Here is a 57254-nt window from a genome sequence, read left to right on the forward strand (position 1 = left end):
TACGTCGGCGTGGTGGTGCTGGCGCTGGGCCTGCACATGGTGGTGACCTACGGCGTCGCGGTATGGCTGTCCGGCCGCTCGCCGCTGGCGTTCTTCCGCGACACCCAGGAGGCCACCGTGATGGCCTTCTCGACCGCGTCCAGCAATGCCACCCTGCCGACCGCGCTGCGCGTGGCCGACCAGATGGGCCTGCCGCAGAAGGTCTCGCGCTTCGTGCTGACCGTGGGCGCCACCGCCAACCAGAACGGCACCGCGCTGTTCGAGGGCGTGACGGTGATCTTCCTGGCGCAGTTCTTCGGCGTGGACCTGAGCATCGGCCAGCAGTTCATGGTGATGGCGGTCTGCATCCTGGGCGGCATCGGTACCGCCGGCGTGCCCTCCGGCTCGCTGCCGGTGGTGGCCATGATCTGCGCCATGGTCGGCGTGAACCCGCTGGGCATCGGCCTGATCCTGGGCGTGAACCACTTCCTGGACATGTGCCGTACCGCGCTGAACGTCACCGGCGATCTGGCCCTGACCACCCTGGTGGCCAAGGGCGAGGTGGACGATGGCCCGGTCGTGGCCACGGTGGCCCCGGCCCCCGCGCCGGCCCCGCGCGACTGAGCCTGCACAGGCCCGAGCTGCCCTGACGCCCCGCCCAGTGCGGGGCGTCGTCGTTAAGGGCCTGGCCTGTCTTCGGCCTGACCCCGCCGATCACCTGTGGGACAATGGGCTGCCCGCAGCTCCGCGGGAGCCTCCCGACTCCGACAGAACCATGACGCAGCCTACCCGCCGCCAGTTGGCCAACGCCATCCGCTTCCTTGCCGCTGATGCGGTCGAAACCGCCAAGTCCGGTCATCCCGGCATGCCGATGGGCATGGCCGACATCGCCGAAGTGCTCTGGAACGACTATCTCCGTCACAACCCGAAGAATCCCAAGTGGTTCAACCGCGACCGCTTCGTGCTGTCCAACGGCCACGGCTCGATGCTGCAGTACGCGCTGCTGCACCTGAGCGGCTACGACCTGCCGATCGAGCAGCTCAAGCAGTTCCGCCAGCTGGGCAGCAAGACCGCCGGCCACCCCGAGCACCATGAAACCCCCGGCGTGGAGACGACCACCGGTCCGCTGGGTCAGGGTCTGGCCAACGCCGTGGGCTTCGCCCTGGCCGAGAAGCTGCTGGCTCAGCGCTACAACCGCCCCGAACACGAGATCGTCGACCACCGCACCTGGGTGTTCCTGGGCGACGGCTGCCTGATGGAAGGCATCTCACATGAAGCCGCCTCGCTGGCCGGCACCTGGGGCCTGTCCAAGCTGGTCTGCTTCTGGGATGACAACCACATCTCCATCGATGGCAACACCGATGGCTGGTTCACCGACAACACCCCCGAGCGTTTCGAAGCCTATGGCTGGAACGTGGTGCGCGGCGTCGATGGCCACGATCCGGACAGCATCAAGGCCGCCATCGACAGCGCGCTGTCGCAGTTCGACAAGCCGACCCTGATCTGCTGCCGCACCACGATTGGTTTTGGTTCGCCGGGCAAGGCCGGCAAGGAATCCAGCCACGGCGCCCCGCTGGGCAAGGACGAGCTGGAAGCGACCCGCAAGCAGCTGGGCTGGCCGTACGGCCCGTTCGAGATCCCGGAAGAGATCTACGCCGGCTGGCGTGCCGGCGGTACCGGCACCCTGCGCCAGGCCGAGTGGGAGCAGCAGTTCGACAAGTACGCCGCGCAGTACCCGGCCGAAGCCGATGAGCTGATCCGTCGTTCGCACGGCGAGCTGCCGGCCGATTTCATCGCCAAGGCCGATGCCTACATCGCCCGGGTCCAGGCCGACGGCCAGACCATCGCCTCGCGCAAGGCCTCGCAGCTGGCGATCGAAGCGTTCGCGCCGCTGCTGCCGGAGCTGGTGGGCGGTTCGGCCGATCTGGCGCACTCCAACCTGACCCTGTGGAAGGCGAGCAAGTCGGTCGCCACCGATGACCCGAACGCCAACTACGTCTACTACGGCGTGCGCGAGTTCGGCATGACCGCGATCGCCAACGGCCTGGCCCTACATGGCGGGTTCATTCCGTTCGACGCCACCTTCCTGGTGTTCAGCGATTACGCCCGCAACGGCGTGCGCATGAGCGCGCTGATCCCGGCCCACGCGATCCACGTGTACACGCACGATTCGATCGGCCTCGGCGAAGACGGCCCGACCCACCAGCCGGTGGAGCACCTGGCCTCGCTGCGCTACATCCCCAACAACGATGTGTGGCGCCCGTGCGATGCGGTCGAGTCGGCGGTCAGCTGGAAGTCGGCGATCACCCGCAAGGATGGTCCGAGCTGCCTGGTCTTCAGCCGCCAGAATCTGCCGCACCAGCCGCGCAGCACCGAACAGGTCGCCCAGATCGCGCGCGGTGGCTACGTGCTGGCCGACGCCGAAGGCGGCGTGCCGGACGTGATCCTGATCGGCACCGGTTCGGAAGTGGGCCTGGCCGTGACCGCCAAGGCGGAACTGGATGCCGCCGGCATCAAGACCCGCGTGGTGTCGATGCCGTCCACCGACGTGTTCGAGCGCCAGGACGCCGCCTACCGCGAGTCCGTGCTGCCCAATGCCGTGCGCAACCGCGTGGCCGTGGAAGCCGGCGTCACCGGTTTCTGGCGCCAGTACGTGGGCCTGGACGGTGCGGTGGTGGGTATCGACACCTTCGGTGCCTCGGCCCCGGCCGAAGCGCTGTACAAGCACTTCGGGATCACCGCCGAGCACGTCGTGGCCGCGGCCAAGGCGCAGCTGGCGAACTGATGGCGGTGCCGGGCGCTGCCCGGTAGCTGCAACGCGAAAGGCCGGGGAGATTCCCCGGCCTTTTCGTTTGTTGAAGGGCAATCACCACGCCATCCTTGATCGAAGGTAGATCCCCGCCATGCGTGGATGCTGTTGGCGCAACCCTCGACCACGGCTGACGCGTGATCCCCACGCATCCACGCATGGCGTGGATCTACATCACCCGGCTGCCGTGCGCGCCAATCCCAAGCGCACCAACCGCGCCTCGATGCGTTCGCCGAACGTCTTCGGTGCTTCCAGCCCCATCCGCTGCAGATAGGCCTGGTCGCCATCGCCGGCCGGTTGCGTCAGCGCAGCCAGCACCGTGCGCAGCTTGGCCATCGGTGTCTGCGTGTTCTGCTTGAGCCAGCCCAGCGCCTTGACCAGATGCTGCTCGACTTCGGTGAAATCACTGCCCAGCGGATAGTCCGGCAGCAGGCCGGACTGGCGGAATGGCGCCAGTGCCGCGCTGACCTCGGCCGCGGTGTTGCGCCGCCCATCGTCGGGCGCAGTGAACCCGGCGGCCAGCTTTTTCGAGGCTTTCGCTTTGTCCAGCAAGGCGGCCTGGAACTGCGCATCGGTGATCGTGGCCATCGCGATCACGCAGTCTTCGTCGGTCATGTTGCGCAGGTCGGCGATGCCGTACTCATTGATGTAGAGGTCGCGCAGATGCCGCGGAATCGTGGTGTGCCCGTAGTTCCAGCGCACGTTGGACTGCAGCGTGCCCTTGTCCTCGCGGGTGGCACGGAAGATCAGCGCGCTGCGGGCGCCGGGCAGGGCATGCGCCATCGCCACGAAGTTGTACTGGCCGCCGACGCCGGAGACCACACGGCCGTCTTCCAGCGCATCGGAAACGGCCGCACCGAGCGCGGTGGCCATCATGCAGGAGTTGAAGAAGCGCGCATCGCGGCGTTGCATCCGCTCCAGCGTTTCATCGCCGCCGTAGAGCTGGTTGATCTCACTGATGCGGCGCATGCCGATCGCGCTGCGCTCCTCCTCGGGCAGGTCGCGCAGCCATTGGTAGAACTCCGGCGAGCCCAGGTAGAACGCGCCGTGCAGATACTCGCCCTCGGCCTCGAGCGTGGCGTAGTCGGTGGTCCACGCGGTGCCGTTCTCGATCCGCTGCAACAAGGCCAGATCGTCATGCACCTTGCGCCGGATCACCCCGGTCTGGACCAGCCGGCGGAAGCCCTCGTTGAGCATCTCACTGCAACCGTACAGGCCGATCTCGAACGGCTCCAGGCCACCGCACTCAAGGACGGTGGGGTTGCTGGCCAGGCCGGGATCGAGCGCCTGCAGGATCTGCCGGTAGCGGGCGTTGTCGGTATGCCGCAGCACCAGCGCATGGCTGAGCGCATCGGCCAGCGTACCGATGCCGATCTGCAGCGTGCCGCCATCGCGCACCAGCGTGCTGGCGTACAGGCCGATCGCATAGTCGGCATCGCTCACCGGTTGGCGCGGCAGGCCGAACAGGTCCGGGTAGGGCCCCGGTGGCGTGATCACCAGATCGAAGAACGACACATCCACCGTGGCCGAACCGGCCAGGTAGGGCAGCTGCGGATCGATCTCGGCGATCATCAACGGGCGTGGCAGCCCGCGCGCGACCATCGCATCCAGCGTGTCCTGGGTGATGTCGTTGTTGCACGACAGCGACAGGCGCCGGTCGTTCGCGCGCATCGCCACTTTCTGCACGATCGCATGCGGCGCGCGCTGCGCCACCGCATCGGCGGCATGGGTGTAGTTGAGGCTGGTGTAGCTGCGCTGCGCCTGCGAGGAATTGAGCAGCGCCCCGGACTGCATGTAGAACTCTTCCACCTGCACATGCGCCGGCAGCTGGTCGCGCACCATGGCATCGGCGTAGGCCAGGCGCGGAAACTCCGCACCGAAATGACGCTCGGCGAAGGGCGTCATGAAGCGCGCTTCCAGCCCGGCACCGCCACGCGGCGGATTCAGCGACAGCGCGGTATACAGCTGCAGCGGCCGCGAGGCATCGTGTTCAACACGGGCATACAGCGCGTTGAGCAGCCGGTGCGGCTTGCCCAGTGCGAGCGGGGCGCCAATGCGCAGGGGGCCATCGACCCGCTGCAGCAGCCACTCGACGGCGGCGTCCAGGTCGGTCAGGTGTTCGGTCATGCGGCGCTATCCTGCGAAATCATGCGGGTCATTACAGCATTTCCGGTTTGAACAGACGGCGACGCGAGACTTCATCGCCGGAAAGCATGAACTGGCCATCGCCGCGGTAATGCACCGTGCGCGGTACTTTCGGGGAGCGCGCGACGTGCGCTTTGACGACCTCCCAGATGAACAGGCCATGCCGTTTGATCTGGCTGCGGTCCGCCAGCCGGCACTCGAAGCTGGCGTGGCACTGGGCGATCAAGGGGGCGGCGACCTCCGTGGCGGCCACCGCCTCCAGGCCGAAGTGGTCGAACTTGTCGATCTCCGCGCCGCTGCTGTTGCCGATGCCCACCACCGTATCGAGCATCTCGGCGGTGGGCACATTGATGACGCATTCGCCACTGCGGCGGATCAGCTCGAAGCTGTGGTTGCCGCTGGAGATCATCGTTGCCAGCCGTGAGGGCGTGAACTCCAGCACCATGTGCCAGCCCAGGGTCATGATGTTGCGCTGGCCTTTCCAGGCCGAGCTGATCAGCACGATCGGGCCCGGCTCCAGGAAGCGGCGCACATCGTCGACCGGGTAGTCGAATTTTCGGTAGCGTCTCATCGAGGGCTCCGTGGGGCGTGCGCAGATGCTGGCAGCGGCTGCATGAACCGGCTGTCGAAGGGTTGACACCCAGGTTGATTACGGGCGTAATCGATCTGTCGATTACGGGTGTAAATGATGAGCCAGATCAGTGAAGCCGAAGCGGTGGTGATGGAGGTGTTGTGGCGCAGCCATCCGCTGGGCGCTGACGAGGTGGTGACCGCGCTGGCCAGCCGCGACTGGGCCGAGCCCACCATCAAGACCCTGCTCAACCGGCTGCTGACCAAGGGCGCGATCAGCGCCAGCCGCGATGGGCGTCGCTATCTGTACTCGCCGGTGCTGCAGCGCCAGGCCTGGGTGGCCGAGCAGAGCGAGGGCTTCCTGGACCGGGTCTTCGACGGTCGCGTCGCGCCGCTGGTGGCGCACTTCAGCCAGCGCGGGGAGCTGAGCGCGCAGGACATCGCCGAGCTGAAGCAGCTGATCCTGGAGCTGGGCCATGACTGAGCTGCTTGATGGACTGCTGCAGGCCAGCGTGTGGCTGTCGCTGGCGACGCTGGTGCTGGCCGCGGCCAGGCCGCTGCTGCTGCGCCTCGGAGGCGCAGCGCTGGCCTACCGCAGCTGGTGGTTGCTGCCGTTGATGCTGGTCGCGCCCTACCTGCCACTGCCACGGCTGCCGATGACTGAAACGGACCCGGTCATGGTCATGGCTTCGGCCCTGCGCGCGCCGGCCGTGCCCACCGACGCCTCGCAGTGGCCGCTACTGCTGTTGACGGTGTGGTTGCTGGGCGCGGTAGCGGTGGCCTGCGTCAGCTGGCGCGCGCAGCGCCGCTTCGAGCACGCACTGGGCGTGCTCCAGCCGCGCATGGATGGCAGCTGGCAGGCCAGTGGCGATCCCGGCCTGCCGGCGCTGGTCGGCCTGTGGCAGCCGCGCATCGTGGTGAGCCCGGACTTCGAGCAGCGATTCAGCCCGGCCGAGCAGGAGCTGATCCTGCGCCATGAGCACAGCCATCGCCGCCATGGCGATCCCTGGGCAAACGCCGCGCTTGCCGTGCTGCGCTGTGTGTTCTGGTTCCACCCCTTGCTGCCGTGGGCGGCGCGCCGCTTCCTGCGCGATCAGGAACTGGCCTGCGACGCGCGCACGGTCGATCCGCATCCGGCCCTGCGCCGGCTCTACGCCACTGCGCTGCTGAAGGCGCAGTTGGTCCACCCGGTTGCCCCGATGGCCTGCCACTGGCGCAGCCAACCGATGTTGAAGGAGCGTATTGCCATGTTGAAGGAACACAAGCGGAAGGCATTGCCGTGGATGACCGGGCAGGTGCTGGTGGTCGGGCTGTGTGTCGGGCTCTGCACGGTGGCCTGGGCCAGCCAGAGCGGCGCCGGCGACGAGCCGGCGAAGGCCAACGCGGCAACGAGCGATGTGGGCGCGCAGGCCCGTGACCTGACGCCGCCCAGGTATCCCAAAGCCGCGTTTGATCAGGGCATTTCCGGCAAGGTGGTGCTGCGCGTGGAGGTGGATGCGGCTGGAAAGCCCGGCGATGTAAGGGTACTCAGTTCGACCCCGGCCGGCGTGTTCGACGAGGCCTCGATCGCTGCGGCCAAGCAATGGACGTTCGAACCGGCGCGCCAGAATGGACACGCCGTTGCCTCGGCGTTGAAGATTCCGATGACATTCGAACTGGATGCGTCGGACCCGACGCTGTGAAGCGGGGGTCACTCGCCGTGGTCCTGGCGATGCTGGTGGCCGGCTGTGCCAGTCACCCCTCGCCGACCACGGTGGACACGCGTGCCGAGAACGTGGCTCACCAGCGTCTGGATCCGAACGTCGGCGCTCAGGGGAGCGGGAAGGTGGAGACGTATCAGCTGGGGCCGAGCGAGGGCTACCGGATGCCGCAGCTCAATGCGGGGCCGGACCCGGCGGTCGGTGATCGCGACCCGCGCCGCGCGCTGGCACCGACGACAGTGTGCCTGCAGCTGGTGATCGATGCGGAAGGCAAGGTCGAACGCAGTCTGCCCGTGATCGATCGCAGCGATTGCGCCGCCGGCAATGCCCCGGAGAACGCGCCCCTCGTGCAGGCTGCCCAGGAAGCGGTGGCGATATGGCGCTTTGTCCCCGCGGCCGTCTGTCATTTCCCTCCGCAGCGCGTACCCACGGATCGAGGCAACTGCGAGGGCGCCGAGCGCATCGAACCGGTACCGGTGAGCCTGCTGTACGGCTTCACGTTCGAGATCGTGAAAGGGCAGCACGTGGTGCGCGGGCAAGGCCGCTGAGGAAAACGGGGGCCACCCGTTGCAGGGGAGCCGGCCAGCGGCCGGCACTACCTCGGCGGGCCGCCCTGGATGTTGGCTTTCACCGAGGGGTGCATCAGTTTCGGCTCGGCCAGCGTGGCATCCCGGGCCTGGCGGGTGGCCACGAACTCGGCTTCGCTGATGCCGTCATGCAGGTGGATGTTGTGCGCGCGCTGCGCGCCGATGGTGGTCTCGTTGGCGACCTCGCGGCCGCCCGGACCGTAGTCGTGGCAGATGAACACACGGGTCGCGTCCGGCAAGGCCAGCAGCCGCCGGATCGAGCGGTACAGCTGCGCCGCGTCACCGCCCGGGAAGTCGCAGCGGGCGGTGCCGCCGTCAGGCATGAACAGCGAATCACCGGTGAACAGCGCATCGCCGATCCGATACGCCACGCTGTCACTGGTATGGCCGGGCACCGCGATCACCTCGGCGTCGATATCACCGAGCGTGAAGCGTTCGCCATCGGCGAACAGATGATCGAACTGCGAGCCGTCGGTCGGCACCTCCAGCGCGTAACGGGGTGCGAAGGTGCGCTGCACCTGCACGATGCCCGCGCCCATGGCCAGAGTCGCGTCCGGCCAATGGCGCTTCAGCCAGCGCCCGGCGCTGACGTGGTCGGCGTGGGCATGGGTGTCCAGCAGCCAGCGCACCTGCAGGCGGTGCCCGCTTACGTGGGCCAGCAGCGGCTGAAGCGGCCCGGCACCGAATGCATCGGTCTCCGGGTCGTAATCCAGCACGGGATCGATCACCGCCGCCTGCAACGTCGCCGGGTCATGCACCACGTAGCTGAACGTGTGGCTGTCCGGATGGAAGAAACTGGCGACGTGCAGTGACATGGTGATGGCCTCAGCGTTTGCCCAAGGTGTCGTTGAGCAGCACCGCCAGGCGTTCACCGGCCAGGCGCAGCTCGCGCTCGGCGACCGGGCGATAGGTCGCCGCATAGCTCGGGGCCAGCGTACGCTTGTCCGGGTAAACGCCAGGTGCAATCGCGATCCGGCAACTGGCCTCGGCCCACTGCACGGCATCGGCATCGATGTTGGAGCGCGTTGCGAACACCGGCTTGGGCAGGGCCAGCAGGCGCTTGAGGTACTGGTCGTCGTCCAGCGTCTGCTCATTCAGCATGCCGCTGTCCCACAGTGAATGCAGGTTGGTACCGCGGTTGTTGAACTGCACCTGGAAATCGTTGCCGCCCTTGTCATGGCCGTAGCCGGCATGCATCGGCTGGTGGATGTCACCGGCGAAATGCACGACGAACTTCAGCGCCTGCGCGCGCTCTGCATCGGACTTGCTGCGGTCGCCAAGGATCGCGGTCTGTGCTTTCAGCGCCTCGACCACGCAATTGCCGATCCTGCAGTGCTTCTGCACTTCGTAGTGGCAATCGTCTTCGCCGATGTTGACGTAGTGCCAGCCGGCCGAGCGCTTGCCCAGGCCGGGGTCCTTGGCGCGCAGCTGATCGGCCCACGGGGCGATGCCGTGCAGTGTCGGATCCGGCTCGGCGGCGAGCAGACGGTCCACCTCGGCCTGGGTCTGCGGGGTCAGCCGGGTCTCGGCGATCCGCGCCACCAGGCGGTGGCCTTGCGCGCCCCAGGCCAGGGCATCGGTGGAAACAAGGGTGAGGGCCAGCGCGAGCGCGGTGGCCGGGAGCAGAGAAGGCATTTTCATCCGCGGCATTCTAGCGGGCTGGCCACGCGCGGGCTTGCCGCGATCTGGCCGGCTGCAGTGCAGCTCGGGTTAGGCTAGGCTCGGCGGGTGCCCGGCATCGGGCGGACGCAGGAGCGACCCCATGGCCCACATCGTTGGCCTGATCGGCGGCATGAGCTGGGAAAGCTCGGCCCACTATTACCGCCTGATCAACGAGCAGGTGCGCGACACGCTGGGCGGGCTGCATTCCGGGCGGATCCTGCTGTGGTCGTTCGATTTCGCCGAGATCGAGGCGCTGCAGCATGCCGGCGACTGGGACAGTGCCACGCAGCGGATGATCGATGCGGCCCAACGCCTGCAGGGCGCCGGAGCCACCGCCATCGTGATCTGCACCAACACCATGCATCGCATGGCGGATGCGGTGCAGGCGGCGATCGCGATTCCGCTGCTGCACATCGCCGACCCGACGGCCGAAGCGATCAAGGGCGCCGGGTTGCGGCGCATTGGCCTGCTCGGCACCGCGTTCACGATGGAACACGATTTCTACAAGGGTCGGCTCACGCACGCGCATGGACTGGAGGTACTGGTCCCGGAGCCCGAGGACCGCGCGGCGGTGCACCGGATCATCTATGAGGAGCTGGTGCAGGGGCAGGTGCTGCCGGCATCGCGCGAGAGGTATCGCGCGGTCATGCAGCGGCTGGTGGATCGCGGCGCGCAGGGCATCATCCTGGGCTGCACGGAGATCATGCTGCTGGTCGGCGCGCAGGATGCAACCGTGCCGGTGTTCGATACGACCACGCTGCATGCGCAGGCCGCGGCGCGGCATCTGCTTTCCGCAGCGTAACCGCGAGCGTCACGCCCCGCAGCGCCCCCCGGACCGCCGCGCCTGTCCAAAAAAAACCCCGGCCGAAGCCGGGGAAACTGTCTTGCTGCGAGGGTGTTGCCTGGTTGGGTCCTGATCCGCCGATCAGAACTTGAACACGTACGACACGCCGTAGGCGAGCGGGTCGATGTTGACGGTGCCGATCTTTTCGCCATCGAGCTTGACCTTGCTGTCGATGTCCATCCAGCGCACATCGACGCGCAGCGAGCCCTTGTCATTGATCGCGAAATCCAGGCCGGCATGGGCGGCCAGGCCCCAGGAGTCCTCCATCTTCAGCTTGCTGCCGGCCAGCGCGCCGCCGGTCTTCTCGCTGAAAAACGTCGTGTAGTTGATGCCGGCACCCAGGAACGGGGAGACCTTGCCCGCGCTGTTGAAGTGATACTGCAGCGACACCACCGGCGGCAGGTGCTTGGTGCTGCCCACGTTGCCCAGGCCGGCGATGTTGATGTCGTGCTTGAACGGCAGCGCGGCCAGGATCTCGATGCCGAGGTTGTCGGCGATGAAGTACTCACCGGTGATGGTCGGCTTGATGTCGTTGTCGACATCGACCTTCAGGGTGCCGCCGGCCAGCGAACCGTTGTTGGACTTCGGGGCGACCTGGTGCACGCCGGCACCGATCGTCCAGTCGCCCTTGGACTGGGCCATGGCCGGGGCGGCGGCCAGCGCCAGGGCGGCGGCCAGGCTGGTGAGCAGGAGGGGGGAGGTCTTGCGCATGAGACGGTCTCGTGGCGGGTTGGAATGGGGCCAGTTTTGCCGCCCGCGCGGTTGCGCGCCTTGATCCGGATCAATCCGGGTATTTGCCGTTGTAACCGGTTCCCGTTCGGCTTGCGCGGGCCTGCCCGGGTCCGGCCCTGCTAGAATGAACACCCCTTTCCATCGGCGCCGCACCGTCGCGGCTGCAGGAGCTTGTGAACATGGCAATCAAGGTTGGCATCAACGGTTTCGGTCGCATCGGGCGCAACGTGCTGCGTTCGGCCGTGCTGAACTTCGGCAATGACATCGAAATCGTCGCCATCAACGATCTGCTGGAGCCGGATTACCTGGCGTACATGCTGAAGTACGACTCCGTGCATGGCCGCTTCAAGGCTGACGTGGCAGTCTCCGGCAACGACCTGCTGGTCAACGGCAAGAAGATCCGCCTGACCCAGGAGCGCGATCCGGCCAACCTGAAGTGGGACGAGGTCGGCGTGGACGTCGTCATCGAATCCACCGGCCTGTTCCTGACCAAGGAAACCGCGCAGAAGCACATCGACGCGGGTGCCAAGAAGGTCATCCTGTCGGCACCGTCGAAGGACGACACCCCGATGTTCGTGTTCGGCGTGAACGACAAGACCTACGCCGGCCAGGCGATCGTCTCCAACGCCTCGTGCACCACCAACTGCCTGGCCCCGCTGGCCAAGGTCATCAACGACAAGTGGGGCATCAAGCGTGGCCTGATGACCACCGTGCACGCCGCGACCGCCACCCAGAAGACCGTCGATGGCCCGTCCAACAAGGACTGGCGCGGTGGCCGTGGCATCCTGGAAAACATCATTCCGTCCTCCACCGGTGCGGCCAAGGCCGTCGGCGTGGTGATCCCGGAATTGAACAAGAAGCTGACCGGCATGAGCTTCCGCGTGCCGACCTCGGACGTGTCGGTGGTCGATCTGACCGTGGAGCTGGAGAAGGAAGCCACCTACGCCGAGATCTGCGCTGAAGTGAAGGCACAGAGCGAAGGCGCGTTGAAGGGCATCCTGGGCTACACCGAAGACAAGGTCGTGGCGACCGACTTCCGCGGTGAGACCCACACCTCGGTGTTCGATGCCGATGCCGGCATCGCGCTGGACGGCACCTTCGTCAAGCTGGTGTCCTGGTACGACAACGAGTGGGGCTACTCCAACAAGTGCCTGGAAATGGTCAAGGTCGTCGCGGCGTAAGCCAGCGCGTCCCCTGCGTCATTCCACAGACCCCGGCCCCGTGCCGGGGTCTGTCGTTTCAGGCAGGCGCTGCGGGGCGTTGATCCCGCGCCTGCCGCCGATCCATTAGCATGGCCCGCGTGCCGCCGGCACTGTGCCTACCGGGTACAGCCGTGGCGACCTCTTGAGGATGGCCTGGAATGGAAGCTCTGATTGTCCTGCTGGTGCTGGTACTGCTGGCGATCCCGCTGCTGCTGATCGTGGCGCTGGTGATGATCGCCGGGCTGCGCCGACGCGTCGCCGCGCTGGAGCAGCGCGCCGCCGGGTCCGCCTGGGAGGCTTCACCGGCGCCGGCGCCGGCGCCGGCGGAGCGGGAAAGGTCGCTGCACTGGACCGACCTGGCATCGGTCGACACCGTCGGCGCCGCGAGGGCCACCTCTGCGCCTGTCTCCACGACGGCCGCCGAGGCGCTGGAGCCGAGGATCGAACCGGTGATCGACGTGGCGCAACCGCCGCCATTGCCGCCATTGCCGCCCCCGCCCGCGCAGCCGGTCGCCCCGCCCGAACCGCAGGGCCCCGGCATCGGCGAGCGGCTCGTCGGCACCCTCAAACAGTGGTTCACCGAAGGCAATGTGCCGGTCAAGATCGGCATGCTGGTGCTGCTGGCCGGCGTGGCCGCACTGCTCAAGTACGCCAGCGACCAGGGCTGGTTGAATGCACCGATCGAGCTGCGCCTGGCCGCCATCGCCGTGGCGGCGCTGGCCGGGCTGGTATTCGGCTGGGTGCAGCGCGATACCCGGCGCATGTTCGCGCTGGCATTGCAGGGCGGGGCGATCGGCATCCTGTTGCTGACCATTTTCGCCGCGTTCAAACGCTATGACCTGATGCCTGCCGCGCCCGCTTTCGTGCTCAGCGTGTTGCTGATCGCCGGCATGGGCGTGCTGGCGGTGGTGCAGAACTCGCGCACGCTGGCCGTGCTCGGCATCCTGGCCGGCTTCATGGCGCCGATCTGGCTGTCCACCGGCAGCGGCAACCATGTCGCGCTGTTCTCGTATTACGCCGTGCTCAATGCAGCGATCCTGGCGATTGCCTGGTGGCGCCCGTGGCGCGCCCTGAACCTGCTCGGTTTCGCCTTCACCTTCGGCATCGGGACGGCCTGGGGCGTGCTCCAGTACAGCGCCGACAAGTTCGCCAGCACCGAGCCGTTCCTGCTGCTGTTCTTCGCCTTCTATCTGCTGATCCCGATCCTCTATGCGCGCCGGCAGAGTGCGGAAAAGCGCGACCTGATCGATGGCAGCCTGGTGTTCGGCACGCCGCTGATCGCCTTCTCGCTACAGGCCGGCCTGCTGCATGACGACCGCCTGCTGCTGGCGTTGTGTTCGCTGGCACTGGCTGCGTTGTATGCAGGCCTGGCGTGGGCGTTGATCAAGCGTGAGCGCTACGCTGCGCTCGGCCAGTCGCATGCGGTACTCGCGGTCGGCTTCGCCACGTTGGCGGTGCCGCTGGCGCTGTCTGCACGCGCCACCGCCAGTGTGTTCGCACTGGAAGGTGCCGCGCTGGCCTGGCTGGGCCTGCGCCAGCAACGCTGGCTGCCACAGGTCAGCGGGGCAGTGCTGACCCTGGGGGCCGCGTTCGGCTTCGTCGTGGGCGCGGACTACTGGCACCTGGATGCCACCGCCATCGCCAACCCGACCTTCATGAGTGGCTTGCTGCTGGCGCTGGCCGGTTTTGCGGCGGCCTTCAGCTACCGCCGCGCGCAGCGCGATGCGCCGGCCATCGTGTACTACCTGTGGGGCCTGCTGTGGTGGCTGGGCAGCCTCAGTCACGAGATCCTGCGCTTCGTCACCCACCGCACCGAGCCCGATGCGCTGCTGATCGCCGCAGCCGTGACCGGTTGGCTGGCCGCCGAGATGCATCGCCGCTGGCCGGCGCGTGCGCTGGTGCTGACCACGCTGGCGATGGTGCTGGCCGCCTTCCCGTTGGCGCTGTGGCAGGCCGATGTACATGACCAACCGTTCGCCGGCTATGGCGCGCTGGCCTGGGCGGTGTTCGCGCTGCTGGGCGTGCGCAGCCTCTGGTGCCTGCGCGGGGGCGACGACCGCACCTCGCTGGCGGCGCAGTTCCTGTGGTGGCTGCTGTGGCCGTCGGTGGTGTCGCTGGCCAGCCTGTGGCTGGCCGATCGCTTCGCGCTGGCGCGGGGCTGGGGCCTGGCCCTGATGCTGTTGCCGTGGCTGCTGGTCACGGCGGTCGCGTTGTTGCGCTGGCGCTGGCTGACGGTGCCGCTGGGCGAGCGCTTCGACCCGATGCGTACGCCGCTGCAGATCACCTTGTTCGCCGTGCTGGGCGTGAGCTGGGCCGGCCTGTTGCTGGTTCCGGCCGGCGCCGCGCCGTTGCCGTGGCTGCCGCTGCTCAACCCGGTGGAGCTGGCGCAGCTGGCGGTGCTGGTGCTGGCCGCGCGCTGGCTGTGGTCCGCGCACGCGCCCGACGGCCTGCGCGCCCTCCGCATTCCGCTGCTGGCCATTGCCGGCTTCGTCGCGCTGACCAGCATCACCCTGCATGCCGTGCATCACTGGGGCGGGGTGCCGTGGAACGAACGCCTGTGGTCCTCCACCCTGGCCCAGACCAGCCTGACCGTGGTGTGGAGCGTGCTCGGCGTGATCAGCTGGGTATGGGGCTCGCGCCGCGGGCAGCGCGCGCTGTGGCTGGTCGGTGCGGTGCTGATGGGCGTCGTGCTGGCCAAGCTGGTGCTGATCGACCGGCAGCACCTGGGCAACCTGCTCGGCATTTCTTCCTTCATCGCCTACGGCCTGCTGTGCACGGTCGTGGGTTATCTGGCACCGGCGCCGCCCCGCGCGCCGGACCCTGCCGTGGAGCCGCACCCTTGAAGACCTTCCGCCCGCTGATCCTCCTTGCCGCATTCGCACTGCCGGCGCTGGCGCAGACCGCCGATGACCGCCAGGCGTACCGCCAGCAATGGCCGCTGCAGCTCGCGCAACCCCAGGCTGGTGCATATCGGTTGACCCTGGATGACGGGGTGTACCGCACCGCGGTGTCGCCACGCCTGGCCGATGTGCAGGTGTTCAATGCACAAGGTCAGGCACTGCCCTCGGCGTTGCTCGCGGCCGACCAGCCGCTGGCCCAGGCACCGCAATGGCAGACGCTGTCCTGGTTCCCGCTGCCCCCCATGGCGGGCACCTCCGGCGATGACCTGCAGTTGCTCACCGAGCGCAACACCGATGGCAGCGTGCGCCGGGTGGAAGCGCGCCTGGGGCGGGGTGGGGCGGCCGGGCAACCGGCGGGCTGGCTGATCGATGCCAGTGCGCTCAAGACCGGGGTGCAGGCACTGCGCCTGGATTGGCAGACCCAGGTGCCCCTGCAGGCGCGCGTGCGGGTGGAAATGAGCAACGACCTGCGCGACTGGCTGCGCATCGCCGACGATGTGCCGCTGGTCGACCTGCAGCACGAAGGCCGCCGCCTGCAGCAGCGCCGCATCGAGATCGCGCGCCAGGCCAGGTATTTCCGGATCCTGCCGATCGGCGCGGATGCGTTGCCGGCGCTGTCCACCGTGCAGGCCGAGCTGGTGCCGACCGCGCAGGCGATCGCCTGGCGCTGGCAATCGTTGAGCGGCACCGCCGGCAAGCCGGGCGAGTTTGAATATCAACTCGATGGGCGCTTCCCGATCGCGCAGGCCGACATCGCCACCGCCGACAACAGCGTGGTGCAGTGGACGCTGTTGAGCCGCGATGACGCCGGCCAGCCATGGCAGGTGCGCGCAGGCCCGTGGGTGGCTTATCAGCTGCAGGACGCCGCCGACCGCCGCCAATCCCAGACCCAGCCGCTGACGCGCAGCACGCGCGATCGTTACTGGAAACTGATCGCGGGCCAGCCGCAGTCGATGCCGGCGCCAACGCTCAAGCTCGGTTACCAGCCTGAAACGCTGGTGTTCCTCAGCCAGGGCGAGCCGCCGTATGCGGTGGCCGCCGGCAGCGTGCGCGCCGAGCGCCAGGACGCGCCGGTCGCCACCGTGATCGCCCAACTGCGCCAACAGCATGGCGCGCAGTGGCAGCCGGCACAGGCCACCGTGCACGGCGCACCGGAAGTGCTCGCCGGCGATGCTGCGCTGGCAGCGCAGCGCGACTGGAAGCAGTGGCTGCTGTGGGCCCTGCTGGTGATCGGCGTGCTGATCGTCGGCGGGTTCGCGCTCAGCCTGCTGCGCCAGCCACACCGGAACGGGTAGGTACCGATCGTTGGTCGGTACGGCCTGTCCGCGCGCGACGACCAACACTCGCCACTGCGCCTTTCCCACTGGATTTGCGATGCACCGCGCCAGCCGGGACAATGACGGTCTGCGCCGCGCGGCGCCTTTCCTTCTTCAGAGCCAAAGAGTTGCTTATGTCCATTGTTCGCATGACCGACCTCGATCTCTCCGGCAAGCGCGTGCTGATCCGCCAGGATCTGAACGTGCCGATCGACAACGGCCAGATCACCTCCGAGCAGCGCATCACCGCCTCGCTGCCGACGCTGAAGCTGGCCCTGGAGAAGGGCGCTGCCGTGATGGTGACCTCGCACCTGGGGCGTCCCAAGGAAGGCGTGTGGAGCGAGGCCGAATCCCTGGCGCCGGTGGCGCTGCGCCTGTCGCAGCTGCTGGGTGTCGAGGTGCCGCTGGTGCGCGATTGGGTGGACGGCGTGCAGGTCGCGCCGGGCTCGATCGTGCTGCTGGAAAACTGCCGGATGAATGTGGGCGAAGGCAAGGACGATGAAGCGCTGGCGAAGAAGTACGCCGCGCTCTGCGATGTGTTCGTGATGGATGCCTTCGGCACCGCGCACCGTGCACAGGCCTCCACCCATGGCGTGATCCGCTTCGCTCCGGTCGCTGCCGGCGGCCCGCTGCTGATGGCCGAACTGGACGCGCTGGCCAAGGCGCTGCTTGCCCCGGCCCAGCCGCTGCTGGCGATCGTGGCCGGCAGCAAGGTCAGCACCAAGCTGGAGCTGCTCTCCAGCCTGGTCGGCAAGGTCGACCAGCTGATCGTCGGCGGCGGCATCGCCAACACCTTCATCGCGGCCGCCGGTCATTCCGTCGGCAAGTCGCTGTATGAGCCGGACCTGCTGGACACCGCGAAGAAGATCGTGGCCGATGCCAAGGCGCGTGGCGCTGACATCCCGCTGCCGACCGACGTGGTCGTGGCCAAGCAGTTCCTGCCCGACGCCGAAGCCACGGTGAAGGCCGTCGCCGACGTGGCCGAGGATGACCTGATCCTGGATATCGGCCCGGATACCGCCCAGCACTATGCGGGCCTGATCGCCAAGGCGGGCACCGTGGTCTGGAACGGCCCGGTCGGCGTGTTCGAGTTCGAGGCCTTCAGCCATGGCACCGAAGCGCTGGCCCGTGCCATCGCCGCCTCGCCGGCGTTCTCGATCGCGGGCGGTGGCGACACCCTGGCCGCAGTGGACAAGTACGACATCGCGGGCGAGGTGAGCTACATCTCCACTGGTGGCGGCGCCTTCCTGGAGTTCCTGGAAGGCAAGACCCTGCCGGCCGTCGCCGCGCTGGAGGCCCGCGGCTCGTGAGCCGCGATGTGCTGTTCTTCGACCTCGACGGCACGCTGATCGATTCGGCCGTCGGGATCACCCAGTGCGTGGCGCATGCGCTCACGCAGATGGGCCAGCCGGTCCCGCCGCAGGCCGAGCTGCGGCGCTGGATCGGGCCGTCGCTGCGGACCAGCTTCGCGCCGTTGTTCACTGACCCGGCCCAGGTCGAGCAGGCGGTGACGTACTACCGCGAGCGCTTCGACGTGGTCGGCTGGCGCGAGCATGAGGTCTACCCGCGGATCGGCCAGGTCGTGCAGGCGTTGAAGGATCGCGGCCACCGGCTGGCGATCGTCACCGCCAAGAACGAGCCGCACGCGCGGCGCATCGTCGAGCACCTGCCGTTCGGCGACTGCTTCGAGGACGTGATCGGGGCCACCCCGGACGGCAGCCGCAGCGAGAAGCCGCAGCTGGTCGCCGAGGCCCTGCACCGGCTGTCGTTGACCCCGGCCCAGTGCTGGATGATCGGCGACCGGCGCATGGATATCGAAGGCGCGCGTCATCACGGCTTGCGCAATATCGGCGTGTTGTGGGGCTTTGGCGGTGCCGAAGAACTCACGGCGGCCGGTGCGGAGCACCTGGCGCAGGCCCCCGATGAGCTGCTCACGCTGATCGATTGAGGCACCCGGCGGCGTCCCGTACGCCGCCGCATGTCCTGCGCAAAGCCCCGCCGGGGCTGGCGCTGGCCGGCGGGCAGCCAATGCGCTGTCCGCCCGGTCGTCTCGCGCTGTCTGCAGGACAACAGCGAAACCCAACTGCGCCAATGCTGTAAACGTATTCATGGGACGTGAAGGGTGTGCTAATTTCGCTCCTTTAACGGGAGCCCCTTAACCATGATTGAGCGTCAGCGTCGCACCAAGATCCTCGCCACCCTCGGACCGGCCACCGACCCGCCGGGCGTGCTGGAGGATCTCTTCCGCGCCGGCGTGAACGTGGTTCGCCTCAACTTCAGCCACGGTGACCCGTCCGGCCAGGCCAAGCGCGCCGCCGATGTGCGTGCCGCGGCCGCCCGCGTGGGCGTGGAAGTGGGCATCCTGGCCGACCTGCCGGGCCCGAAGATCCGCATCGAGCGTTTCGCCGAAGGCAAGATCAAGCTCAAGGCCGGTGACCGCTTCGACCTGGTCGCCTCGCCGAATGCGCCGGCCGGCGACACCACCCAGGTCGGCGTGAGCTACCTGGGCCTGCCGCAGGACGTGACCGCCGGTGACATCCTGCTGCTCGACGATGGCCTGATGCAGCTGCAGGTCACCGAAGTGCAGGGCGAGCGCATCATCAACACCGTGCTCAACGATGGCGTGCTGTCCGACCGCAAGGGCCTGAACAAGCAGGGCGGTGGCCTGTCGCTGGGCGCGCTGACCGAGCGTGACAAAGAACTGATCGGCATCGTGGCCAAGATCGGCGTGGACTTCATCGCCGTCTCGTTCTGCCGCAATGCGCAGGACATGAACGATGCGCGCGAGATCGCCGAGTCGCACGGCTGCTACGCCGCGCTGGTCTCCAAGATCGAGCGCACCGAAGCGATCGACAACCTGGAAGAGATCGTCGACGCCAGTGACGTGGTGATGGTGGCGCGTGGTGATCTGGGCGTGGAAATCGGCGATGCCGAACTCCCGGGCCTGCAGAAGAAGATCATCAAGGCCTCGCTGGCGCAGAACAAGGTGGTGATCACCGCCACCCAGATGCTGCAGTCGATGGTGGAAAGCCCGATCCCGACCCGCGCCGAAGTGCTGGACGTGGCCAACTCGGTCATCGACGGTACCGATGCGGTGATGCTGTCGGCCGAAACCGCCGCCGGCATGTACCCGGTCAAGGCGGTCGAAGCGATGGCCCGCATCTGCCTGGGTGCCGAACGCCAGTTCCAGACCGAGACGGACTTCGGCGCCTCGCCGCGCAACCTGGAACGCGCCGACCAGGCGATCGCCATGGCCACCATGTTCCTGTCCCAGCACGTGGGCGTGCGCGCGATCGTGGCGATGACCGAATCCGGTGGCACCGCGCGTTACCTGTCGCGCTTCCGTGCCTCGGCCCCGGTGTTCGCGGTGACCCGCCATGACGGCGCGCGCCGCCAGATGGCGCTGATGCGCGATGTGTTCCCGATCAACTTCGACAGCCGCGGCCTGACCCCGCGCGAAGCCGCACGTGGCAGCATCCGCCTGCTGTTCGAAGCGAACCAGCTGCAGGGCGGCGACCGCGTGGTCTTCACCAGTGGCGAACACATGGAAACCCATGGCGCCACCAACACGCTGCGCCTGCTGGAAGTGGGCGAAGACGGCCGTGCCAGCGGCCTGGGCGAGCTTTAACCGACCCCCCGCGCAACACCCGGACCCGCGTGGCTTTACGGCCGCGCGGGTTCGTCGTTTCAGATGGAATCGTTTCCAGATTCCGTGGACGGTCAGTTCACGGGAGGCGGGGTCTATAATTGGCGTTTTCCCGCACCCGCCACAGGAAGTACATGAGCATCGAACAGCTGGCTGAAACCGCACAGGCCATGGTCGCCCCGGGCAAGGGCATCATCGCGATCGACGAATCCACCGGCACCATCGGCAAGCGCTTCGCCAGCGTCGGCCTGGAGAACACCGAGGAGAACCGTCGCGCCTACCGCGAACTGCTGCTCACCACGCCCAAGCTGAACGAGCACATCTCCGGCGCGATCCTGTACGACGAGACCATCCGTCAGTCCACCAAGGACGGCGTCCCGTTCGCCAAGTACATGGCGGCCCAGGGCATCATTCCAGGCATCAAGGTCGACAAGGGCGCCCATGCCCTGGCCGGCTGCCCGGGCGAGCTGGTCACCGAAGGCCTGGACGGCCTGCGTGAGCGCCTGCAGGAGTACTACAAGCTGGGTGCGCGCTTCGCCAAGTGGCGTGCGGTCATCAACATCGGCGAAAGCATCCCGTCGGGCACCTGCATCGAGTCCAACGCCCACGCGCTGGCCCGTTACGCCGCGCTGTGCCAGGAATGTGGCCTGGTGCCGATGGTCGAGCCGGAAGTGATCATGGACGGCGACCACGACATCGAGACCTGCTACGAAGTCACCGAAGCCACCCTGCGTTCGCTGTTCGACGCGCTGTACCAGCAGAACGTGCTGCTGGAAGGCACCATCCTGAAGGCCTCGATGGTCATCTCCGGCAAGGGCTGCGAAGAGCAGGCCGACGTCGAGGAAGTGGCCGAGTCGACCGTGATGTGCCTCAAGAGCACCGTGCCGGCGATCCTGCCGGGCGTGGTGTTCCTGTCGGGTGGCCAGAGCGATGAGCAGTCCACCGCGCATCTGAACGCCATGAACCAGATGGGCAACCTGCCGTGGCCGCTGAGCTTCTCCTACGGCCGCGCGATGCAGCAGGCCGCGCTGAAGCTGTGGGCCAAGGACACCAAGGCCAACGTCGCCAAGGCGCAGCAGACGATCTACGATCGCGCCAAGGAAAACGGCCAGGCCGCCCTGGGCAAGTGGAACGGCTGATTCACGCCTGACCACCGTCAACGAAAACGCCGGCCTTATGCCGGCGTTTTTGTTTGGGCGGGACAGTGGTGCGCACATGCACGCGTGCTCTGGCACGATGGGATCCATCTTCGCGTGGATGGATCCCATGGTCGTACGTCTCTGTGTCTCGCTGTGCGTAGTGCCATGGCTGCTGGGGAGCGCACCAGCGTACGCAGTGGCGCCGCGCGGCTTTGATGTACTGCATTACGACGTCGCGCTGGTGCCCGACATCGCCAACAAGCGCGTCACCGGGCAGCAGACGCTGCGGTTCAGAGCCGAGCAGGAACTGCGCGCAGTGACCCTGGACAGCGGTTCGCTCAAAGTGACGGCCGTGATGCAGGGGGATCACGCGCTGGACTTCGAGCAGCACGCGGCGAAGGTGCGGATCACGCTGGCCGAACCACTCGCACGGGAAGCCACCTCCAGCGTGACGATCCACTATCACGGCGAACCGCCGTATGGCCTGGAATTCGCGCCCGAGCGCGATGAGGTCTACACGATTTTCTCGACCAGCCAGTGGATGCCCTCGGTGGATGCCCCCGACGAGCGCGCCACGCTGGACCTGTCCGTGACCCTGCCGGCGGGCCTGTTGGCCGCCGGCACCGGTCGCGCGCTGCCGGTACGCACGCTTCCCGATGGGCGCATCGAACATCGCTGGCAGCTCAAGACGCCGATGCCGGGGTATGTCTATGGCTTCACGGCCGGCCGCTATCAGGAAGCGACGCAGCGCCATGGCGCGACCGGCTTGCGGTTCCTGTCCATGCAGCGGTCGCCCGAGCAGCTGCAGCGCGTGTTCACCGCTACGGGCGAGATGCTCGACTTCTTCGCCGACCGCGCCGGCCTGCCGTATCGCGGTGACTACCAGCAGGCGCTGGTGGCCCGCACGATCGGACAGGAGATGGCCGGGTTGTCGCTGATGTCCGAGCGCTATGGCCAGCAACTGCTGGAGGATCCCACCCAGACCGCCTTGATGGCGCACGAAGCCGCGCATCAGTGGTGGGGCAACCGGGTGACCTGCGCCGGCTGGGAGCATTTCTGGCTCAACGAGGGCATGGCCAACTTCATGACCGCCGCCTACCTCCAGCACGCGCAGGGAGAGGCGGCCTACCAGGCGCAGGTGACGATCTGGCGCACGCGGCTGGAGGCGCTGCGTGCCAAGGGGGCGGATCACGCGCTGGTGTATGCCGACTGGAGCGCGCCGAGCGGCGATGACCGCGCGGTCGTGTACCAGAAGGGCGCCTACGTCCTGCACCTGCTGCGCGTGGAAATGGGCGAGGCCGCGTTCTGGCGCGGCATCCGTGACTACACGCAGGCCAACGATGGACGCTCGGTGGTGACCGTCGATTTCCAGCGGGCGATGGAAGCAGCGGCCGGCCGCTCATTGCAGCCGTTCTTCGCCCAGTGGGTCTATGGCGTGGGCGAAGGTGTCAGTGCGCCGCCGCCGGCGGCAGCCCCAACGCCAGCGGCGCGAAGATCGCCGAGGTCGAGGGTTCCACCGGCTGCCCCAGTGCAGCCAGCGCCGACTGGTACGCCTTGAACGTCGCCGCGTTGTAGGCCACCAGGATGATCCGGCGCGGCTGGCGGTGCGAGCGCTGCCAGGTCAGGGTCTCGGTGGCGGCGATGTGCGCAGCCTGGTGCAGCGGATAGCCGAACACCCCGCAGCTGATGGCCGGGAACGCGATCGATTCCACGTCCAGCTTCTCGGCCAGCTGCAGCGACTTCCAATAACAGTTGGCCAGCAGTGCCGGCTCATCGCGCAGGCCGTCCTGCCAGACCGGGCCGACGGTGTGGAACACATGCTTTGCCGGCAGATTGAAGGCCGGTGTCTGGCGGACCTCGCCGGTCGGGCAGCGCATGCCCGGGCGGATCTCCGGCAGGGCACGGCAGGCGTCGAGCAACTGCGGGCCGGCCGCGCGATGGATCGCGCCGTCCACGCCGCCGCCGCCCAGCAGGGATTCGTTGGCCGCATTGACGATCGCATCCACCGCCAGGGTCGTGATGTCGCCCTGCCACACTTCGATCTTCATGCGTACCGCTCCTTACTCACTGTTACCGGGTCCATACAACGGAATGACGTGCCTGACCTGCACGGTACCCGGCAGGACATCTAGGCTGCGTCATCATCGTCTCAGGCAGTGCGACCCGCCCGAGCGCTGGCTGACCTTCACACGATGCCGCCGGATCGCTTCACCGCAGATGAAGCGCTGCATGCAAAACGCCCGCCGGTCAGGGCGGGCGTTGCGTTCTTCCGGACCAACGGGGGGATCAGGGCAGACCGGCCAGCCAGTCGTCGTCGGAGCCTTCATTGATATCGGCAAACAGCGGGGTGGAGAAGTAGCGTTCGCCGGTGTCGGGCAGCATCGCCAGGATCACCGACCCCGGCGCGGCCTTGGCCGCGATGTCCAGCGCGCTGGCAACGGTGGCGCCGGCCGAGATGCCTACGAAAATGCCTTCCTCGGCCGCCAGCCGGCGCGAGGTCTCGATCGCCCGTGCATCGTCGATGGTCAGCAGTTCGTCGTAGACGCCACGGTTGAGCACCTCCGGCACGAAGTCCGGGGTCCAGCCCTGGATCTTGTGCGGCTTCCACTCATCGCCCTTGAGCAGGGCGGCGCCTTCGGGCTCGGTGGCGACGATGCGGGTTTCCGGGCGGGCGACCTTGAGTACCTCGCCGACCCCGGTCAGGGTGCCACCGGTGCCCCAGCCGGTCACGAAGTAGTCCAGCCGCTTGCCGGCGAAATCGCGCAGGATTTCCGGGGCGGTCGTGTTGCGGTGATAGGCCGGGTTGGCCGGGTTGGCGAACTGGCTGGCCAGGAACCAGCCATGTTCCTCGGCCAGTTCCTTCGCCCGGCGCACCATGCCCGAGCCGCGCTCGGCGGCCGGGGTCAGGATCACCTTGGCGCCATAGGCGCGCATCAGCTTGCGGCGCTCGATGGAGAAGGTCTCCACCATGGTGGCCACGAACTTGTAGCCGCGCGCGGCGGCCACCATGGCCAGGGCCACGCCGGTGTTGCCCGAGGTCGCCTCCACGATGGTGTCGCCCGGCTTGAGCAGGCCCTTGGCCTCGGCGTCGAGAATGATCGCCAGCGCCAGCCGGTCCTTGACCGAGCCGCCGGGGTTGAACGACTCGACCTTGGCATACAGGGTGACGTGCTCGGGGGCGAGACGGTGCAGGCGCACCACCGGGGTGTTGCCGATGGTGTCCAGGATGGAGTCGTACAGGGCCATGGGGATGCTCCGGAAAAGTCGTTGCCGCCCGGAGGCCGAGCGGCAGGGGAGGCTCGGGCCGGTGGTGGCGCAGGGCGCCCGCTTGCGGCCGGGCCGGGGTCGGTCAGACCGTACCGCCGGCATATGACCGCGCGAAATGACCTGATTACCTTCTTAAACAACGTTTGGTTATAAGCTGGTGACGGCATTTGCCCTACAGTCGGATGGCCCCCTCTCCATGCGCCGTATCGCCCGCCCATGACGCTGACCCAACTTCGCTATCTGGTCGCCATCGCCGACGCCGAGCTGAACATCACGCTGGCGGCGTCCCGCGTGCACGCCACCCAGCCCGGCCTGTCCAAGCAGCTCAAGCAGCTGGAGGATGAACTGGGCTTTCTGCTGTTCGTACGCAAGGGCCGCAGCCTGGAAGCGGTGACCCCGGCCGGGGTGGAAGTGATCGGCCGCGCCCGCGCCGTCCTCGGCGAAGCGAACAATATCCGGACCTATGCGGCCAACCAGCGCCGCGAGAGCCAGGGCCAGCTGGTGCTCACCACCACCCATACCCAGGCGCGCTTCGTGCTGCCGCCGGCGGTGGCGCGGATCAAGCAGGCCTACCCGCAGGTCAGCGTGCACCTGCAGCAGGCCGCCGAAAGCGATGCGCTGGACCTGCTCAGCCAGGGCGATGCGGACATCGCCATCATCAGCACCGCCGGTGGTGAGCCCACTGCCGGTCTGGCCATTCCGCTGTACCGCTGGCGCCGGCTGGTGCTGGTGCCACGTGGGCACGCGCTGGACCGCCCAGGTGCCGCGCCGGATCTGCAGGCGCTCGCCAGCCATCCACTGATCAGCTACGAATCCTCCACCCGCGGGAGCTCCTCGCTCCAGCGCGCCTTTGCCAGCGCCGGGCTGACCCCGGATATCGCGCTGACCGCGCTCGATGCGGACCTGATCAAGACCTATGTACGTACCGGGCTGGGCGTGGGCCTGCTCGCGGAAATGGCGGTCAACGCCAGCGATGAAGACCTGCGCGCCTGGCCGGCCCCGGCCCCGATCGACGAGTGCATCGCCTGGGCGGTGCTGCCGCGCGACCGCGTACTGCGCGACTACGCGCTGGAGTTGGTGCACGTGCTGGCCCCGCAGATCGACACCCGCGACCTGCGCCGGGTGATCGACGGCAACCAGGAGGCCAACTGGCCGTTGCCGCCGACCTGGGAATCGCTGACGCAGACCATCACCGTCTGACGACGGTGATGGTCTGCCCGCGCATTCCCCCTCTACCCCGCGCCGTTGGCGCGCCCCCTTCAACAGAAGGGGGCTTTTCTCCAGAGGTTGAGGGGTTCGGTGGGGTGCTTCGAGAAGGCCACTGCGACGGTTGGTCGCAGGGTTTCGGGCTGCCCGGCGCACGGTCGGGCGCTACCATGACGGGGTGAACGTCCGCCGTCGCCCGTATGCCGTTTTTCTGCAGCTTGCCTTCGTGGCGACGCTGCTGATGGCGCTGGCGCCGCTGCTCAGCCGCTGGCAGCAGGCGCATGCCGGGGCGCCGGTGATGCTGATGCCGACCGGCATGACCCACGCGCTGCCTGCGCCGCCGGATGCGCACGCGGGGCATGGCATGCAGCACGACATCGCGCAGCGCGACCTGCACCACCACGACATGCAGCAGCACGACATGGCGCGCCATGACATGGCGATGCAGCCCATGCCGACGCACGCCCTGCCAAGCGCCCACGGCACCCCCGCATCATCGCCACCGATGAGCGAGCATGCCGGGCATGGCGACGCCTGCGAGTACTGCATGATGGCCTCGCGGCTGATGCCGTGGCTGGCGGTGCTGATCCTGCTGTTGCCGGCGATGCCGGTGATCGCACCGCGTGTGCTGCGCGCGGTCCCCACGCCTCGCAGCCTGCGCTGGCCGGCCCACGCCGCGCGCGGCCCGCCCGCACTCTCCTGAAACCACCGCCCTTCCTGCCCGTGTCGCCGTGATGGCGGCGCGTGCCTGCGTGTTTTTCTGGAGTTCCACCATGACGGTTTCTTCCCGCAGCGCGGGCGCACTGACGCGCCTGTCTGTTTCCCTGTCGCTGGCCCTGGTCGCGCTGCCGCTGCATGCGGCCAATGACGATGCTCGCACCCTCGATACGCTGGTGGTCACCGCCACCGCACCGTCCTCACCGCTGCACTGGGTCACCGATCCGCGCCTGCCGCGGCAGCCGGTGCCGGCCAGCGATGGCGCCGATTACCTGAAGACGGTTCCCGGCTTCGCCGCGGTCCGCAACGGCGGCACCAACGGCGATCCGGTGTTGCGCGGCATGTTCGGCTCGCGCCTGAACATCGTCAGTAACGAGGGCAACCTGATCGGCGCGTGTCCCTCGCGGATGGACAACCCGCTGTCCTACATCGCCCCGGAAACCTTCGACCGGCTGACCATCATCAAGGGGCCGCAGAGCGTGCGCTGGGGCGCCGGTGCCTCGGCCGGGACAGTGCGCTTCGAACGCGACACGCCACGTTTCGATCAACCGGGCATGGACATCAACGCCAGTGCGCTGGTCGGCTCGCGCAACCGCAACGACCAGGTGCTCGATCTCACCGCCGGCGCATCGCCGGGCTATGTGCGCGTCAACGGCAACCGCTCCGAATCGGATGACTACAAGGACGGCAACGGCGATGTGGTGCCCTCCAGGTGGCGCAAGTGGAACAGCGATGTCGCGGTCGGCTGGACGCCCGACGCCGATACCGTGCTGGAGCTGTCGGCCGGCACCGGCGATGCGATCGCGCGCTACGCCGGCCGCGGCATGGACGGTGCCGCGTTCAAGCGCACCAGCTACGCCGCCCGCTTCGAGAAGGACAACCTGCCCGGTGCGTGGGACAAGCTGCAGGCCAACCTGTACTACAACGACGCCGACCACGTGATGGACAACTACACGCTGCGCACGCCGAACCCGGCCAGCAGCATGCCGATGCCGATGGCCTCCAACGTTGATCGCCGCACCACCGGTGGCCGTATCGCTTCGGAATGGCGCTGGCAGGACATCGCCATCGTGGCCGGCGTGGATGCGCAGGACAGCCGTCATCGCAGCCGTAACGCGATGGGTCGCAACGTGTACCGCCAGCAGCCGTGGCGTACCGACGCACGCTTGGAGAACCTCGGGGCGTTCACCGAGATCACCCTGGGCGAGGGCACCGCGCAACGCTGGGTTGGTGGCCTGCGCATCGACCGCGCCGAAGTGAAGGACGAGCGCGCCACCGCCGGCATGATGGCGATGCCCAATGCGACCGCCGGGCAGACCCGTCGCGAGAACCTGGGCAGCGGCTTCGTCCGGTTCGAGCGCGACATCGCGCCCGCGTTGACCTGGTACGCCGGGATCGGCCATAGCGAGCGCATGCCCGACTACTGGGAACTGTTCTCGCCGGATCTCGGCCCGGTGGGCGCGATCAATGCCTTCACCGGTGTGCAGCCGGAGAAGACCAACCAGCTCGATCTGGGCCTGCAGTACCGCACCGATCGCCTCAACGCCTGGGTCTCGGCGTATGCCGGGCGCCTCCAGGACTACATCCTGTTCACCTACCGCGACGGCGGCATGATGGGCAGCACCAGCCAGGCCACCAACGTCGACGCGCGCATCGCCGGTGCCGAGGCGGGTGCGGAATGGCAGCTGGCCCGGCAGTGGAAGCTCGGCGGCACACTGGCCTACGCCTGGGGCGAGAACCGCAGCGACGGCGGCGCGCTGCCGCAGATGCCGCCGCTGGAAGCCCGGTTCAGCACGGCCTGGGAAGGCGAGCGCTGGAGCGTGGGGGCCTTGGCGCGTGCCGTGTCCCGCCAGGGGCGGGTGGCAGCCGGGCAGGGCAACGTGGTCGCCCGCGATCTGAGTCCCAGCGCCGGCTTCGCCACCCTGGCCTTGAACGCCAGCTACCGGGTCAACGCGGCGCTGCTGGTCAGTGCCGGCGTGGACAACCTGTTCGACCGCACCTACAGCGAGCACCTGAACCTGGCCGGCAGCGCCGATTTCGGCTTCCCGGCCGACCCGGTGCGCATCAACGAGCCCGGCCGCACCGCCTGGCTGAAAGTGAACTATCGTTACTGAGCCTCACGGCCGGGCGGGGGCCAAGCCTCCCGCCCGGCCTCTGCCGCTGCCGGGCGCGACCACCCGGCGCCGCCCGCGCATTTCGACATGCGTCGATACATGGCGATACATCCGGTGCAGGCCCCAGCACGAAAAGGCTTTCGCCTGTCACCAGCGGATGTGAAGAGGCCGGTAAACGCTTGGCACATATGCCCCGGCTCGACCCCTCTATACACTCGGCGGTCGAGAAACAACCGGGAATGGATTACATGTTGGGACGCATCGCAGCGCGCTTCGCCGCTGGCATCACCCTGGTCGCGTTGGCTGGGTGTGGCAGCAAAGACGAGGCCGCTCGCCGGCAGGCAGACGCCGTACCGGTCACCACCCAGGTGGTGCAGACCTCGGCATGGAGCGACACCCTGCAGGCACTGGGCACGGCCAAGGCGCGCGAATCGGTCACGGTCACCGCCAAGGTCAGCGAAATCATTGAGACGGTGCACTTCGAAAGCGGGCAGCAGGTCAGTGCCGGTACGCCGCTGGTGACCCTGCGCGGGCAGGCCCAGGAAGCCGCGCTGCTGCAGGCCCAGGCCACCTTCCTGGAAGCGGACCAGCTGTACAAGCGCCAGCGCGAACTCGCCGCCCAGCAGCTGGTGGCCAGCTCCACCCTGGATACGCAGCGCGCCATCCGCGATGCCGCCGATGCACGCGTGCGTGAGATGCAGTCGGATATCGGTGATCGCCGCGTGCGCGCGCCGTTCGCCGGCGTGCTCGGCATCCGCCAGGTCAGCGCCGGTTCGCTGGTCACGCCCAGCACCGCGATCACCACGCTGGACGACATCGAGCGCATGCACGTGGACTTCCAGGTGCCCGAAGCCGAGCTGGCCTCGCTGAGCACCGGCGACAAGGTCAACGCGACCAGCGTGGCCTACCCGGGCCGCAACTTTGAAGGCCAGGTCGCCACCATCGATACCCGCGTGGATCCGGGCACGCGTGCGGTGACCGTGCGCGCCGATTTCATCAACGCCGACCACGCCCTGCGCCCGGGCATGCTGCTGGATGTGCGCATGTTCCGCCCCGAGCGCCAGGCGCTGGTGATTCCTGAAATCGCCGTGGTGCAGGTCGGGCGCGATTCGTATGTGTTCCGGGTCAAACCGGACCAGGTGGTGGAGCGCGTGGACATCACCGCCGGCGCGCGCCGCAGCGGCGTGGTCGAAATCCGCGATGGCCTCGCCGCCGGTGACCGCATCGTCGTGGACGGCACCGGCAAGCTGCGCCCGGGCCTGAAGATCCAGGCCGAAGAGGCTGCACCGGCCACGCCGGCCGCCGCTGCCACGGCTGAACCGGACACCGCCGGATGAAGCTTTCCGATATTTCCATCCAGCGGCCGGTCTTCGCCGTGGTGATGAGCCTGCTGCTGGTGGTGCTGGGCTTCATGTCGTTCACCCGCCTGACCCTGCGCGAACTGCCGGCGATCGATCCGCCGATCGTCTCGGTATCGGTCGATTACACGGGTGCCTCGGCGGCGGTCATCGAAAGCCGCATCACCCAGGTGCTGGAAGATGCCCTGGCCGGCATCGAAGGCATCGATACCATCAACGCGCGCAGCTCCAACGGGCGCTCGCAGGTCAGCATCGAATTCACCTCCAACCGCGATATCGAAGCGGCCGCCAACGACGTGCGCGATGCGGTCAGCCGTGTCGCCGACCGCATGCCCGAAGAGGCCCGGCCGCCGGAAATCGCCAAGGTCGAGAGCGACGCCGATCCCATCATCTGGCTCAACATGAGCTCGACCTCGATGGATACGCTGGAGCTGAGCGATTACGCCGACCGCTACATCGTCGATCGCTTCTCCAGCCTGGATGGCGTGGCCCAGGTGCGCATCGGTGGCCGCCAGCGCTATGCGATGCGGATCTGGCTGGACCGCGACCAGCTCGCCGCGCGTGGCTTGACCGTGGGCGATGTGGAAACCGCGCTGCGCAACGAGAACGTCGAGCTGCCCGCCGGCCGCATCGAATCCACCGACCGCGATTTCACCCTGCGCGTGGAGCGCAACTACGTCAAACCCGAAGACTTCGCCGGCATCCCGCTCGGCAAGGGCGCCGACGGCTACGTGGTGCGCATGGGCGATGTGGCCAAGATCGAACTGGCCTCCTCCGAGCGCCGCGCCTACTACCGAAGCAACGGCGAGCCGAATATCGGCCTGGGCATCGTCAAGACCTCCACCGCCAACGCGCTGGATGTCGCCCGCGAAGCGCGCGCCGAAGCCGACCGGATCAGCAGCACGCTGCCGGAAGGTACGCGCATCTTCGTCGCCTTCGACAACACCACCTTCATCGAGGCGGCTGTCGATCGCGTCTACGCCACGCTGGTCGAAGCGATGCTGCTGGTGCTGGCGGTGATCTGGCTGTTCCTGGGCAGTTTCCGTGCCGCCTTGATTCCCGCGGTCACGGTGCCGGTCTGTCTGATCGCCGCCTTCATCGCCCTGTATGCCTTCGGTTTCTCGATCAATCTGCTGACCCTGCTCGCGCTGGTGCTGTGTATCGGCCTCGTGGTGGATGACGCCATCGTGGTCGTGGAAAACGTCCAGCGCCGCATCGATCTGGGCGAGCCGCCGCTGGTCGCCTCCAAACGCGGTACCACCCAGGTGGCGTTCGCGGTGATCGCCACCACCGCCGTGCTGGTCGCGGTGTTCCTGCCGGTCGGCTTCCTGGAAGGCAACACCGGCCGCCTGTTCCGCGAGCTGGCCGTCGCGCTGGCCGCGGCGGTGGCGTTGTCCGCGTTCGTCTCGCTGACGCTCACCCCGATGATGGCCTCCAAGCTGCTCAAGCCGCACACCGGCCAGGCGCCGAAGGGCCTGCACGGTGTCATCAACCGCAACCTGGATCGCCTGTCGGGCGCGTACGGCCGCTTCCTGGAAGCGCACGTGACCCGCACCTGGGTCTACATCGTGGTGATGATCCTCTCGTTGCTGGCCAGCGCGCTGCTGCTCAAGGTGCTGCCCTCCGAACTGGCCCCGGCCGAAGACCGCGGCTCGTTCCAGATCATGATCGACGGCCCGGAAGGCGCCGGCTTCGACTACACCGTCGGCCAGGTCCAGCAGGTCGAGAAGATCGTCTCCGGTTTCGTCGGCGAGGACGAGCCGATCGTGCGTGCCAACCCGCGCGTGCCCGGTGGCTGGGGCTCCAGCGAAGAAATGCATACCGGCCGCATCAGCGTGTTCCTGCAGCCGTGGCGCCAGCGCGATGTCTCCACCCCGGACGTGGCCGCCGAACTGCAGACCCACCTCAATGATCTGCGGGGCGTGCGCGTGCGCACCCAGGTCGGTGGCGGCCTGGTCCGCAGCCAGGGGCAGCCGTTCCAGATCGTGCTCGGTGGCCCGGAATACGCAGAAATCGCGCAGTGGCGTGACCGCATGCTGCTGCGCATGGCCGACAACCCCGGCCTGGTCGGCACGGATTCGGACTACAAGGAAACGCGCCCGCAGATGCGCGTGAACATCGACCGCCAGCGTGCGGCCGATCTGGGTGTGTCGGTCACCGCGATCGGCAGCGCGCTGGAAACCATGATGGGCTCGCGCCGCGTCACCACCTTCGTCGACAACGGCGAGGAGTACGACGTGCTGGTCCAGGCCGGTCGCGAAGGCCGGGCCTCGCCGTCGGATCTGGCTGCGATCCGCGTGCGCGCCAGTGGCGGCGAACTGGTGCCACTGTCCAACCTGGTCACGCTCAGCGAAGTGGCCGAGGCCGGCAGCCTCAACCGCTTCAACCGGCTGCGCTCGATCACCATCAATGCCGGCCTAGCCCCGGGTTATCCGCTGGGTGAAGCCATTGCCTGGGCCCAGCAGGTGGCCAGTGAAGAGCTGCCGCAGCACGCGCAGATCAGCTGGAAGGGTGAATCGCGCGAGTACCAGAACGCCGGCAGCGCCGTCCTGCTGACCTTTGCGATGGCCCTGCTGGTGGTGCTCCTGGTGCTGGCCGCGCAGTTCGAGAGCTTCATCCATCCGCTGGTGATCATGCTGACCGTGCCGCTGGGCGTGCTCGGCGCGCTGCTGGGGCTGTATGTCAGCGGCGGCACGATCAACCTGTTCAGCCAGATCGGCATCGTGATGCTGGTCGGCCTGGCGGCCAAGAACGGCATCCTGATCGTGGAGTTCGCCAACCAGCTGCGCGATGAAGGCCGCAACGTCCACCAGGCCATCGTCGAATCGGCCATGGTCCGCCTGCGTCCGATCCTGATGACCTCCATCGCCACCGTGGTCGGTGCGATCCCGCTGGTGGTGGCCGGTGGCCCGGGCTCGGCCAGCCGCGGCACGATCGGCGTGGTGGTGATCTTCGGCGTGACCGTGTCCACGTTCCTGTCGCTGTTCGTGGTGCCGGCGTTCTATTCGCTGCTGGCCCCGTACACGCGTTCGCCGGAAGCCGTGGCGCGCGAACTGGCCCGCCAGGAAGCGGAAACACCCTCCGTGGGCGGCCATGCCTGACCGGAATGGGCGGCATTGCCGCCCATTCATCGAAATTGCCACTACGCAGCCCGGCGCGGATCGTGGAGAATCGACCGGGTCCCAGCCGACGGGGACGTTCCTTTTGTTTCCGCCGACTGGAGAGAGCGCGTGGAAGAAGTAGTCAGTTTCATCAACGGGATCATCTGGAGCAAAGCCCTGATCTTCCTGTGTCTTGCCGCAGGCCTGTACTTCAGTGCCCGTACCCGTTTCATGCAGATCCGCGGGTTCGTGGAGATGTGCCGGCTCACCGTGCAGGGTGAGAAATCCGAGGCGGGCGTGTCCTCGTTCCAGGCGCTGGCCATGTCCATGGCCGGGCGCATGGGCATCGGCAACATCGCCGGTGTGGCCACCGCGATCGCCTTCGGTGGCCCCGGTGCGATCTTCTGGATGTGGGTGATGGGCTTCCTCGGTGCGTCCACCTCGTATGTGGAATGCACCCTGGCGCAGATCTACAAGACCAAGGATGCCGAAGGCCGCTACCGCGGTGGCCCGGCGTACTACATTGAAAAGGCCATGGGCCTGAAGTGGTACGCCTTGGCCTTCGCCGTGGCCACCATCATCGCCGCCGGCTTCCTGATGCCGGGCGTGCAGGCCAATGCCATCGCCGACAGCATCATCAATGCCTGCCGCGGCGGTGCGCTGTGCGGGCCACTGGATGGTCAGTTCATGGGCCTGGAATCGGTGCAGGCGCTCAAGCTGGGCATCGGCATCGTGGTCTCGTTGCTGCTGGCCGTGGTGATCTTCGGCGGCGTCAAGCGCATCGCCAACTTCGCCGAGGTGGTCGTTCCGTTCATGGCCGCCGCCTTCATCCTGATGGCCATCGTCATCATGATCATCAACTACGACCGCGTGCCGGACATGTTCCACACGGTGTTCAGCAGCGCCTTCGGTGCGCATGCCGCGTTCGGCGCGATGATGGGCCTGGCGGTGGAGTGGGGCGTCAAGCGCGGTATCTACGCCAACGAGGCCGGCCAGGGTACCGGCCCGCATGCGGCGGCCGCCTCGGAGGTTTCGCACCCGGCCAAGCAGGGTTACGTGCAGGCCTTCGCGATCTACTTCGACACCATGATGGTGTGCACCGCCACCGCGTTCCTGATCCTGGCCGCGGGCACCTACAACGTGTATTCCCCGGTCCCGGGCGGCGCGCCCGTGTTCGCCGGCCTGGCCGGTGTCGCTGAAGGCGCGGGTTACGCCCAGGCGGCGGTGGAAACCGTCATCCCGGGCTTCGGCGCGGCCTTTGTGGCGATCGCGATCTTCTTCTTCGCCTTCACCACGATCATGGCCTATTACTACATGGCCGAGACCAACCTGACCTACGTCAACAACAACGCCAAGCGCCCGCTGACCGTCCTGCTGCTGCGCCTGGGCATCATCGGCATGGTGATCTTCGGTGCCTTCCACAATGCCGGCATGGCCTGGGCGCTGGGCGACATCGGCGTCGGCCTGATGGCGTGGTTGAACATCATCGCGATCCTGATCGTGCAGAAGCCGGCGATGCTGGCCCTGCGCGACTACGAACGTCAAAAGAAGCTCGGCCTGGATCCGACCTTCGACCCCGATGCACTTGGCATCAAGAACGCCGATTTCTGGCGTCAACGCAAGCTGGAGCTGTCCCGTAGTGAATGATCCCTGGAAGAATGCGCGCCGTCCGTCCTCGCGGCCGCCGCGCGCCACGCCGTTGCCGCCGCGCGAAGGTGGCACGCCGCCGCCGCCCGGCCGCGGCAACGACGAGCTGCGCCTGTACGGCTGGAATGCCGTGCAGGCACTGTTCGAGCATCGCCCGCAGGCGCTGCGCAAGCTGTACCTGACCGAGTCGCTGATCCCGCGCATGCAGCCGGTGCTGAAATGGTGCGTGGCCAACCGCGTCGGTTACCGTGTGGTGGAAGACGGCGATCTGAACAAGCTCGCCGCGACCACCCACCACGAGGGCCTGGTGGCTGACGTGCTGCGTGCGCCGATGCTGGAGCTGGACGAATGGCTGGCCACGTTGCCGGCCGGCGCGCCGGTGCTGGCGCTGTGGCTGGATGGCGTAGGCAACCCGCACAACTTCGGCGCGATCCTGCGCTCGGCGGCGCATTTCGGTGTGGCCGGGCTGCTGCTGCCGCCGGGGTCCACTCTGGCATTGTCCGGCGCGGCCGCGCGCGTGGCCGAAGGCGGCGCCGAGTCGGTGCCGCTGGTGCGTCTGCCGGAACTGCCCGAAGCGATGGCGCAGCTGCGCGCGGCCGGCATCGGCCTGGCGGCAACGCTGGTGGAGGGAGGCAAGGACCTGTTCGCCACGGAACTGCCGCAACGCCTGGTCTATGTGATGGGTGCCGAGGGCGAGGGCATGGACCGCGATCTGGCCGACGACTGCGATCTGCAGGTGTCCATTCCCGGGTCCGGTGCCGTGGAAAGCCTCAACGTCGCTTCGGCGACGGCGGTGTTGTTGGCGCACTGGTACGGCAGCCGCTCGCGCTGATCGGAAGGTGTGCGTTTGTCGGGAACGGCGCGTTGCGCCGGACCCGCGGTGTGATCGGTTTCACCGAACGCGTCGTGACTACATCCGATTCGGATTTTCCGCATAGCGCTCGACGTGAGAACTGAGCACAGTGCGGGGTGGACGTTGTGCTGCGTAGATGAGGAGAGACATCCACGCAGTGCGACGGTCCGTTTCTCCGGACCGTGAAAGTAGTACGGCGCTCACCGCGTGGGGTGTGACGAATCCCGGTAGCCCGGTCGCATTGCGACCGGGTTTTTTTTTGTACCGACCCACGGTCGGTACCTGCCGCCTGCGTGTCGGGATTACTCGTTCGGCGGCGTGGTCGGCTTGGCTTCGCTGCCGAAACTGCCGTCGGCCTCGGCGGCCAGATACGCGAACACCGTGTAGGCGGCGACGTTCTGCGCCAGCGCCGCCGGGTCGATCTTGTCCAGCGTGTCGTCGGCGGTGTGGTGCAGGTGGAAGTAGTCGCTGCCGTCCTGCGCCAGCCATGCCCACGCGCCGCCCTTGGCCGCCAGCGGACCTACGTCCGGGCCCGGGCCGCCCTTGTCGGCGGCGTACTCGATGCCCAGCGGCTTGAGCACCTCGGCGATCTGGCGGGTGGCCTCGCGCGAATTGGCCGGGTTCGGCGAGCCGGTGTTGAAGGCATAGATGCGGCCGGCACCGAAATCGCTTTCGGCGGCCAGCTGGTGCCGCACCACGTCCTTGGCATGTGCCTCGGCGTAGGCCTTGCCGCCGTACAGGCCCTGCTCCTCGTTGGCGAACGCGACCACGCGGATGGTGCGCTTGGGCGCCTGCTTGAGCTGGCCGATCAGATGGCCAGCGGCCATGGTGATGCCCACGCCGGCCCCATCATCCACCGCGCCGGTGCCCAGGTCCCAGGAGTCGAGGTGACCGCCGATCACCACCACTTCCTTGGGCAGGCTGCGCCCGGTGATCTCGCCGATCACGTTGTGCGACGTGGCCGTACCATCCCAACCGCAATCCAGGCTCAGCTTCAGCGTGGTGCTGCCGAGCGCGACCAGGCGCGCCAGCTGGTTGGCATCGGGCACCGACAGCGCGGCGGCCGGCACCGGGGTCAGGCCGTCATCGAAGCGGGTGATGCCGGTGTGCGGCACGCGGTGCGAATCGGTGCCTGCCGAGCGCATCACGAAGCCGATCGCACCCTTGCGGATCGCCTCGGACGGGCCCTTGCTGCGCACGGCGCCACCGTTGCCGTAGTCGCGGCCATCGCGGTAGGCGGTCATCTGGTAATCGACGAAGGCGATCTTGCCCTTCAGCGAACCCTCCGGCGCGGCCTGCAGCGCGGCCAGATCGGCGAAGCGCACGACGTCGGCCTCCACCGTGCCGCCCGGGCTGCCGCCCAGGGCGGTGACCGTCAGCGGCTGGGCATGCTTGCCGATCACTTCGGCGTGCTCACTGCGGCGCTCCCACTTGGGGAAGGTGACCGGCTCGGTCCAGACCTTGTCGAAGCCCAGCGACTTGAACTTGGCCACCGCCCAGGCCACGGCGCGTGCGTCGGCTTCACTGCCGGCGATGCGCGGGCCGATCTCGGTGGTGAGCGATTCGACCACCTTCCAGCCGGTGTCGTCCTTGAGGGCCTGCTCGCGCAGCTCGGCGGCGGTGGCCAGCGACGTCGGCGGCAGCGTGGTGATACCGGTCGCCGCGAACGCGGGCGCGGCCAGCAGGGCGAGGGAAGATGCGATGGCAAGGACGCGGCGACGCATGGGACGAACTCCGGGAAACGGGGCGGAAGCGTCCGAGCTTACCAGTCTGTCCGGCGCGTACATGGGCGGGAGGTCATGCTCCGGCGAATGCTGTTTTCCAAACGCGAAAACCCCGCCGGAGCGGGGTTTTCAGGCCGGCACTACCGGGGGGGGGTCTTACTGCTTGAGGTTGTCGCGGATCTCGCGCAGCAGCAGCACTTCTTCGCTCGGTGCCGCCGGGGCGGCCGGCTCGGCCTGCTTCTTGCGGGCCAGGCGGTTGATGAACTTCACGACCATGAAGATCGCAAAGGCCACGATCACGAACTGCACCACGGTATTGAGGAAGTCGCCGTAGCCGATCACCACCGCCGGGATCTCTTTGCCATCGGGCGCAATGCGCGCCGGGGCCAGGGTCCACGCCAGTTCGGAGAAGTCCACGCGGCCGATCACCCAGCCCAGCGGCGGCATGATGATCTTGTCCACCAGCGCGGTGACGATCTTGCCGAACGCCGCACCGATGACCACACCGACCGCCAGGTCGATGACGTTGCCACGCATGGCGAATTCTTTGAACTCAGTCAGTACACCCATCGGGCTCTCCTGTCGTAGTGGGGGAATCAAATGACGCCGCAGCGTAACGCAGCCATTGTCATCCGGCGATGATGCCGTGGCGCTCGGCCACGTTTTCCAGACGTGCGCTGAAACGGTCGCCGGGCTTCAACGCGGCCACGCCCGAAGGCGTCCCCATGAAGACCAGATCGCCCGCGCGCAGCGCCCACAGCTTGGAGAGCTCGTGCAGGATTTCCGGCACGTTCCAGATCATCTGGTCCAGCAGCGACTGCTGGCGCACTTCGCCATTGATCTCCAGCGAGAGGTTGAGCGCGGCCAGATCGCCGACTTCGCCGGCCGGCACCAGCTCGCTCACCGGGGCGGACTGATCGAAGCCCTTGGCCGGGTCCCACGGGTGGCCCTTGGCTTTGGCCTGCGCCTGCAGATCGCGGCGGGTCAGGTCCAGGCCGACGCCGTAACCGAACACCAGCGCTTCGGCCTGGTCGACCGGCAGTTCACCGGCAGGCGCGTCCTTGCCGATCGCCACCACCAGCTCCACTTCGTGGTGCAGGTCCTGGGTGGCGAGCGGGTAGGGGATCACATCGTCATGCCCGACCACGATCGCATCGGCCGGCTTGCTGAAGAACATCGGGCGGCCGCGATCATCGGCGGCGGGCACGGCCGCGCCCATTTCGCGCGCGTGATCGGCGAAGTTGCGGCCCACACAGTAGATCCGGCGCACCGGGAAAGTACCGCCGCCGGCGACCGGAATGCGGGGCTGCTCGGGCGTGGGGATTACATCGGTCATGCGCGCGTCCTGTGGAGAGGTTTCGCCGCAGTCTAGAGCGTTTTCCTGCTCCCACAAACAGAAACGGCCGCGCAGGGCGCGGCCGTCATCAGGAGGGAAGCGCGTCGATCAACGCGACATCGGCAAGGCCTGCTTGCGGACCACGCGGTATTCACCGTCCACGACCTGCGACGGAGCGGTGCGCGCATTCTTGCGCTGGGCGAGCAGCTTCCATGCCAGGCCGGCGATGATCATCGCCGCGCCCACGAATACACCAACGAACACCAGCGCGGCCAGGATCGCCAGGCCCAACAGACCGACCGCGACGCGCACCAGCGGGTGGCGCGGCTTGCGCGGCGCGAACAGGGTGCGGAACTGGTTGAACTGGAAGATGCGGCTGTACATGGCACTCTTTTTTGGCTGAGGTCAGCAGTGGATGAGTATCCGTGCTGGCCTTTGTGACTGAGTGAAAAAAGCGTTAAACGTACCCCGCACACATTGCAAATCAATGACTTGTATTCATCCGGGAGCCAGTGACATGAGCGCGTGAGACACTACGGTTTCCGTTGCCTGCTGCTGGATGCCATGTCCCCGCCCGAGACCACCGCCACCGCCCTGATCACCCTGCAGGCCATTGCCGACGGGGGTTTTGCCGAGGTCGACGCCAGCATCGAGGGCGACAGCGAATCGGTGGTGCTGTACCGCCAGGGCGACCAGGTGCGCGCGTGGCTGAACATCTGCCCGCACGCCGGCCGCCGGCTGGACTGGGCCCCGGGTCAGTTCCTGAAAAGCAGGGAAGGCCACCTCGTTTGCGCGGCACACGGGGCCTCGTTCTCCCTGGACAACGGCGACTGCGTGGCCGGACCGTGCCGCGGTGATCGCCTGCGCGCGGTGCCCGTGCAGGTGCGCGATGGGCAGGTCTGGTTGGGATGACGATGAACGGCCGGCCACTCATTATCTGACGGCCGGCACTACCCGGTGCATTGCGGGAGCCGGCCAGCGGCCGGCACTACCCGGTGCATTGCGAGAGCCGGCCAGCGGCCGGCACTCCCTAGAACATCAGGTTGATCATCAGCACCACCACCACCGTATAGATCAACGACAGCGGGGCGCCGACGCGCCACAGCTCGCGCGGGGTGTAATTGGCCGGGCCGGTGATCATCGAAATCACCGGGTTGGAGGCCGTCATCAGATTGTTGGAGGCCGACAACGCCACGATCAGCGCGAACGCGGTCGGGCTGCCCCCGGCCGCCAGCGCCAGGTTCACCGCGATGGGCACCATCACGATCGTCGCGCCCACATGGCTGATCACCAGCGAGAACATCGTGGTCAACAACGCCAGCGCGATCTCCAGCACCCAGACCGGGATGCCGGTCGGCAGGCGGTCGATGGTGTGGCCGGCGATCCACGCCGCCGCGCCACTGCTGTCCATCGCCCAGCCGAGCGGAATCAGCCCGGCCATCATGAACACCGTCTTCCAGTTGATCGAGGCATAGGCCTCATCCATGCGCAGCACGCCGGTCAGCAGCATGCCGGCCACGCCGGTCATCAGGGTCAGCGCCACCGGCAGCTTGGAGGTCAGCGCGATCAGGATGGTGATGGCGAAAATGCTCATCGCGATCTTGAACTTGTGCGGGCGCTGCTCGCCCTTGGGGTAGTCGGTGACCACCACGAAGTCGCGGCTCTTGGCCGCCTGCGCCAGGTCGGTCCAGATGCTGTGGAAGACCAGCATGTCACCGGCGCGCAGCGCCACGTTGCGCACGTCCTCGCGGATCACCTGCTTGTCGCGGTTGATCGCCAGCAGGCTGATGCCGCGCTGCTTGCGCAGGCGCAGGTCCGAGGCGCTCTTGCCGATCACATCGGAGGTCGGCGGCACCACCGCTTCGGAAATGCCGGCGCGGCTCGGGTTGAACAGATCGCCCAGGTGCTTGAGCCGCGAGGACATCCGCAGGAACTGGTTCTGCGCGAAATCGCTGACCTGCTGGCGCGCGCCCATCACGCCGAGCACGCTGCCCACCCAGATGCGCATCTCCGCCGGCGGCGCCAGGCGGGTGTCGTTGCCGGTCTTGAGTGCCAGCAGCAGCGGCGCGTCGTGCACGTTCTCCGCTTCGCCCAGGGTCATGCCGACCAGCGGGCTTTCGGCAGTGACCACCAGCTCGAACACATCGCCTTCGATGCCGTAGGTCTTGGCGAAGTAGCTTTCCGTGCGCGACGGGGTGACGCCATCGTTGGCCAGCGTCTCTTCCTCGACCAGCTTGCGGTCGCCGAAGTAGCGGAAGTACAGCAGCGAGGCGATCAGCAGCGCCACGCCGATCGGCAGCGGCGCGAACATGCGCAGCGGTTCGATGGTGGCCAGGCCGGAGGGCAGGTTGTTGTTGGCCGAGGCCAGCAGGTCGTTGAGCAGGATCAGCGGCGAGTTGCCGACCATGGTCAGTGCGCCGCCCATCACGATGGCCGCGGCGATCGGCAGCAGCAGGCGCTGCAGGGTCAGCCCGGTGCGCGCGGCCAGGCGCGAGGCGACCGGCAGGTACAGCGCCATCACCGAGGGGTTCTGCATGAACGAGGAGTTCAAGCCGGCGATCGCGGTGGTCATCATCAGCAGGCGCGTCTCCACGCCATGCCCGCGCCGCAGCAGCCACGCCGCCAACCGGTTCAACGCCCCGGTGCGGTCCAGGCCCGCGCCGAGGATGGTGGTGGCGATGATGCTCATCACCGCGTTACCGGAGAAGCCCCCGAAGATTTCTTCCGGGGCGATCAGGCCGGTGACGCCGAGCACCACCAGCACCACCAGCGCCACCACATCGGCGCGGATGCGCTCGAACAGGAACATCGCCATCGTGAAGCCGACCAGCCCCAGGACGAGCTTCATGTCGGTAGTCAGCGTCAGCGCGGTATCCATGGGGTGGCGCGGTTCCTAGTCGGATCAGGTGCGGTCGTACAACAGGTCCCACACACCATGGCCGAGCTTCTGGCCACGGGTTTCGAAATGGGTCTGCGGGCGCCATTCCGGCCGCTCCACCTGCCCACGCGGGCCGGCCCGGTTGGTCAGCCCGGCGGTGGCGTCGAGCACCTCCCACATCTGCTCGGCATAGTCTTCCCAATCCGTGGCGCAGTGCAGGCGGCCACCGATGCGCAGCTTGCGTACCAGCAGCGCGGCAAAGCCGGGCTGGATCAGGCGGCGCTTGTTGTGGCGCTTCTTGTGCCACGGGTCCGGGAAATAGATGCGCACTTCATCCAGCGCGCCATCGGCGATTTCCTTTTCCAGTACTTCCACGGCATCGTGGTGGTACAGGCGCACGTGGTCGGCGTTGTCGTCGGCCAGGGCGTTGAGCAGGCGGCCGACGCCGGGCGCGTGGACCTCCAGGCCGATGTAATCGCGACTCGGGTCCTGCTGGGCGGCGAAACGCAGCGCCGCGCCGTTGCCGAAACCGATCTCCAGTACCTTGTGCGCATCGCGCCCGAAGGTGGCATCCAGATCGCGCGGCTCACCGGTGAAGTCCAGCCCGAAACGCGGCCAGCGGTCGTCGAACGCACGCTGCTGGGCGGGGGTGAAGCGGCCCTGGCGCAGCACGAAACTGCGGACCTCGCGGCGGCCTTCGGTGATGGTGAAGGGCTTGGGCGGTGCCTTGGCACCGGCGCTGTCGAAAGGATTGGTCATCAGCCGATCAACCCGTCGATCGGCGAGGACGCACTGGCGTAGCGCTTGCGCGGAATGCGGCCGGCCAGGAAAGCCTCGCGGCCGGCTTCCACGGCCTTGCGCATCGCGCTGGCCATCAGCACCGGGTTGCGTGCACCGGCGATGGCGGTGTTCATCAGCACGCCATCGCAGCCCAGCTCCATTGCGATCGCCGCATCGGAGGCCGTGCCCACGCCGGCATCGACGATGATCGGCACCTTGGCGTCTTCGATGATCTGCAGCAGGTTGTACTTGTTCTGGATGCCCAGGCCCGAGCCGATCGGCGCGGCCAGCGGCATCACCGCGGCGCAGCCGATCTCTTCCAGGCGCTTGGCCAGGATCGGATCATCGGAGGTATAGACCATCACCTCGAAGCCATCCTTGACCAGCTGCTCGGCCGCCTTGAGGGTCTGCACCACATCCGGGTACAGGCTCTTCTGGTCGCCCAGCACTTCCAGCTTGGTCAGGTTGTGGCCGTCCAGCAGCTCGCGGGCCAGCCGGCAGGTGCGCACGGCGTCCTCGGCGGTGTAGCAGCCGGCGGTGTTGGGCAGGATGGTGTAACGGTCCGGCGGCAGCACGTCGAGCAGGTTCGGCTCGCCCGGGTTCTGCCCGATGTTGGTGCGGCGGATCGCCACGGTGACGATCCGGGCGCCAGCGGCCTCGGTGGCCAGGCGGGTTTCTTCCAGATCCTTGAACTTGCCGGTGCCGGTGAGCAGGCGGGAAGCATAGGTCTTGCCGGCGATCACCAGCGAATCAGTGGGGACAGGTGCGTTCATGCCCCGAATTATCGCCTATCGCGCGTCACGATGCTGCCTCAACCACCGCCCAGCGCATGCACGATCTCCACCACGTCGCCATCGCGCAGGGAGTGGCTGGCGTGCTGGCTGCGGGTGACGATCTCGCCATTGACTTCGACCGCGACGCGGCGCTCCAGCAGGTCCTCGCTGCGCAGCAGGTCGTGGACAGTGGCGGTGTGCGGAAGCTGGCGGTTCTCGCCGTTGAGCTGGATGTTCATGACGCTATTGTCCTTCAATCACCCGTCAGTGCGTACCCTGTGCGCCGCGCGTCAACAGTGCCGCGAGCGCCAGGCCAACGATGGCCGGGCGGCGGGGCTGGGGCGTTCATGCGGCAGCGCAGCGTGATGCGGGCCGGGTGCAGTGGAAACATGGCACCGTGCGCCGGCGTACGTCCCGCCGTCTTCCCCACCTGCAAGGAGTTTCCATGTTGCTCAGCAAACGCCCGATCCGTTCCCTCATGGCCGTGGCCATTGCCCTGGCGGCAGCGCCGGCCATGGCGCAGTCGCCGTATACCAAGACCGTCTTCATCGGCGACAGCCTGACCGATGCCGGCTACTTCCGTCCGCTGCTGCCCGCCTCGGTGCAGCCGGTGACCGGCCAGTTCACCACCAACCCGGGCTGGACCTGGGCCCAGCACGTGGCCAACTACTACGGCACCAACGGTGCGGCCCACGGCAACGGCCAGAACGGTGACAACTACGCCATCGGCGGCGCCCGCGTCGGCGTGGACACCAGCCAGGTGCTGGCTGCCGGTACCCCGGCCATCCCGGTGTACTCGCTCAAGACCCAGACCGCGCAGTACCTGGCGGCCAACGGCGGCAAGGCCGATCCGAACGCGCTGTACACCGTGTGGGGCGGCGCGAATGATCTGTTCGCGATCCAGGCCGGCGCGCCGCTGGTCTCCACGCTGACCAATGCGGTGCGCGACCAGGTCGGCATCGTCGGCACCCTGAAGGGCGCTGGCGCCGAATACATCGTGGTGCCGACCATTCCGGACGTCGGCCTGACCCCGGGCGCCCGTGCCGGTGGCCCGGCCGGCATGGCTGCCGGCACCGCGCTGGCCAAGGCGTACAACGACGCCCTGTTCGGTGGCCTGAAAGCCGCCGGCCTGCAGGTGATCCCGGTCGACACCTTCCACATCCTGCAGGAAATCGTCGCCAACCCGGGCCAGTACGGCTTCGTCAACGTGACCAGCCCGGCCTGCACCACGGCGTCGTCGCTGACCTGCAACCCGACCAGCTACGCCACCCCGGACGCTGCCAACAGCTACGTGTTCGCCGACGGCGTGCACCCGACCACCGCCACCCACGAGATGCTGGGCCAGTACACCCTGTCTATCCTGGAGGCCCCGCGCAACCAGCAGGTCCTGACCCACTCGGCGCAGACCATCGGCCGCTCGCGCGCCGACCAGGTCAGCTGGCACGTCGATGGCCGTCCGGCCGACGGCCTGAGCTGGTGGGGCAACCTGCGCGGTGACATGCAGCGCTACGCCCACGCCGATCTGTACGACGGCATGGCCCCGGCCGGCCTGTTCGGTGTGGATTGGGCGCGTGACGGCATGGTTGTCGGCGGCTTCGCCGGCTATGGCCGCATGGACGCCGATTTCGGCAACAACAAGGGTGACTTCACCCAGTCCGACACCACGCTGGGCCTGTTCGCCGGCTGGTACGGCGACCGCGCCTGGGTCAACGGCCAGCTCAGCTACAGCTGGCTGGATTACGACGTGACCCGCAAGCTGCAGCTCGGCCCGGCCACGCGTATCCACAAGGGCTCGCCGGAAGGCAGCAACCTGACCGCCGCGTTGAACGCCGGCTACGAGTTCGGCACCGAGGGCGGCTTCCGCCACGGTCCGGTCGCCGCGGTGATCTGGCAGAAGGTCAAGCTGGACGGCTACACCGAGTCCAACCCGAGCGCCTCGGCGCTGGGCTATGGCGACCAGGACACGGATTCCACCGTCGGCCGCGTCGGCTGGCAGGCCCGCTTCGACGGCGGCAACGTCAAGCCGTATGTGCAGGTCACCTACGATCATGAGTTCGAGGACACCAAACAGGCCAGCGCCTGGCTGCAGTCCATGCCGGACGTGGGCATGTACAAGGTGCCGGGCCTCGAGTTCGACAAGAACTACGCCACCGCCGTGCTGGGTGCGCGCCTGAACCTGTGGGGCCTGAGCAGCAACATCGGCATGAGCACCACCACGATGCAGAAGCGTGCACGTGACGTGTCGCTGTTCGCCAGCTTCGGCGGCAGCTTCTGATCCAACGTGCGCAGTGCCCGTTCGCGGGCGCCGCGCACGGCGCCGGAAAGCGTGAAACAACGGGCGGCCCAGTGCCGCCCGTTGCGTTTGAGGGCCCCGCCCGAATAGACTTACGCCGCGCCGTGCGGGTGTAGCTCAATGGTAGAGCTGTAGCTTCCCAAGCTACTGACGAGGGTTCGATTCCCTTCACCCGCTCCATGTCCTCCTGTGCTTTTGGGGATGCCGGCCGCTCCGCACCCTCCGATCCCCTCCGCAATTTTCGTGCTCAGGTCAGGCCTATGTCTCGATCCGGCCTTCAGCTGGGGCTTGCTGGCGGGTTTGCCAGTTTTCGACGCCAGTGATACGGTCACTGCATGCCACTTGTACGCGCCCGCACGTTGATTATTGCCACCCTCCATAAGGGTGGGTAGAGCGCGTCTTGTTTCAGACAACGCAACCCGCCGCGAGGCGGGTTTTGTTTTTCCGCCGCGGCCATTTTTGGAGTCAAGAATGTCCGATCATCCCCTGAAGACCCTTATCGAAGCCGCAGACCGATCCATATCGGCGAAGGACTTCGATGGCCTGATGCGGTTCTACACAGATGACGCCACCCTGGTGGTGAAGCCGGGCATGTACGCCAGGGGCAAGGACCAGATCAAAAGCGCATTCGAGGCAATCTCTTCTTACTTCGACGGCACACTGAAGGTCCGCCAAGGCAAGATGGAAGTGATTGAGGGCGGAGAAACGGCGCTGGTTGTCATGGAAACCTGGCTGGATACCACCGATGAAGAGGGCGCTCCGATCTCGACGGTTCGCCGGGCCACCTACGTGTTTCGTCGGGAACCGGACGGCAACTGGCTTTGCGCTGTAGACAACTCGTACGGCACTGCTCTGCTTGATAGTTGAAGACGGCGCCCCGGTCTCGCGGCGTGCACTCAGCCCATTAACAGCGGGAAAGTGCCGGATGCGGGCAGCTGGATCGCGAGCGGGGTCCGTCATCGCGGCCTACACGCCACGCGCTATGCTTCGCGCTTTCCAGCCCCTGCGCCGCGATGAAACTCGCCATCCTGTCCCGCAACAGCAAGCTGTACTCCACGCGTCGCCTGGTGGAGGCCGCCCGTGCGCGGGGCCATACCGTGCGCATCCTCGATCCGTTGCGCTGTTACATGCGCATCGCCGCGGATGGTTTCACCATGCATTACAAGGGCCGGCCGATCACCGGGGTGGACGCGGTGATCCCGCGCATCGGAGCTTCGGTCACCCGCTACGGGACGGCCGTGCTGCGCCAGTTCGAGATGATGGGCGCCCGCACGCCCAACCCCTCCGACGCGATCCTGCGCGCGCGGGACAAGCTGCGCGCGCACCAGATCCTGGCCTCCAAGGGCATCGACATGCCGGTCACGGTGTTCGGCGACAACCCGGACGACACCGTCGATCTGCTCTCGATGCTCGGCCCGCCGCCGCACGTGGTGAAGCTCAACGAGGGTACCCAGGGCCGTGGCGTGATCCTGACCGAGAAGGCCAGCGCCTCACGCGGCATCGTGGAGGCGCTGCGCGGGCTCTACGCCAACTTCCTGATGCAGGAGTTCATCGGCGAGGCGCAGGGCGCCGACCTGCGCTGCCTGGTGGTGGGTGATCAGGTGGTCGGGGCGATGCAGCGGCAGGCGCCTGAGGGAGATTTCCGCTCCAACCTGCATGCCGGCGGCAGCGCCCGCGCCGCCAAGGCCAGCCGGGCCGAGCAGCTGGTGGCGGTGCGCTCGGCCAAGGCGCTCGGGTTGGGCGTGGCCGGCGTGGATCTGATCCGCTCCAGCCGCGGCCCGCTGGTGCTGGAGGTCAACTCCACCCCCGGCCTGGAGGGGATCGAGGCGATCTGCCAGGCCGACCTGGCCGGGCGCATCATTGATCACGTCGCTTCGCTGAAAAAGCCCGCAAATACAAAGGGTTGACCGGGTATTTCAATGCCGCTCGAGGTCTTAACATCGGTTTAATCGACCCCGGCGTAGGCTCTGTCGAACCGCAGCTCTGCCCTCCTCAGCAGGATCGGTAATCGGGAAACACCTTCAGGCCCGGCCAGCTTCGTCTGTCCGGGCCTTTTTCTGCCCGCGCAGGGCCTGCGGCCCCTGCCATGAGTAACTTGTCGGGCCCAGTGCATCCTCGTAGAGTTGGTGTTCATTCATGTGGATAAGGAAGTCGCAGATGTCACAGATGCATCGAATCATCGCTGTCGCGCTGCTCGGCTGTCTTTCGCTGGGTGCCCATGCCAAGCCGCCGGCGAACCCCGATGAGGCCGCGATGGCGCTTGCCGACGATGCGCCGGTTGCCGAGCAGCTGGCCAAGGTCGAGCGCGCGCTGCACAGTGAGGATTACAGTGAGCTGAGCGTGGCCGACAAGAGCCGCGTCCAGGCCGCTCTGGACCGTATCCGCACCAGGATGGCGGGCCGTGAGCGATTCGATCAGCTCACCCCGCCGCAGAAAGTAGAGGTCTTCAACGACCAGGAAGTGGTCAATACCTTGATGACCAACGCCAAGGAAGACAGTCGCATGGTCTGCCGCAGCGAACGTCCGATCGGCAGCAACCGCCCCCAGCGCACCTGCATGACGGTGGCCCAGCGCCGCCAGGCGACGGAAGACGCCCGGCAGATGAAGCGCGAGCTTCGGATTTCCGAACCCAAAGATGCCAGGTGATCGCCGCTGGGTTTTGACGCTGCGCCAGCATTCGACGGTGTCTAATGTTAAGAATCGACGCTGTATGGTCAGCGTGAGGTCGCGCAGTCCCGTTCCCATCGCTGCCCTGCGGCTCCGTTCTTTCCGTTGAACCCCCACGAATCAGAGGTCCCAGTGCGAATTCTCGTCATCGAAGACAACAGCGACATTGCCGCCAACCTCGGCGATTACCTCGAAGACCGCGGTCACACCGTCGACTTCGCCGCCGATGGCGTCACCGGCCTGCACCTGGCGGTCGTCCATGAGTTCGACGCGATCGTGCTGGACCTCAACCTGCCCGGCATGGACGGGATCGAGGTCTGTCGCAAGCTCCGCAACGAGGCGCGCAAGCAGACCCCGGTGCTGATGCTGACGGCCCGCGATTCGCTGGACAACAAGCTGGCCGGCTTCGACTCCGGCGCCGACGACTACCTGATCAAGCCGTTCGCGCTGCAGGAAGTCGAGGTGCGTCTGAACGCCCTGTCGCGTCGCGGCAAGGGCGTGCAGACCCGCGTGCTGGAAACCGGCGATCTGGAATACAACCTGGACACGCTGGAAGTGCGCCGCCAGGGCAAGCTGCTGCAGCTCAACCCGACCGCGCTGAAGATCCTGCAGGCGCTGATGGAAGCCTCCCCGGCCGTCGTCACCCGCCAGGAACTGGAAACCCGCGTCTGGGGCGAAGAGCTGCCGGATTCGGATTCCCTGCGCGTGCACATCCACGGCCTGCGCGCCGTGGTCGACAAGCCCTTCGAAGTCCCGATGATCCAGACCCGCCATGGCATCGGATACCGCATCGCCGCGCCGGAAGCCTGATCCGGTGACGGGGAAGGGGGAGCGTCGCCGCGCGCCATATCGGCGGCGGCTGCGCAGCCGCATCATCGTCTCGTTCGTGCTGTTGGGCTTCTGCCTGACCACGCTGTTTGCGTTTGCCACCAACTGGGCGCGGGCCCGGGTGGAGAACCAGCTCGTCGAAGACGTGATGAACCGCAACATCGATGAGTTCGCGCGCCGGTTCTACGAGAGCCCGGGGCGCAATCCCGCCGTCCCCGTGCAGCAGATCCGTGCTTTCGCCTATCCCAGCGACAAGTTCGACCGCGTGCGCGAAGAGCGTCCGGAGTGGGCGGCGTTTGCCACAGGCAATTACAAGCTCAGCGGCGTGGACGAGCACAACGAACCGTTCTCCTACAAGCTGGCCGTCCGCAAAGCGCCGGATGCATGGTTCTTCCTCGCCTATGACATGACCGAGAGCATCCGCGGCGAGGAGCAGCTCAAGCGCGCGCTGTTCTTCTCCGTGCTGGTGTTCAGCGCCCTGTCCCTGGTCCTGGGCTGGTGGTCCGCCTCCAAGGTGATGAAGCCGGTCTCCGATCTGGCCGCCCGCCTGCGTGCGTATCGCGGTGGCACCAGTGAGCCCGAACCGCTGGCACCGCGCTTCCCGGACGATGAAGTGGGCCAGCTGGCCCAAGCGCTGGATGACTACTCCGCGCGGCTGACCGAAGTAGTGCAGCGCGACCGCGAGTTCAACGCCGACGTCAGCCATGAGCTGCGCACGCCGCTGGCCGTGATCCGCGGTGCTACGGAGCTGCTGCTGACCCGCCCGGATCTCGATCCCAAGGTGCTGCAGCGCCTGCAGCGCATCCAGCGCGCCGAGCAGCAATGTACCGACCTGATTGGCGCGCTGCTGCTGCTCTCGCGCAACGAGCGCGGGCAGGGCAGCAGCAATGTCGCGCGGGTCTCCGAGCAGCTGCTGGATTCTCACCGCGCCCAGCTCGGCGGCAAGCCGCTCGAACTGATCCTGGAAGGCAACCACGACCTGGTGATCGATGCACCGGAATCGGCCCTCTCGGTCGCGTTGGGCAACCTGATCGGCAATGCCGTGAAGTACTCGAAGGAAGGCGCGGTGCGCGTGCGCGTGGGCAACAACGCGGTCGAAGTGATCGACAGCGGCCCCGGCCTGAGCGAGGAAGATGCGGCCAAGCTGTTCCAGCGCGGCTACCGCGGCACGCATGCGGGTCATTCGCAGGGTGGGGGTATCGGCCTGTCCATCGTCAGCCGCCTGTGCGATCTCTACGGCTGGCAGGTCAACGTGCGGCCGGGCGCCGGGCGCGGCGTCATCGCCACGCTGACCTTCTCCCCCGCCTGAAACGGTAGAGCCGACCGTTGGTCGGCTCCCCCAGTTCTATCGCGCCGCCAACTCCCGATAGGCCCGATCCAGCCGCTCCACATGCGCCTGCAGGTGGTCCGGGTGCCCATCATTGACCACCACGTCGTCGGCCAACGCCAGGCGCGCCTCGCGGCTGGCCTGGGCGGCAATCATCCGATCGGCCAGCGCGGCATCGATGCCATCGCGCTGCATCAGCCGCGCATGCTGCACGGCTACCGGCACGTCCACCACCAGGATGCGGTCCAGCCAGGGGTACTGCTGGCGGCCGCCAGCCTCGGTGAGCAGGGGAATGGCGGCAATCGTGTACGGTCCCTCGGCCTGCTCGCAGGTTTCGCGCAGCAGCTGGCGGATCGCCGGGTGGGTGATCGCCTCCAGCGCCTGGCGCGCCTGCGCGGAATCGAAGATGCGGGCCCGTAGCGCGGCACGGTCCAGCTGGCCGTCGGCCTGCAGGATGGTGTCTCCGAAGTGGGCGGCGATCCGCGCCAACCCCTCGCTGCCCGGCGCCACCACCGCGCGTGCGGCCAGGTCGGCGTCGGCCACGGTGATGCCCAGCGCCTCGAAGCGGCGGCTGACCTCGCTCTTGCCGGCGGCAATGCCGCCGGTCAGCCCGATCACGAAGCGGCTCATCGCGCGGCCCTCAACGCAGGCCGGCGTAGCTCAGGTAGCCATTGATCAACGGCTCGCCCCACATGAAGACGATCCAGCCGGCAATGGCCAGGTAGGGCCCGAAGGGGATCGGCGTGGCCCGGTCGCGGCCGCGCGAGTACAGCCAGATCGAGCCGACGATGGCGCCCACGATGGACGACAGCAGGATGATCGGCAGGATGCCCTTGAGCCCACACCAGGCGCCCAGCGCGGCCAGCAGCTTGAAATCGCCGTGGCCCATGCCTTCCTTGCCGGTGAGCTGCTTGAACAGCCACCACACCGACCACAGCGACAGATACCCCGCCAAGGCACCCAGCAGGGCCGGTTTGGCGGGCATGTAGAGGTTGTCGCTGGCCGCGATCAGGCCCAGCCACATCAGGGGCAGGGTCAATTGATCCGGTAACAGCTGGGTGCGCAGGTCGATACCCGACAGCGCCACCAGGAAGCAGCTCAGCACGATCGCGCCGAAGCCCTGCCAGCCGAACCCGAACTGCCAGACGCTGGCGGCCACCAGCAGGGCGGTCAGCAGCTCCACCAGCGGGTACTGGATCGAGATCGGGGCATGGCAATGGCGACACTTGCCGCGCAGGACCAGCCAGCTGAACAGCGGGATGTTCTCGTACCAGGACAGCTTGTGCTTGCAGTGCGGGCAGTGCGAGGGCTCCACCACGATGCCCGGTGGTGGTGGCTCGTAGATGTCCGGCTCTTCCAGCACTTCGCGCGCATCGCGCTTCCACTCCCACTCCAGCCGCTTGGGCAGGCGCAGGATGACGACGTTGAGGAAGCTGCCAAGGAGCAGCCCCAGCCCGACCGCGGCGGGGTAGCCGAGGCCGGGATGCTGGTCGAGAAATGCCATTTATTGATTATCCAACCACGGAGGCGAGTTTGAAGATGGGCAGGTACATGCCGACCACCATACCGCCGACGACCACACCGATGAAGACCATGATCATCGGTTCGAGCAGGCTGCTCAAGGCATCGACCGCATTGTTGACCTCCTGCTCGAAGTACTCGGCCACCTTGAACAGCATGGTGTCCAGGGCGCCGGCCTCTTCGCCGATGGCGGTCATCTGCACCACCATGTGCGGGAAGATGTTGACCTGCTTCATGGCCATGTTGACCGGGTAGCCGACGGACACGTCGTCGCGCATGCGCAGCACGGCCTCCTCGTAGATCTTGTTGCCGGTGGCGCCGGCCACGATGCCGAGTGCCTCCACCAGCGGCACGCCGGCCTTGAAGGTCACCGCCGTGGTCCGGGCGAACCGGGCGATCGAGCTGTTGTGCATGATCTGGCCGATCACCGGCACCTTCAGGATGAAGCGGTCCATGCCGTGCTGCATCGAGGGAGATCGCCGGTAGGCGAAGATGAAGCCCACGATCCCGCCAATCACGATGAGCAGAATGAGCCACCACCACGCGACCATGAACCTGGACGCGGCCACGATCAGCTGGGTGAAGGCGGGCAGGTCCGCACCGAAGCTCTTGAACACGTCTTCGAACTGCGGCACCACGAAGATCAGCAGGATCGCGCTGACGATCAGGGCCACCGCGATGACCATGGCCGGGTAGAACAGGGCCTTCTTGATCTTGCCCTTCAGGGCCTCGATGTTCTCTTTGTAGTTGGCCACCGTGTCGAGCACGGTTTCCAGCACACCGGCGCCTTCGCCGGCCCGGACCAGGTTGCGGTAGAGCTCGTCGAACTGCACCGGGTGCTTGCTGATCGCCTCGTACAGCGAGGAGCCGCCTTCGATATCGGTGCGGACGCTCTCCACCATCTTGCGCATGCGCGGGTTCTTATGTCCGCTGCCGATGATCTCCAGCGAGCTGACGATCGGCACGCCGGACTTCATCATCGTCGCCATCTGGCGGCTGAAGAAGGCGATGTCCTTGGTGCTGATCGCACTGCCGGCCGCCCCGAACAGGGGCTTGGGCTTGGGCTTGACCACGTTGGGCGTGATGCCCTGGCGGCGCAGTTCGGCGCGCAGTAGATTGGCATTCTTGGCCGGCGTCTCGCCTTTCATCTTGACGCCGCGTTTGTCGGTCCCCACCCAGACAAACGGTTGCAGCTCCATGGTGTTGCGGACCACGGGCTCTTTCTTGATCGCACTACGGCTGACAGACATTTTCTGGCTCCCCAGCCACGCCATCCCCAGGCGGGCTATCTCGCGGCATGGTAGCCGGTTCCGTTGGCGCTGGGCAGTCCTACGGGGTGCCCCGAAGCGATGGGTTGGCCGGACCGGCTGGGTCAGAAGGTGACGCGGCCGGTCACATTGCCGGGTCCGTCGCAATTTGTTGCGCGGGGGGTTCCAATCCGGAAGATTGCTGCCATCATTGCGCCGGGGAATGCTGGGGAGCATTGCTGGTCCAGTTGGCATGCAACCTGCTTCGATCCACCCGCACAGGGCGCCCGCCCCGCTCAACCGGCCTGCCGGCATGGCGACGGCCCAGTGCCCTACACCTTATCTATCTCTAGGGGATGTACACATGAAGAACCAGAAGGGCTTTACCCTGATCGAACTGATGATCGTCGTGGCGATCATCGCGATCCTGGCCGCCATCGCGCTGCCGCAGTACAAGAACTACACCGCGCGCGCCAAGATTACTCAAGCAATTGGTGCGGTGGCTGGTGAGAAGATTAAGGTCGCTGAAAACTATGCTTCGGAAGCGTCCAGCCTGTGTGCGGGTGCTTCCGGTTGCACCGCCGGCGCCGCCTTGGGTGATTTGAAGCTTGTTGGTGAGTCCAACGATAAGACTGCCGGCGTAGAGATTCAGCCGGTTGCTCCGGCCAATGACACCGCGCCGATTACTTGGACCTGCAAGGTAACCAAGTCCACCGGTCCATACGCGAACAAGCCGTGCGACAACCTGAACGCTGCTACGCCGTAAGTGCGCTCATGCCGCGAAAAGCGGAATGACTGTTAGCGTTTTAGAAAATGCCCGCGAGGAATCGCGGGCATTTCTGTTTGTGCACCATCATGCCGCGCTGTTGCTACTCTAGATCCGACCTGATCGAGCCCATCCCATGAACACTGTCGCTGCCACCGCCAACCTCGTCGGCATCACCGGCATCGCCCGCCGCCTGGTCCAGGACGGCGCGCTGGACGAGGCCGCCGCCCGCACCGCCATGGCCGACGCCACCGCCGCCCGGCAGCCGCTGCCGCAGTGGTTCGCGGAGAAGAAGCTCGTTACCGCCGCGCAGCTGGCTGCGGCCAACGCGCTGGAGTTCGGCATGCCGCTGCTGGACGTGTCGGCGTTCGACAGCAGCCACAACGCCATGAAGCTGGTGAGCGAGGAGTTGCTGCGCAAGCACCACGTGCTGCCGCTGTTCAAGCGCGGTGGCAGGCTGTTCGTGGGCACCAGCAACCCGACCCATTCGCTGGATGAGATCAAGTTCCACACCAACCTGGTGGTCGAGCCGATCCTGGTGGACGAGGAACAGATCCGCCGCACGCTGGAGCAGTGGCAGACCAGCCAGGACACCCTGGGCTCGGCGCTGGGCGGCGGCGACGATGACATGGGCGACCTGGATGTCTCGGCCGGCGACGAGGAAGGCGGTACCACCGATGCGGGGATCGACGCCAAGGGCGATGACACCCCGGTCGTCAAATTCATCAACAAGGTCCTGATCGACGCCATCCGCAAGGGCGCCTCGGATATCCATTTCGAACCCTACGAAGACGACTATCGCGTGCGCCTGCGCATCGATGGTCTGCTCAAGAACGTGGCCAAGGCCCCGGTCAAGCTCAACCAGCGCATCGCCGCGCGCCTGAAGGTGATGGCGCAGCTGGATATCGCCGAGAAGCGCGTGCCGCAGGATGGGCGCATCAAGCTCAACCTCTCCAAGACCCGCCAGATCGACTTTCGCGTCAGTACGTTGCCGACCCTGTTCGGCGAGAAGGTGGTGCTGCGTATCCTCGATGGCAGCGCTGCCAAACTGGGCATCGACAAGCTCGGGTATGAGCCGGCGCAGCAGAAGCTGTTCCTGGATGCGATCCACAAGCCGTACGGCATGGTGCTGGTCACCGGCCCGACCGGCTCGGGCAAGACCGTTTCGCTGTATACCGCGCTGGGCATCCTCAACGATGAGACGCGCAACATTTCCACCGCCGAAGATCCGGTGGAAATCCGCCTGCCCGGCGTCAACCAGGTGCAGCAGAACGTCAAGCGCGGCATGACGTTCGCCGCGGCGCTGCGCTCGTTCCTGCGCCAGGATCCGGACATCATCATGGTCGGCGAAATCCGCGACCTGGAAACGGCCGAGATTGCAATCAAGGCGGCGCAGACGGGCCACATGGTGCTCTCCACGCTGCATACCAACGATGCCCCGCAGACCATCGCGCGCCTGATGAACATGGGCATCGCGCCGTACAACATCACCAGCTCGGTGACCCTGGTGATCGCCCAGCGCCTGGCGCGCCGGCTGTGCAACCACTGCAAGCGCCCGGTGGAGCTGCCGGCCAACGCGCTGCTGGCCGAGGGCTTCACCCAGGCCCAGCTGGACGCGGGCATCAAGCTCTTCGAGCCGGTCGGCTGCGATGAGTGCACCGAAGGCTACAAGGGCCGTACCGGTATCTACCAGGTGATGCCGATGACCGACGAGATCTCCACGATCGTGCTGGCCGGTGGCAATGCGCTGCAGATCGCCGAGGCCGCGCAGCAGGCCGGGGTGAACGATCTGCGCCAGTCCGCGTTGGCCAAGGCCGCCGCCGGGGTGACCGGTCTGGCGGAGATCAACCGGGTCACCAAGGATTGATCAGCGCGGTTGGCTGATACGGAAAGGCCCGCGCAAGCGGGCCTTTCTGGTTCTGGGCTGGCGGATGCTGGGTCGCCACCCATGGGGTGGCGCTACTCCATGCCGAGCTTTTTCAGTTTGTAGCGCAGCGCCCGGAAGGTGATGCCCAGCTGGGCCGCGGTACGCGTCTTGTTCCAGCGGTTCTCCTCCAGCGCCTTCTGGATCGCGGTGCGCTCCATCTGCTCGATGTAGGAGGGCAGGGCGCCGTTGCCGGCCGGCAGGTCGACCACGGCTTCTTCCTGGGTGGCGGGCGCGCTGCCGGCGCCGAAGCGCGGCGCGTGCTGGGGCAGGCGCAGGTCGCTGGCACCGATCCGGTCTTCCTCGGCCAGGGCCAGGGCGCGCTCGAGGATGTTCTCCAGTTCGCGCACGTTGCCGGGGAAGTGGTACTGGGCCAGGGCGTCCAGCGCCGAGGGCGCCAGCAGCGGGGTCGGGCGGCCGTGGGTGCGGGCCAGCCGGGCCAGGATCGAGGCGGCCAGCGCGGGCAGGTCGCTGCGGCGTTCGCGCAGCGGTGGCACGCGCAGTTCGATCACGTTGATGCGGTAGTACAGATCGTGGCGGAAGCGGCCGTCTTCAACCAGTTCGCCCAGGTCCTTGTGCGTGGCGGAAAGGATGCGTACGTCCACTGGCACTTCGGTGGCGGCACCGACCGGACGGATCGATTTCTCCTGGATCGCGCGCAGCAGTTTGACCTGCATCTGCAGGGGCAGCTCGGCCACTTCATCCAGGAACAGGGTGCCGCCGTGCGCGGCCTGGAACAGGCCGGGCTTGTCCGCATGGGCGCCGCTGAAGCTGCCCTTCTTGTGCCCGAAGAACTCGCTTTCCATCAGTTCGGACGGAATCGCGCCGCAGTTGACCGGCACGAAGGCGCCGGGGGCGCGCGCGCTCTGCGCGTGGATCGTGCGTGCGACCAGTTCCTTGCCGACGCCGGATTCGCCAAGGATATAGACCGGCGCCTGGCTGCGCGCGACCTTGCCGATGGTGGCGCGCAGCACATCCATCGAAGGTGAGTCGCCGAGCAGGCGTGCGGCCTGTTCCGGCGCGAGCGGTGCGGGGGCGGGGCGCTCGGTGTTGTTGAGTTCCAGCGCGTGCTTGACCAGGCCGCGCAGCACCGAGATGTCGACCGGCTTGCTGACGAAATCGAAGGCGCCGGCCTTCAACGCTTCCACCGCCAGGTCCATGCTGCCGAAGGCGGTGATCATCGCCACCGGCGTGCGCGGGTAGTGCTGCGCGATCTCGGTGACCAGCTCGATGCCGTTGCCGTCGGGCAGGCGCATGTCGGTGATGCACAGGTCGTACGGGTTGCTGGCCAGCAGTTCACGGGCTTCGGCGAGGTTGGCCGCGGTGCTGATGCGCAGGCCCATGCGGCCCAGGGTCAGTACCAGCAGTTCGCGGATGTCACGCTCGTCATCGACGACGAGGGCGCTGCGGGTGTCATTCATAAGGAAGGAAGATAGCCGAGGGCGGTCATTGGCGACAAATGTTTGACGGAGGTGACCGGGTATGCGCCGCTCATCCGGCCATCATCGTGTGCGGGCCGGCCAGCACGAGCCGGAAACAGGCGCCACCGGCAGGCACCGAGACGTACTCCAGCCGTGCCTGGTTGGCGCGGCACAGCTCGCGGGCGATATACAGGCCCAGCCCGGTGCCGTGCTCGGAGGTGGTGAAGAAGGGACGGAACAACTGGCTGGCGACCGTCTCGGGAATGCCCGGGCCA

General features: G+C 67.2%; 50 protein-coding genes and 1 tRNA gene (2 of these 51 only partly in view). 31 read left to right on the forward strand and 20 right to left on the reverse strand.

Features of this window, described 5'->3' with window-relative positions:
- Both NJD74_RS00755 and tkt read left to right on the forward strand, forming a co-directional pair.
- On the forward strand, nt 1–603 hold the end of the coding sequence (locus NJD74_RS00755; protein WP_019183891.1) for a dicarboxylate/amino acid:cation symporter. The gene continues 741 nt to the left of window position 1, outside the view; the window shows 603 of its 1344 coding nt (coding positions 742–1344); its start codon lies beyond the left edge, outside the window; the stop codon is at nt 601–603.
- Between the two features lie 151 nt (nt 604–754).
- Nucleotides 755–2764, forward strand: a complete 2010-nt coding sequence (tkt, locus tag NJD74_RS00760) for a transketolase (RefSeq protein ID WP_319623469.1) — start codon at nt 755–757, stop codon at nt 2762–2764.
- 198 nt (nt 2765–2962) lie between these two features.
- On the opposite strand, the gene NJD74_RS00765 is transcribed toward tkt, so the two are convergent.
- Nucleotides 2963–4915, reverse strand: coding sequence for an acetyl-CoA hydrolase/transferase C-terminal domain-containing protein (locus tag NJD74_RS00765; protein WP_070471177.1), 1953 nt, complete (start codon nt 4913–4915; stop codon nt 2963–2965).
- A gap of 31 nt (nt 4916–4946) precedes the next feature.
- On the reverse strand, nt 4947–5504 hold the full coding sequence (locus NJD74_RS00770; RefSeq protein ID WP_046274000.1) for a flavin reductase family protein: 558 nt from the start codon (nt 5502–5504) through the stop codon (nt 4947–4949).
- A 117-nt stretch (nt 5505–5621) separates the two neighbouring features.
- On the opposite strand from NJD74_RS00770, the gene NJD74_RS00775 reads away from it, so the two are divergent.
- From NJD74_RS00775 to NJD74_RS00785, 3 genes are read left to right on the forward strand one after another with little or no spacing between them, the layout of a single operon-like run.
- Nucleotides 5622–5987: a BlaI/MecI/CopY family transcriptional regulator gene (locus tag NJD74_RS00775; RefSeq protein WP_070471398.1), complete on the forward strand. Its 366-nt coding sequence runs from the start codon at nt 5622–5624 to the stop codon at nt 5985–5987.
- Complete coding sequence (locus tag NJD74_RS00780; protein ID WP_070471179.1) at nt 5980–7185, forward strand: TonB family protein; 1206 nt, start codon at nt 5980–5982, stop codon at nt 7183–7185. The genes NJD74_RS00775 and NJD74_RS00780 overlap by 8 nt, the downstream gene beginning before the upstream one ends.
- Nucleotides 7182–7751: a hypothetical protein gene (locus tag NJD74_RS00785; protein WP_319623470.1), complete on the forward strand. Its 570-nt coding sequence runs from the start codon at nt 7182–7184 to the stop codon at nt 7749–7751. Before NJD74_RS00780 ends, NJD74_RS00785 begins: the two co-directional genes overlap by 4 nt.
- A gap of 47 nt (nt 7752–7798) precedes the next feature.
- Here NJD74_RS00785 and NJD74_RS00790 read toward each other — a convergent pair whose 3' ends face one another.
- Both NJD74_RS00790 and NJD74_RS00795 read right to left on the reverse strand, forming a co-directional pair.
- On the reverse strand, nt 7799–8605 hold the full coding sequence (locus NJD74_RS00790) for an MBL fold metallo-hydrolase (RefSeq protein ID WP_319623471.1): 807 nt from the start codon (nt 8603–8605) through the stop codon (nt 7799–7801).
- Between the two features lie 10 nt (nt 8606–8615).
- On the reverse strand, nt 8616–9431 hold the full coding sequence (locus NJD74_RS00795; RefSeq protein WP_319623472.1) for a S1/P1 nuclease: 816 nt from the start codon (nt 9429–9431) through the stop codon (nt 8616–8618).
- A gap of 121 nt (nt 9432–9552) precedes the next feature.
- Here NJD74_RS00795 and NJD74_RS00800 point away from each other — a divergent pair, with 121 nt between their 5' ends.
- Nucleotides 9553–10254 carry an aspartate/glutamate racemase family protein gene (locus NJD74_RS00800; RefSeq protein ID WP_070471187.1) on the forward strand — a complete coding sequence of 234 codons (702 nt, stop codon included), beginning with the start codon at nt 9553–9555 and terminating at the stop codon, nt 10252–10254.
- 123 nt (nt 10255–10377) lie between these two features.
- On the opposite strand, the gene NJD74_RS00805 is transcribed toward NJD74_RS00800, so the two are convergent.
- Nucleotides 10378–11007, reverse strand: coding sequence for an OmpW family outer membrane protein (locus NJD74_RS00805; RefSeq protein ID WP_070471189.1), 630 nt, complete (start codon nt 11005–11007; stop codon nt 10378–10380).
- A gap of 200 nt (nt 11008–11207) precedes the next feature.
- Here NJD74_RS00805 and gap point away from each other — a divergent pair, with 200 nt between their 5' ends.
- From gap to NJD74_RS00845, 8 genes are all read left to right on the forward strand, one after another.
- Nucleotides 11208–12209 carry a type I glyceraldehyde-3-phosphate dehydrogenase gene (gene gap / locus NJD74_RS00810; RefSeq protein ID WP_046273181.1) on the forward strand — a complete coding sequence of 334 codons (1002 nt, stop codon included), beginning with the start codon at nt 11208–11210 and terminating at the stop codon, nt 12207–12209.
- Nucleotides 12210–12388: 179 nt separating this feature from the next.
- Nucleotides 12389–15073 (forward strand): DUF2339 domain-containing protein, encoded by a 2685-nt coding sequence (locus NJD74_RS00815; RefSeq protein WP_319623473.1) that lies wholly within the window; start codon nt 12389–12391, stop codon nt 15071–15073.
- On the forward strand, nt 15070–16425 hold the full coding sequence (locus tag NJD74_RS00820) for a DUF3999 domain-containing protein (RefSeq protein WP_319623474.1): 1356 nt from the start codon (nt 15070–15072) through the stop codon (nt 16423–16425). Before NJD74_RS00815 ends, NJD74_RS00820 begins: the two co-directional genes overlap by 4 nt.
- Nucleotides 16426–16580: 155 nt before the next feature.
- Nucleotides 16581–17756, forward strand: coding sequence for a phosphoglycerate kinase (locus tag NJD74_RS00825; protein ID WP_019183905.1), 1176 nt, complete (start codon nt 16581–16583; stop codon nt 17754–17756).
- Nucleotides 17753–18394: an HAD-IA family hydrolase gene (locus NJD74_RS00830; protein ID WP_070471195.1), complete on the forward strand. Its 642-nt coding sequence runs from the start codon at nt 17753–17755 to the stop codon at nt 18392–18394. The genes NJD74_RS00825 and NJD74_RS00830 overlap by 4 nt, the downstream gene beginning before the upstream one ends.
- 213 nt (nt 18395–18607) lie before the next feature.
- Nucleotides 18608–20074 carry a pyruvate kinase gene (pyk, locus tag NJD74_RS00835; RefSeq protein ID WP_019183907.1) on the forward strand — a complete coding sequence of 489 codons (1467 nt, stop codon included), beginning with the start codon at nt 18608–18610 and terminating at the stop codon, nt 20072–20074.
- 152 nt (nt 20075–20226) lie between these two features.
- Complete coding sequence (locus NJD74_RS00840) at nt 20227–21231, forward strand: class I fructose-bisphosphate aldolase (protein WP_019183908.1); 1005 nt, start codon at nt 20227–20229, stop codon at nt 21229–21231.
- A 127-nt stretch (nt 21232–21358) separates the two neighbouring features.
- Nucleotides 21359–22789, forward strand: a complete 1431-nt coding sequence (locus NJD74_RS00845) for a M1 family metallopeptidase (RefSeq protein ID WP_319623475.1) — start codon at nt 21359–21361, stop codon at nt 22787–22789.
- Here NJD74_RS00845 and NJD74_RS00850 read toward each other — a convergent pair.
- On the reverse strand, nt 22680–23279 hold the full coding sequence (locus NJD74_RS00850; protein WP_019183910.1) for an O-acetyl-ADP-ribose deacetylase: 600 nt from the start codon (nt 23277–23279) through the stop codon (nt 22680–22682). The two genes, NJD74_RS00845 and NJD74_RS00850, sit on opposite strands and share 110 nt — an antisense overlap.
- A gap of 238 nt (nt 23280–23517) precedes the next feature.
- Nucleotides 23518–24477 (reverse strand): cysteine synthase A, encoded by a 960-nt coding sequence (gene cysK, locus NJD74_RS00855; protein WP_019183911.1) that lies wholly within the window; start codon nt 24475–24477, stop codon nt 23518–23520.
- A 237-nt stretch (nt 24478–24714) separates the two neighbouring features.
- On the opposite strand from cysK, the gene NJD74_RS00860 reads away from it, so the two are divergent.
- From NJD74_RS00860 to NJD74_RS00890, 7 genes are all read left to right on the forward strand, one after another.
- Nucleotides 24715–25698 carry a LysR family transcriptional regulator gene (locus NJD74_RS00860; protein WP_019183912.1) on the forward strand — a complete coding sequence of 328 codons (984 nt, stop codon included), beginning with the start codon at nt 24715–24717 and terminating at the stop codon, nt 25696–25698.
- Nucleotides 25699–25945: 247 nt separating this feature from the next.
- Nucleotides 25946–26407, forward strand: coding sequence for a hypothetical protein (locus tag NJD74_RS00865; RefSeq protein ID WP_319623615.1), 462 nt, complete (start codon nt 25946–25948; stop codon nt 26405–26407).
- A gap of 70 nt (nt 26408–26477) precedes the next feature.
- A complete protein-coding gene (locus NJD74_RS00870) occupies nt 26478–28535 on the forward strand; it encodes a TonB-dependent copper receptor (protein ID WP_070471399.1) in 2058 nt (685 codons plus the stop codon).
- Between the two features lie 248 nt (nt 28536–28783).
- Complete coding sequence (locus tag NJD74_RS00875; RefSeq protein WP_070471401.1) at nt 28784–29872, forward strand: efflux RND transporter periplasmic adaptor subunit; 1089 nt, start codon at nt 28784–28786, stop codon at nt 29870–29872.
- Complete coding sequence (locus NJD74_RS00880; protein ID WP_319623476.1) at nt 29869–32994, forward strand: efflux RND transporter permease subunit; 3126 nt, start codon at nt 29869–29871, stop codon at nt 32992–32994. Before NJD74_RS00875 ends, NJD74_RS00880 begins: the two co-directional genes overlap by 4 nt.
- Before the next feature lie 129 nt (nt 32995–33123).
- Complete coding sequence (locus NJD74_RS00885) at nt 33124–34641, forward strand: alanine/glycine:cation symporter family protein (RefSeq protein ID WP_102788179.1); 1518 nt, start codon at nt 33124–33126, stop codon at nt 34639–34641.
- 52 nt (nt 34642–34693) lie between these two features.
- Nucleotides 34694–35473, forward strand: coding sequence for a TrmH family RNA methyltransferase (locus NJD74_RS00890; protein WP_254665244.1), 780 nt, complete (start codon nt 34694–34696; stop codon nt 35471–35473).
- A gap of 323 nt (nt 35474–35796) precedes the next feature.
- On the opposite strand, the gene NJD74_RS00895 is transcribed toward NJD74_RS00890, so the two are convergent.
- The 4 genes from NJD74_RS00895 to NJD74_RS00910 all read right to left on the reverse strand — a co-directional run bounded on the left by NJD74_RS00895 (nt 35797) and on the right by NJD74_RS00910 (nt 38938).
- Nucleotides 35797–37218, reverse strand: a complete 1422-nt coding sequence (locus NJD74_RS00895; RefSeq protein WP_102788178.1) for a M28 family peptidase — start codon at nt 37216–37218, stop codon at nt 35797–35799.
- Between the two features lie 156 nt (nt 37219–37374).
- Nucleotides 37375–37788: a large-conductance mechanosensitive channel protein MscL gene (gene mscL / locus NJD74_RS00900; RefSeq protein ID WP_019183921.1), complete on the reverse strand. Its 414-nt coding sequence runs from the start codon at nt 37786–37788 to the stop codon at nt 37375–37377.
- A 58-nt stretch (nt 37789–37846) separates the two neighbouring features.
- Nucleotides 37847–38554, reverse strand: a complete 708-nt coding sequence (locus NJD74_RS00905; protein WP_019183922.1) for a fumarylacetoacetate hydrolase family protein — start codon at nt 38552–38554, stop codon at nt 37847–37849.
- 108 nt (nt 38555–38662) lie between these two features.
- Nucleotides 38663–38938 (reverse strand): hypothetical protein, encoded by a 276-nt coding sequence (locus NJD74_RS00910; RefSeq protein ID WP_019183923.1) that lies wholly within the window; start codon nt 38936–38938, stop codon nt 38663–38665.
- A 180-nt stretch (nt 38939–39118) separates the two neighbouring features.
- Between NJD74_RS00910 and NJD74_RS00915 the strand changes: the two genes are divergently transcribed.
- Nucleotides 39119–39466: a Rieske (2Fe-2S) protein gene (locus NJD74_RS00915; RefSeq protein ID WP_102788267.1), complete on the forward strand. Its 348-nt coding sequence runs from the start codon at nt 39119–39121 to the stop codon at nt 39464–39466.
- Between the two features lie 118 nt (nt 39467–39584).
- On the opposite strand, the gene NJD74_RS00920 is transcribed toward NJD74_RS00915, so the two are convergent.
- Genes NJD74_RS00920 through thiS form a run of 4 tightly spaced genes read right to left on the reverse strand, consistent with a single transcriptional unit; the run spans nt 39585 to nt 43224 of the window.
- Nucleotides 39585–41432 carry an SLC13 family permease gene (locus NJD74_RS00920; protein WP_019183925.1) on the reverse strand — a complete coding sequence of 616 codons (1848 nt, stop codon included), beginning with the start codon at nt 41430–41432 and terminating at the stop codon, nt 39585–39587.
- A gap of 24 nt (nt 41433–41456) precedes the next feature.
- A complete protein-coding gene (gene trmB, locus NJD74_RS00925; protein ID WP_070471213.1) occupies nt 41457–42191 on the reverse strand; it encodes a tRNA (guanosine(46)-N7)-methyltransferase TrmB in 735 nt (244 codons plus the stop codon).
- On the reverse strand, nt 42191–42985 hold the full coding sequence (locus tag NJD74_RS00930; protein ID WP_019183927.1) for a thiazole synthase: 795 nt from the start codon (nt 42983–42985) through the stop codon (nt 42191–42193). The genes trmB and NJD74_RS00930 overlap by 1 nt, the downstream gene beginning before the upstream one ends.
- 38 nt (nt 42986–43023) lie before the next feature.
- Entirely contained in the window at nt 43024–43224 is a 201-nt protein-coding gene (gene thiS / locus NJD74_RS00935; protein WP_102788176.1) for a sulfur carrier protein ThiS, read from the reverse strand.
- 206 nt (nt 43225–43430) lie between these two features.
- Between thiS and NJD74_RS00940 the strand changes: the two genes are divergently transcribed.
- The 7 genes from NJD74_RS00940 (at nt 43431) to NJD74_RS00970 (ending at nt 50082) form a co-directional block, all read left to right on the forward strand.
- On the forward strand, nt 43431–45260 hold the full coding sequence (locus tag NJD74_RS00940) for an autotransporter domain-containing protein (protein WP_319623477.1): 1830 nt from the start codon (nt 43431–43433) through the stop codon (nt 45258–45260).
- Nucleotides 45261–45384: 124 nt separating this feature from the next.
- A tRNA-Gly gene (locus NJD74_RS00945) sits at nt 45385–45458 on the forward strand.
- A 291-nt stretch (nt 45459–45749) separates the two neighbouring features.
- Nucleotides 45750–46145, forward strand: a complete 396-nt coding sequence (locus tag NJD74_RS00950; protein WP_070471221.1) for an SgcJ/EcaC family oxidoreductase — start codon at nt 45750–45752, stop codon at nt 46143–46145.
- 146 nt (nt 46146–46291) lie between these two features.
- Nucleotides 46292–47185, forward strand: a complete 894-nt coding sequence (gene rimK / locus NJD74_RS00955) for a 30S ribosomal protein S6--L-glutamate ligase (protein WP_121039296.1) — start codon at nt 46292–46294, stop codon at nt 47183–47185.
- 250 nt (nt 47186–47435) lie between these two features.
- Nucleotides 47436–47924, forward strand: coding sequence for a hypothetical protein (locus NJD74_RS00960; protein ID WP_319623478.1), 489 nt, complete (start codon nt 47436–47438; stop codon nt 47922–47924).
- 153 nt (nt 47925–48077) lie between these two features.
- Nucleotides 48078–48755, forward strand: a complete 678-nt coding sequence (locus NJD74_RS00965) for a response regulator transcription factor (RefSeq protein WP_019183933.1) — start codon at nt 48078–48080, stop codon at nt 48753–48755.
- A 4-nt stretch (nt 48756–48759) separates the two neighbouring features.
- The gene (locus NJD74_RS00970; protein WP_172838036.1) at nt 48760–50082 is read left to right on the forward strand and encodes a HAMP domain-containing sensor histidine kinase; all 1323 of its coding nucleotides are present in this window, start codon (nt 48760–48762) and stop codon (nt 50080–50082) included.
- 36 nt (nt 50083–50118) lie between these two features.
- Here NJD74_RS00970 and coaE read toward each other — a convergent pair whose 3' ends face one another.
- The 3 genes from coaE to NJD74_RS00985 are packed head-to-tail and all read right to left on the reverse strand — an operon-like array spanning nt 50119 to nt 52871.
- Nucleotides 50119–50730: a dephospho-CoA kinase gene (gene coaE / locus NJD74_RS00975; protein WP_319623479.1), complete on the reverse strand. Its 612-nt coding sequence runs from the start codon at nt 50728–50730 to the stop codon at nt 50119–50121.
- Nucleotides 50731–50740: 10 nt separating this feature from the next.
- On the reverse strand, nt 50741–51604 hold the full coding sequence (locus NJD74_RS00980) for an A24 family peptidase (RefSeq protein WP_019183936.1): 864 nt from the start codon (nt 51602–51604) through the stop codon (nt 50741–50743).
- A 7-nt stretch (nt 51605–51611) separates the two neighbouring features.
- On the reverse strand, nt 51612–52871 hold the full coding sequence (locus NJD74_RS00985) for a type II secretion system F family protein (protein ID WP_319623480.1): 1260 nt from the start codon (nt 52869–52871) through the stop codon (nt 51612–51614).
- Nucleotides 52872–53232: 361 nt separating this feature from the next.
- Here NJD74_RS00985 and NJD74_RS00990 point away from each other — a divergent pair, with 361 nt between their 5' ends.
- Nucleotides 53233–53634 carry a prepilin-type N-terminal cleavage/methylation domain-containing protein gene (locus tag NJD74_RS00990; RefSeq protein ID WP_319623481.1) on the forward strand — a complete coding sequence of 134 codons (402 nt, stop codon included), beginning with the start codon at nt 53233–53235 and terminating at the stop codon, nt 53632–53634.
- A gap of 136 nt (nt 53635–53770) precedes the next feature.
- The gene (gene pilB, locus NJD74_RS00995) at nt 53771–55501 is read left to right on the forward strand and encodes a type IV-A pilus assembly ATPase PilB (RefSeq protein WP_019183939.1); all 1731 of its coding nucleotides are present in this window, start codon (nt 53771–53773) and stop codon (nt 55499–55501) included.
- Between the two features lie 92 nt (nt 55502–55593).
- Here the strand turns inward: pilB and NJD74_RS01000 are convergent, their stop codons facing one another.
- The gene (locus NJD74_RS01000) at nt 55594–56979 is read right to left on the reverse strand and encodes a sigma-54 dependent transcriptional regulator (protein WP_046273839.1); all 1386 of its coding nucleotides are present in this window, start codon (nt 56977–56979) and stop codon (nt 55594–55596) included.
- A 70-nt stretch (nt 56980–57049) separates the two neighbouring features.
- Nucleotides 57050–57254: the 3' end of an ATP-binding protein gene (locus tag NJD74_RS01005; RefSeq protein ID WP_284128840.1), read on the reverse strand. The gene runs 1409 nt beyond the window's last position; only the last 205 of its 1614 coding nucleotides appear in the window; its start codon lies beyond the right edge, outside the window — the gene reads right to left on this strand; its stop codon occupies nt 57050–57052.

This window comes from Stenotrophomonas sp. RG-453 (genome assembly GCF_033843685.1).
In the GTDB taxonomy this organism is placed as follows: Bacteria; Pseudomonadota; Gammaproteobacteria; order Xanthomonadales; family Xanthomonadaceae; genus Stenotrophomonas; species Stenotrophomonas bentonitica_A.

Coding starts and splice junctions, on each gene's coding strand:
- tkt (WP_319623469.1), top strand. CDS start 755: ATGACGCAGCCTACCCGCCGCCAGTTGGCCAACGCCATCCGCTTCCTT.
- NJD74_RS00765 (WP_070471177.1), bottom strand. CDS start 4,915: ATGACCGAACACCTGACCGACCTGGACGCCGCCGTCGAGTGGCTGCTG.
- NJD74_RS00770 (WP_046274000.1), bottom strand. CDS start 5,504: ATGAGACGCTACCGAAAATTCGACTACCCGGTCGACGATGTGCGCCGC.
- NJD74_RS00775 (WP_070471398.1), top strand. CDS start 5,622: ATGAGCCAGATCAGTGAAGCCGAAGCGGTGGTGATGGAGGTGTTGTGG.
- NJD74_RS00780 (WP_070471179.1), top strand. CDS start 5,980: ATGACTGAGCTGCTTGATGGACTGCTGCAGGCCAGCGTGTGGCTGTCG.
- NJD74_RS00790 (WP_319623471.1), bottom strand. CDS start 8,605: ATGTCACTGCACGTCGCCAGTTTCTTCCATCCGGACAGCCACACGTTC.
- NJD74_RS00795 (WP_319623472.1), bottom strand. CDS start 9,431: ATGAAAATGCCTTCTCTGCTCCCGGCCACCGCGCTCGCGCTGGCCCTC.
- NJD74_RS00800 (WP_070471187.1), top strand. CDS start 9,553: ATGGCCCACATCGTTGGCCTGATCGGCGGCATGAGCTGGGAAAGCTCG.
- NJD74_RS00805 (WP_070471189.1), bottom strand. CDS start 11,007: ATGCGCAAGACCTCCCCCCTCCTGCTCACCAGCCTGGCCGCCGCCCTG.
- gap (WP_046273181.1), top strand. CDS start 11,208: ATGGCAATCAAGGTTGGCATCAACGGTTTCGGTCGCATCGGGCGCAAC.
- NJD74_RS00815 (WP_319623473.1), top strand. CDS start 12,389: ATGGAAGCTCTGATTGTCCTGCTGGTGCTGGTACTGCTGGCGATCCCG.
- NJD74_RS00825 (WP_019183905.1), top strand. CDS start 16,581: ATGTCCATTGTTCGCATGACCGACCTCGATCTCTCCGGCAAGCGCGTG.
- pyk (WP_019183907.1), top strand. CDS start 18,608: ATGATTGAGCGTCAGCGTCGCACCAAGATCCTCGCCACCCTCGGACCG.
- NJD74_RS00840 (WP_019183908.1), top strand. CDS start 20,227: ATGAGCATCGAACAGCTGGCTGAAACCGCACAGGCCATGGTCGCCCCG.
- NJD74_RS00845 (WP_319623475.1), top strand. CDS start 21,359: ATGGTCGTACGTCTCTGTGTCTCGCTGTGCGTAGTGCCATGGCTGCTG.
- NJD74_RS00850 (WP_019183910.1), bottom strand. CDS start 23,279: ATGAAGATCGAAGTGTGGCAGGGCGACATCACGACCCTGGCGGTGGAT.
- cysK (WP_019183911.1), bottom strand. CDS start 24,477: ATGGCCCTGTACGACTCCATCCTGGACACCATCGGCAACACCCCGGTG.
- NJD74_RS00860 (WP_019183912.1), top strand. CDS start 24,715: ATGACGCTGACCCAACTTCGCTATCTGGTCGCCATCGCCGACGCCGAG.
- NJD74_RS00865 (WP_319623615.1), top strand. CDS start 25,946: ATGGCGCTGGCGCCGCTGCTCAGCCGCTGGCAGCAGGCGCATGCCGGG.
- NJD74_RS00870 (WP_070471399.1), top strand. CDS start 26,478: ATGACGGTTTCTTCCCGCAGCGCGGGCGCACTGACGCGCCTGTCTGTT.
- NJD74_RS00875 (WP_070471401.1), top strand. CDS start 28,784: ATGTTGGGACGCATCGCAGCGCGCTTCGCCGCTGGCATCACCCTGGTC.
- NJD74_RS00880 (WP_319623476.1), top strand. CDS start 29,869: ATGAAGCTTTCCGATATTTCCATCCAGCGGCCGGTCTTCGCCGTGGTG.
- NJD74_RS00895 (WP_102788178.1), bottom strand. CDS start 37,218: ATGCGTCGCCGCGTCCTTGCCATCGCATCTTCCCTCGCCCTGCTGGCC.
- mscL (WP_019183921.1), bottom strand. CDS start 37,788: ATGGGTGTACTGACTGAGTTCAAAGAATTCGCCATGCGTGGCAACGTC.
- NJD74_RS00905 (WP_019183922.1), bottom strand. CDS start 38,554: ATGACCGATGTAATCCCCACGCCCGAGCAGCCCCGCATTCCGGTCGCC.
- NJD74_RS00910 (WP_019183923.1), bottom strand. CDS start 38,938: ATGTACAGCCGCATCTTCCAGTTCAACCAGTTCCGCACCCTGTTCGCG.
- NJD74_RS00915 (WP_102788267.1), top strand. CDS start 39,119: ATGTCCCCGCCCGAGACCACCGCCACCGCCCTGATCACCCTGCAGGCC.
- NJD74_RS00920 (WP_019183925.1), bottom strand. CDS start 41,432: ATGGATACCGCGCTGACGCTGACTACCGACATGAAGCTCGTCCTGGGG.
- trmB (WP_070471213.1), bottom strand. CDS start 42,191: ATGACCAATCCTTTCGACAGCGCCGGTGCCAAGGCACCGCCCAAGCCC.
- NJD74_RS00930 (WP_019183927.1), bottom strand. CDS start 42,985: ATGAACGCACCTGTCCCCACTGATTCGCTGGTGATCGCCGGCAAGACC.
- thiS (WP_102788176.1), bottom strand. CDS start 43,224: ATGAACATCCAGCTCAACGGCGAGAACCGCCAGCTTCCGCACACCGCC.
- NJD74_RS00940 (WP_319623477.1), top strand. CDS start 43,431: ATGTTGCTCAGCAAACGCCCGATCCGTTCCCTCATGGCCGTGGCCATT.
- NJD74_RS00950 (WP_070471221.1), top strand. CDS start 45,750: ATGTCCGATCATCCCCTGAAGACCCTTATCGAAGCCGCAGACCGATCC.
- rimK (WP_121039296.1), top strand. CDS start 46,292: ATGAAACTCGCCATCCTGTCCCGCAACAGCAAGCTGTACTCCACGCGT.
- NJD74_RS00960 (WP_319623478.1), top strand. CDS start 47,436: ATGTCACAGATGCATCGAATCATCGCTGTCGCGCTGCTCGGCTGTCTT.
- coaE (WP_319623479.1), bottom strand. CDS start 50,730: ATGAGCCGCTTCGTGATCGGGCTGACCGGCGGCATTGCCGCCGGCAAG.
- NJD74_RS00980 (WP_019183936.1), bottom strand. CDS start 51,604: ATGGCATTTCTCGACCAGCATCCCGGCCTCGGCTACCCCGCCGCGGTC.
- NJD74_RS00985 (WP_319623480.1), bottom strand. CDS start 52,871: ATGTCTGTCAGCCGTAGTGCGATCAAGAAAGAGCCCGTGGTCCGCAAC.
- NJD74_RS00990 (WP_319623481.1), top strand. CDS start 53,233: ATGAAGAACCAGAAGGGCTTTACCCTGATCGAACTGATGATCGTCGTG.
- pilB (WP_019183939.1), top strand. CDS start 53,771: ATGAACACTGTCGCTGCCACCGCCAACCTCGTCGGCATCACCGGCATC.
- NJD74_RS01000 (WP_046273839.1), bottom strand. CDS start 56,979: ATGAATGACACCCGCAGCGCCCTCGTCGTCGATGACGAGCGTGACATC.